Here is a 57,671-nt window from a genome sequence, read left to right on the forward strand (position 1 = left end):
TGAAGATAGGTCCCGCAAGAGTGAGGTTGAGCCCCCCGTTGGCGAAGTCATTGTCCTCCATGCCCATGTCTTCCTCGAAGCCAGCGTTGGCCGCGTAGTCCCCGAGCACGGCGGATGCGAGCAGGAGCGAGGGAGTGTCATCGTTGTCAAAGTCACGATCAGCCGCCGCAGGCCGACGGGTTGGGCAAGCGTAAACGGGAATAGGCGTTCGCATGGCTGCGGCGTTCGCAGCGGAGTCAACTCGCTCGCTCGGCACATAAGCGTCGTGTATTGCTTGTTGCTCAAGGTAAGGGAGAAGCGAATGTGCCCAAGAGACTCCAAATTGATCCGTGCGATTTCTTCCGCTGGGAAATCTCCCCTTGGCACTTTCATAATTCTGGATCGCTAGACCGATCTCGCGAAGCTGCGACATGCATTGTGAACGGCGGGAAGCTTCGCGGGCAGCTTGAACGGCAGGGAGCAACAAACCGACGAGTGCACCAATGATTGCGATGACAACGAGTAGTTCGACTAATGTGAAACCGAGGCGGGAGGAAGATCGCTCGCTACGTTGTACGAGAGGGGCACTCATGGATGGCAACCAAAACGGAGGGAGGGAATGGAGAGGCTTTTAGGCGGGTTTATCATTATACCCGAATCCGCCGCCGGATAGTAACGATGGCCATGACTAGGCTTATGAGAACCATTTCACGAAGCAGAAAAGCACGAATGTAAACAAAGAAAACAGGATGAGATGCGTGAGGCATCCCAGTGATTCCCATTTTCCGCCAGGGTCGCCTAAGCCGAATCCGCCAATTTCAGGGTCTCCCAACATGGTCGTCTCTTCACCCTTGAGATTCCTCAAGTGGCTCCCCTGCACAATCAGGGCTCGGGTCCGTGCACGCATCACAGATGGTACGCCCTTGGGAATCCTTCATGTTGGCCAACCCACCGCAGCTCCCCGTGATGCGACGGTTGCTGACGATCACACCAATGGCCATTGCCGCCACGGCTACAAGAAACACGATCACAGCGATGACGAGTGTCCAAAACATTCGTGAATTCAATTCTGTACTGATGAGGTTGTAGAAGCTTGACGTGGCCGACGAGGGTTCAGTTTCTCGAATAACGGCGTTGCTCGCTCGCTGATCGCACCCTTCGAATCAGTTGTCTGGAACAACGCGGCAGTGTCGTGCTCTTCACACCAGAGGTAGCCCTCGTTTTCACCCATCACGACCAGCGCAGTGGCCAACGCGTCCGCTTCTAGACAAGTCTCGGCAACGACCGTGACGGCGACGCCCCGATAAGGGAGCGGTCGTCCGGTCCGCGGATCGAGGATGTGAGTATAAGCGTTCTCGCCGGTGCCACGAAAGTTGCGATAGTCCCCCGAGGAAGCCAGGGCGAGATCCTTCAACGGAACGATCCAGGAGAGTTCACGCCTGGCTTGCTGCGGGCTTTCGACCCCAATTCGCCAATCCGCCTCTGCGGATTTCGTTCCCAAGGTTCGCACTTCGCCGCCGATCTCAACCATGAAGTTCTCTAGGCTAAGTTGAGTGAGAACTTCGCAGACCCGATCCACGCCGTACCCTTTGGCAATTGCCGAGAGGTCGATCTCAAGTTCTGGGATCTTCTTGCTTAACGTAGTAGGGGATGTCGTCACAGTGACTTTCTCAATGCCCGTCATCGCTCGCGTCTTCGCAATCTCTTGATCAGAAAGTTCTAAAGCGGAAGACCGAGGATCATTCAGCTTCCATAGTCGGACTAGCGGACCGACGGTCACATCCAGGGCTCCCCTAGTTTTCTCGTGAATAGCTACCGCCTGCTGAACAACATACGCGGTGGCTGGTGAAACTTCCTGCGGCTCCAGCGAATGACTGTTGTTGAACTGAGAAAGCTCCGAGTCCGGCAAGTAAGTCGACATCTGGTTGTTCACTTCAGCCAGCGCTTCCTCGACTTGCTGTCGCACCTCCCTTTCCGAGATTTCAATCGGCCCTCGGTATTTCACGCTGTATGTGGTCCCCATCGTCTGACCACGGAGCGTCACTGTTTGAGATTCCGCCGACTTAATAGCCGAAGCAGAAGTCACCTCGGTACGGGAGCAGCCCAGAGCTAGAACTAGAGCGGCGTACAGAACCAAATATCGTGAACGGTTCACAGCATCCCCGGCGACCGGTTCGGTCGCGGCTATCAAGAAGGGAATCACACACCGCTTGCGCCCGACGCAGTAAGCGTTAGCCGCCGAAGTCGTCGTACGCGATGTTCTCTTTTTCAACGCCAAGATCATCCAGCATCTTGAACACGGCAGCGTTCATCATCGGCGGGCCGCAGATGTAGTACTCGATATCTTCAGGAGCCGGGTGCTTGCTGAGGTACTCGTCGTGCAGCACTTGGTGGATAAAGCCGGTGTAGCCATCCCAGTTGTCTTCGGGCTGCGGTTCGGAGAGCGCGATGTTGAACTTGAAGTTCGGGAAGTCCTTCTCAATCGCACGGAAATCCTCGATGTAAAACAATTCACGCAAACTACGACCGCCGTACCAGTAAGTCACCTTGCGATCCGTCTTTAGGTTGCGGAACAACTCGAAGATGTGACTCCGCAGCGGAGCCATGCCGGCACCGCCACCGATGTAGACCATTTCAGAGTCTGTGTCCTTTATGAAGAACTCGCCGTAAGGCCCTGAGATCGTGACTTCATCGCCCGGTTTCAGGCTAAAAATGTAGGAAGACATCTTGCCCGGAGGTGTGCCTTCAGGCGCGCGAGGCGGCGGGCTGGCCACCCGAACGTTGAGCATGATGATGCCCTTCTCGCCAGGGTAGTTTGCCATCGAATAAGCCCGTACCACTTCAGCGTCAACCTTCGAGACGTACTGCCAGATGTTGTACTTATCCCAGTCGGGATGGTACTCCTCTTCAATATCGAAGTCCTTGTAGTGGACCTCGTGCGGCGGGCACTCGATTTGGATGTAGCCGCCCGCCTTGAAGTTGACGTCCTCGCCCTCGGGCAATTCAAGAACGAACTCTTTGATAAAGGTCGCCACGTTTTCGTTTGACTTGACCTTGCACTTCCACTTCTTGGTTTCAAATGCTTCGGGCGGAACCTCGACCTTCATGTCCTGCTTGACGGCAACCTGGCAGGAGAGCCGACAGCCTTCGCGTGCTTCTTTGTTGCTGATGTGTGCCTTCTCAGTGGGAAGGATATCACCACCCCCTTCGTGAATCTTGACTTCACACTGGGCACAAGTGCCACCGCCGCCGCACGCCGAAGAGACGAAGATCCCTGCGTCCGACAGAGCCCCCAGAAGCTTACCGCCGGCAGGCACCTGAATGGTCTTCTGCTCGTTGATCTCAATCGAGACATCACCGCTCGCCACAAGCTGCGACTTCGCGGCCAGAATCACGCCGACCAACGCAAGCACCACGAGGGTGAACATTCCAACGCCTAACAGTACTTCCAGCATGGTTACCTAACCCATCTCGCAATTAAGTCTCACACAGAGGCGCGGAGTTTGCAGAGAGCTTTGTTTCTGTGAACTCTGCGATCTCCGCGTCTCTGCGTGAAAACAAGTTTCTACATTCCGCCGAATGACATAAACGCAAGCGACATCAAACCAACCGTCATGAAGGTAATCCCTAAACCCTTCAGCCCATCGGGGACATCGCTGTATTTCATTTTCTCGCGAATGCCGGCTAGTGCGGCGATCGCGAGTGCCCAACCGAAGCCGCTGCCAAATCCAAAGACGCAGCTCTCAACGAAATCGTAATCACGTTCTTTCATGAAGAGCGATCCGCCAAGGATGGCGCAATTTACGGTAATCAATGGGAGAAAGATGCCCAGCTGGTTGTAGAGTGAAGGGAAATAGCGATCGAGGGCCATCTCGAGGATTTGCACCATCGCGGCAATCGTCCCAATGAAGCTAATCAGCGACAGGAACTCCAGATCGACTTCGGCGAACTGTGAACCCATCCAAGCGAGCGATCCCTTCTTCAAGAGATGCTGGTAGATGAGGTTGTTGGCCGGAATCGTGACGAACATCACAAGAATTACGGCAAGACCCAAGCCGAGGGCCGTCTTCACTGATTTTGAAACCGCTAGGAACGTACACATTCCCAAGAAGTAGGCTAGCGCCATATTCTCAACGAAAACGGACTTCAAAAAGATACTGAGGTAGTGATCCATGAGATTGAGTTTTCAGTTGCCAGTGTTCAGTTTTCAGCACTCGCGACTTGTCGCTTAGCCGTCTAGTGTCCTTCTTCCACTTGATCCGTCTTAAACGTCCTCAGCACCCAAATAAACCCACCGATGATGAAAAAGGCACTCGGTGGCAGAAGCATTAATCCGTTGGGGACGTACCAGCCACCCTCGGCTAGTGGTTTCAAAACGGTGATCCCCCAGAGCGTCCCTGAGCCGAACAGTTCGCGAAAGAATCCAACGACAATCAAGATGAAGCTGTACCCCAATGCATTGCCGATGCCATCTAGGGCGGAGATGTACGGCTCGTTCTTCATCGCAAAGGCCTCTGCGCGACCCATCACGATACAGTTCGTGATAATCAGTCCAACAAAGAGCGAGATCTCCTTAGCGATATCAAACGCGAACGCCTTCAGAAATATGTCGACGACAATCACTAGCGAGGCAATGATCGTCATCTGGACAATGATGCGGATGCTGCTCGGAATGTATTCACGAATGAGACTGACCGCGGCATTCGACAACCCGAGCACAACGGTTACCGAGAGTGCCATCGCCACGGAGGTCGAGAGCTTATTCGTCACCGCCAGAGCGGAACAAATGCCCAATACCTGTAACGCGATCGGGTTGTTGTTAAAGATCGGATCGAACAGGGCGTCTCTCGCCCCTGGAGTTTTATCAGCCATTGGTTTTCCCCGCCGTCGTGTTCGCAGGGGCTTCAGTTGTTGACTCTTCCCCGGATCGTAACGAGTCTAGGTATGGTCCGAACGCCTCTGGGCCGAGCCAGTAATGAATCATGTTCGTGACGCCGTTGGAGGTGATGGTTGCTCCAGAGAGCCCATCAACTTGGTAGGCAGCAGTTTCGCTAGTTTCGTCGACGGCACCTTTAATTACTGCAAGCTCTACCTCGCCGTCATCGTAGACGGACTTATCAACCCACTTCGCCTGCCAGTCGGGGTTCTGAATCTCAGCGCCGAGCCCAGGAGTTTCTCCATGCTCGTAGTAGGTGATACCATCGACCGTGTTGATGTTTTTTTCCAAAGCGATAAAGCCGTAAAGCGTCGACCAGAGACCCTTGCCGTAGATGGGGATAACGATTTGCTCGAGCTCGCCAGAGTCACCGACCACCTTGTAGACATAAGCGAACTTCTCGCGACGTTTCAGTCCGGCATCGTCGACATCTGCGGGAATTTTCACGCTTAGCTTGGGGTTTTTGGCAGCTTCGCGGGGGTCGTAGCCGGAGAGTTCTTCAAGTTGATCCTCAGAAACAGGCTTGCCGGTTTCCAAATCGACCAGTTCTTTTCGAATTCGACCACCTTCGGCGAACAGCTTATTAACGCTTTCGGGGTTAAGCTCTTCCTTCTCAAGAAGACCTGCTGCCAAGACGACATTCTTCTGCCGATCGAGCGTCTTATTCTCCTCAATCGTGTTTCGCAGACCCACCGCGGCACCGGCAACGACGACGGAGCAAACGACGCAAAGCACGGTAGCAACCATGATCGTGCCGGAGGTGCTATTCCACTTCTCCTTGTTGGAAGTTTTCTCTTCAGGTGGCATAGCGTGCCATCCTCCGCTTAATGTTCGCTTGAATGACGAAATAGTCGATCAACGGAGCCATGACATTCCCGAACAGGATGGCCAGAAATACACCTTCGGCATACGCTGGGTTGATTGAACGTATAAGAATCGTAACTACTCCGATGAGTCCTCCGTACCACCAACGACCGACTTCCGTCATCGAGGAAGATACCGGATCAGTTGCCATGAAAACGGTACCGAAGGCAAAACTCCCAATGACGAGGTGCCACCAGGGAGAAAGCGAAGTGACTGCGTACTCTGGGTTGCTGGAGAACGCCCAGAGAGTTCCTGACATCGCAGCAGCACCAACGACGCAGCCAGCCATAATTTTCCACGATCCGATACCGGTCAGAATTAGAATTGCCGCTCCAATGAGACACGCAAACGTCGAGGTTTCTCCCATGGAGCCTGGTATATAGCCCCAGAAGCAATCCCACCAGCTTAAGTCGGTCAGTGTCTCGACTGTAGGAATGACTCCACCAGCCGCGTCTTCTACCTTGTAAGTTCCCATTGCGCCCAGTGGAGTCGCACCCGTTACTCCGTCGGCTGCAGTCCAAACGCCGATTCCCAGTTCGTCAGTTCCGGGAGTTGGCACCCGCTTCACTCCAGACATATACGTAGGAAATGCGAAGTAAAGAAACGCGCGTGCGGTAAGAGCCGGATTCAAAAAGTTCTTTCCCGTCCCCCCAAAAATTTCCTTGCCAATCACCACACCAAACGCGATACCGAGCCCCGCCTGCCATAGTGGTGTCGTCGCCGGAAGTGTCAGCGGAAACAAAGCGCTGGTGACAAGAAATCCCTCGTTAATCTCGTGACCGCGTACAATACTGAAAATGCCTTCTAGGGTGCCTCCAACAGCAAGCGTTACAAGGTAGATGGGGGCAAAGAATAAAGCGCCATAGACGAAGTTGCTTAGAAAGCTTTCAGGGTCATGTTCGAGACCCAAAGTACTCATCACAGGCTCGCGCCAAGAATCGATTGGCTGAGCCTCACCTGCAATCGCGAGATTCGCCTGATAGCCAGTGTTGTGGCAAGCCATGAAAAAGCATGGCAAAAGGGCAACCACCACGATCGACATCATCCGCTTCAAATCCATTCCGTCACGGACGTGAGACGGCGATTTGGTCACATCCGCCGGCGTGTAGAGGAACGTATCAATCGCCTCGTAAGCCGGGTAGAAGCGTTCAAGCTTCCCCCCTTCGGCGAATGTCGGATGCAGTTTGTCGAGTAAGTTGCGAAGCACTTTGAGCTGTTGGCTATTAGCTATTGGCTACTAGCTTTCCTGATTAAAAGTTAAGTTGCCGACCGATTCCTAACGAGCACGCTACCCTTCATTCTCGATGACTGTCAGGTTTTCGCGAAGAATCGGCCCGTAATCGTACTTGCCCGGGCAGACAAAAGTACACAAGCTCAAGTCCTCTTCGGCCAATTCCAGTGCACCAAGTTGCTGAGCCGACTCGATATCCTGAACGATCAGCGACTTGAGCAATGGGGTTGCAATCAAATCCAAGGGCATCACTTGCTCGTACATGCCGATGGGAACAATCGCACGACGGCTTCCGCCCGTGTTGGTAGTAAAGTTGAATCGCTTCCCCTCACCGCCGGTCCAAGCAGACTTGAAGATCTTGCGGATAGAGAACTTCTCATCGCCGGGGAGCATCCACCCGATGAGCTCTCGATGGTTGCCTTCGGCGAGAAGCGAGACCTGGTTCGCAAAGCGTCCGAGAAAATCAACCAGCGGCGTTGCTGCTCGGCCCGAAAGCACGGAGCCGGAGATGACGCGAGCCTCCTTATCGCCATCAAGAGCGACTTCGCCTGAGGTCAATTCACTTAGCGAAGCTCCCAAGCGAGTAGTCACGAGCCGAGGGTTCTTCGCCGCAGGCCCAGAGATCGCAACGGTCCGCTCGGTAAAGATCTTACCGTGTAAAAACAGGTGCCCGGCCGCGACGACGTCTTGGTAGCCGATGTGCCAGACTTCTTTATTCCGATCCACTGGGTCGAGCAGATGGATATGGGTCCCTACGAGACCCGCCGGGTGAGGGCCGTCAAAGGCCTGGAACTCAGCCGCGACCTTGCTTTCGCCGGGGATTTCCGAGCCTGCTCGACGGCAGACATAAGTTTTTCCATCGGTCAGGGCGCTTAGCGCTTCAATACCTGCAATGAACTCTGCTGGATACTTCGCCAGCATGATCGCCGGATCGGCTGCCAAGGGATTCGTATCGATCGCTGTGATGAACAGCGAATGCGGAATGCCGTCTAAAGAGGGCGTCTTGTTGTAAGGCCTGGTCCGCAGGGCCGGCCAAAGTCCGGCATTCACAAGCTGATCGCGGACTTTATCACGCTCTAGGCGTGCTAAATTATGGTCGGGAAAAGTTGGAAAGGTCTCTTCGTTGGTTTCAGAAGCACTGTCGCCTTCGAGCGCGATCACAAGCGATTCGAACTTCCGCTTCGCCCCACGGTTGACAGCAACGACCTTGCCAGCACCCGGCGAAGTGTAGAGGACACCGGGGTTCTTCTTGTCCTCAAAAACCACTTGCCCAAGCTTGACGGAATCTCCCTCCGCGACAGCCATCGTCGGCTTCATCCCGACGTAATCGTCGCCCAAGAGGGCCACTTTGGTGATGGCCGGCCCGTCTGAGATCGTCTGCACAGGTTCCCCGGCGATTGGCAGATCGAGCCCTTTTTCGATTCGCGTGACAGTCGTCATGACAACTCAGTGGGGCAGTTTTATAAGCGAAAACAAGCTGTTTCTAGTGATACAAGCCGAGAAATGGACGGTACTTAGGTACGCTACTCTCGACCTTGTGAATTTTTTCACAATCTGCATGGCAAGTCAAGAACCATTCTGTTGGGTGTGGGAGTCGGTTACCTAGCTGGCTCTTAGGGTAGGGAGAGCCAGCAACTGTGTGTGTGGGTTTCGCTAGATCTCAACGGTTTGACTTCCTGAGTGGTGGACAAGCTCGACTCTTCAAGCTTGCGGAGCCGATTTAAGCAGCTCACCACCCTGCCTCTCCGCGTGCTTTGCGACTCTGCGTGCACAAGTATTGTAGCGATACTAGGTCGCGGTGGGTCCTCTAGTGGTTTCGTAACTTCGCACTCTTGCCGTCCTTGGCGGTTCTAAACCGAGGCGCTATACTCCCCGTTCAACTTCACTAAGCGTGAATCACGGAAGCCAAATCGATGAAGATCCACGAATTTCAAGCCAAAGAGCTTTTCCGCAACGCAGGCATTGCCGTGCCCGCAGGCCATGTCGCGACTTCCCCTGATCAAGCAGCAGACGCTTTCACCAAGCTCAGCGGCGAGATTGCTGTCGTCAAAGCCCAGATCCATGCTGGCGGTCGCGGCAAGGGCACGATTAAGAGCAACCCCGACCAACGCGGTGTGCAACTCGTGAAAAGCGCTGAAGAGGCGGCTCGAGTTGCCGATGCGCTCCTCGGGAACGAGCTCGTCACCGTCCAGACGGGCCCTGCTGGAAAGACGGTAAAGCAAGTGTTCGTCGAGGCAGGCTGCGACATCGACCGCGAGTTGTACCTGGGCATCGTCGTCGACCGCGCCTCGGGCTTGCCTGTATTGATGTGCTCGCAAGAGGGTGGCGTGAATATTGAAGAGGTCGCTGAGAAGACCCCCGAGCTAATCTTCAAGGAGCCGTTCCATCCCGACGAAGGCTTGCAGGCCGAGCAGGTCGAGCGGCTTTGCGAGCAGCTCAACATCACCGGCGAGAGCGTCGCCAGCGCGAAAGACTTGATGACCAAGCTTTGCAAGCTGTTTGTCGATCTCGACTGCAGCATCGCGGAAATTAACCCTTTGGTTGTCACCAAAAGCGGCGAAGTGATGGCACTCGACGCCAAAATCAACTTCGACGACAACGCACTGTTCCGCCACAAAGAACTTCTTGAGCTTCGCGACCTCGACGAAGAAGACCCCGCCGAGGTACGGGCCGGCAAGGCAGGCCTCAGCTACGTGCAGCTTGAAGGCAACATCGGCTGCCTCGTCAACGGTGCTGGCTTGGCCATGAGTACGATGGACCTCATCAAACTCCACGGCGGAGAGCCTGCCAACTTCCTCGATGTCGGCGGCGGTGCCAAGACGGAACAGGTGACCGAGGCGTTTCGCATCTTGCTTGGCGATAAAAATGTGAAAGCTGTTCTGGTGAACATCTTCGGCGGCATCATGCAGTGCACGACGATCGCCAATGCGGTACTGGAAGCCTACAAGCAAGTCGGCTTTAACGTGCCGTTGGTTGTCCGCCTTGAAGGTACCGAAGTTGAAGAAGGTCGAAAAATTCTGGCGGAAAGTGACGTCGATATTATCACAGCAGAAGGTCTAACCGACGCAGCGGAGAAAGTTGTAGCCGCGGCAAATGCAGCGTGAGTTCGTAGTTCCGCCTTTAGGCGGCTGCAATGAATGAGCGTCTACACCCTCATTAAAGTTTACACCACACAGTAACTTTCCCCTGATGCTGCCGCATAAATGCGGAACTACGAACAGCCAACGAACAACGGATAACCATGAGCATCCTAATCAACAAAGACACCAAGCTTATCTGCCAAGGCATCACAGGTCGTGCTGGTGAGTTCCACTCAAAGAATTGCCTCGACTACGGCACGAAGCTCGTCGGCGGGGTCACGCCTGGCAAAGGTGGCCAAGAAGTCCTCGGTCTGCCAGTGTTCGACAGCGTAAAGGAAGCCGTTGAGAAAGAAGGCGCCGACGCGAGCATGATCTTCGTGCCGCCCGCTTTCACGGCTAGCGCGATTCTCGAAGCGGTCGATGCGGGGATTAAGGTCATCGCCGCGATCACCGAAGGCGTCCCCGTGCTCGACATGGTGCGCGTCTACGACAAGATCAAGGACCGCGACGATGTCCACCTGATCGGCCCCAACTGCCCAGGCATCATTACAGCCGACGAATGCAAGATGGGGATCATGCCCGGCTACATTCACAAGAAAGGCAAAGTCGGTGTAATGAGCCGCAGCGGCACGCTCACCTACGAAGCCGTTTGGCAGCTCACCAATTTGGGGCTTGGCCAAACTACCTGTGTCGGGCTTGGTGGCGATCCGATTGTTGGTACCTCGTTTATCGACTTGCTGAAGATGTTCCAAGAAGATGACGAAACCGAAGCGATCATGATGATGGGCGAAATCGGCGGCACAGCCGAAGAGGAAGCCGCCGCGTTCGTTAAAGAACACATCACCAAACCGGTCGCCGCCTTCATCGCCGGTCGCACCGCCCCTCCAGGCAAACGAATGGGCCACGCCGGGGCGATCATCTCCGGCGGCAAAGGCACCGCGGAAGAAAAGATTGCCGCGTTAGAAGATGCCGGCATTGAAGTCGCGCAGAGCCCAGCAGATATGGGTACGGCGACCGAGCGGGCGATCAAGCGGCATGCAAGCTAAGGTGCGATCAGATCGTACTAGCCAGAATCGTGACTTCGCTAGGCCTATCCCTTTCGCTTCTGCTTAAGTAGCAAGGCGATCCCCCCGCTAATCGCCCCTTTCGCGATTGATGCCGCCACGATCAATAGCAAGCAGAGGCTAAAGTAAGCTGGGATCAGCATCAGCTTGTTCGGCAGTTCGACCTGTTTGCCATCTAGTACGGCTTTCAAGGGTTCGCCATCATCGGTAGCGATCGCGGTAATGATGCCGGGTGGGTCGGCGGCGTTGATCGCAGTGCCGATCATGACGAGCACCCAGATCCCCACGCATACTCCAAAGATTAGTAGCGTGCTGCCGATCACGCCACGAATCATCGACCCGGTGTCGAAATCAGCAATCGGCTCATTGCGGTTCGGCTCGCGCATGGAATACCCTTTGGTCGGTTCGGCTAGTTGTGCGAATGCTTCTCAACTATAGCACGTAGAAAATCGTTTACCTCCTCGGGATGACTTAGCGTGATAACGTGTCGTGCGCTGGGGATGATTTCGTCGGGCTGCGTCAAGCCGACTGGAAAAACCCAATCACGCTTTCCGTGAATCTGATAGACAGGGCAGGGCACTTTTAGGGAGTTCTTCCACTGAAGAACTTTTCGCAGAGACCAACGCACGACTTGCGCATCGACCTTGATGAATTGCTTGGCAATAGCGCTCACCAACGGAGCCCAACTTCCCAGCATCGCCGCACCGCGGGACAGCAAGCGAAATGGAGCAAGCGGAACAAAGCGAATCGAACCAACCAACGGTCGAAACACTCGAACCCTTCTCGGGAGTTCTCCTGGGTCGCGAACGGTTGCTATCAGAACAACGCCGCGAGCATCAAGATGTTTCGCGCAGTGCTGAGCAACTATCCCACCAAACGAAATCCCCGCGAGTAGGCACGGCTCGCCGGTATCGATCTTCTGAGCGAATCGTTCACAGTAAGCCTCAAGCGTTTCATCATTCTCAGGAACTAGCCATTCAGGACAGCTCGCCTGTGGAAACGCCTCGAGCTGCGGCCGCACTATCTCCGCGTCGGCGGCAAGGCCAGAGAAAATGATCAAAGGTATCGGTTGAGAGTCATCTTTACTCAAGCGTCAATTTACCTCCCAAAATGCTGCTGGCTGAAAGCTAATAACCAAGGTGGCCAAGAATACTTGCTGTACCAGCTTACCAAGTCTCTAAAATGATACACGTTCGTCGGCAGCGTTGGTTAACGACAGCGGCGGGCGAAGAAAGTAGCCGGTGGCACATCTGAACAAAGCAGAAGACCTTCTTTAGCGGGATCGGCACTTCTACTTCCCGGGGATGTACCACCCAAGCGTGTAAGCGTGATCGCGAACGCGGTTAACCATTCTGACGAACGGTTGATGGCAGGAAGTAATCAGCTCTTCGAATGATGGACGTCCATCTTTGTTTTTTTTTGAATTTGATTGAACAACTAGCCGCCGAGCTTCGCCTCGGCTGGAGACGCAGGAGCGAAAGATTGAGATCCTAAAAAGACTAGCCCAGTGGTGGAACGACTATCTCGGCAATCATGAGCTCGAGCAAGCGATCCGAGACGAACTGCGTCGTGAAGGTTTTCGCCCGCATGCGATGAAGCTGTGCGATGTCAAACTGGTGGCAATCGAACGACCCGGCTGGGTACAGGTTTGGCGGTTTCGGGTTGAAACGAAGACTGTGGATGGACAACCCGTTACTTTGCATGGTTCCGCTCGTGACGATGGTCGCCGTGCAAGGAGCGAAGTTCTGCTTGCCACTTCAGTCGAACGTGTCGTACAGCAAATCGATGCTTGGAGCGAAGGACTTATTCAACGATGATCGCGGCGGATTGCGAAAGGAGAGCAATCCGCACAGAATGAAAGGCAACATTACGAATCGATCACCCTCAAAAAATCGACTCTCGACATGGCATATTCTCAAGATAGTGATCCCGAACCTCTTTTATGGGAGGTTTCGGAAACATCAGCCAATAGTCGAAAGCCAGCCGCGAAACAACGAGATTTCCTCTCAACTCCGCTTGGAATTGCCACGTTTATCACAACCAACGTGGTGATAGTGGCCGCCGTGGCATTCGTGATTTCGACACTTAGGGGCGGTGCGGTTGAGATTGCAGCAAGGGACTATCGCGAAATACAGCGTGAATCTGTTGAGGCATTCACGACTTTCGATCAAGCAGTGCCCGTCGAGGAACGCCTTTCTCCTGAACTCGCTGAAGAGTACTTCGCTATTGTTCAGTTTCTTCGTGAAGTCGAGAAAACCGCGCAGGACGAAGATGATGAGGCCTTTCAGGAGCTAGTCGATATCGACGGGCTCTTTCAAAGAATCTTGCTCACCGGCGCACTCGACAATTGGTCGAGGGAATCAGTTAGGCAGGGCAAACAGGCCGTGCAAGAGGGGGTAACAGTCGAACGGTGGTGGCAGCAAATCGTCGTTGCTGATGTGATTGAAGACCCGAGTGCTGACAATGCGCTGATTGTTTACGCCTATGGAATGGAAGAAGGCGAGACCTTGCTGGATGGGATTCATCAGAGATTTACATTGACTCGGGACGGCGACAGTTTCAAGCTGGCTGATTGGTTGCGCCTCGAGTTCGGGCTGAGCCAATCGCAAGAGTGGGCAGCGAAGGCTGGACTTGACGACGATCGAGGCGTGGATGGCTACGAGCGTTGGAGCAAACTGATCGTCCAGGCTGACGCAGAAATCGAGGGGGGAGATGAAGCCGCCGCCAAACGACTGATCCGCCTAGCTGAGAAGCAACCGATCACAACCGGATATCACGACTATCATTGGGTCCTCACGGCCTATCGTTGGCGAGCTTTGGGAGACGAGCAGGAAGCGAAGCGTTGCTATCTGAAAGTGCGCAACCCCGATCGCGTTCCGGCAGCCTATCAGGGGCTGGCTGATTGCGAACCACGTTACGCTTCGCAGCAGGCGGTCGATAATCTGCAGAAGATTGAAGACCTCATTGGGCCTTCTTACTTTTTGTCTCAGCAACTTGCCTACATGCACAGGGCCTTGGGAGATAAGGAGTACGCGGCCAAGCAGTGGAAGCAGATTCTGCGCTTCGATCCTGAAAACTTAAGTGCGTTGACTGGTCTCATGCAGCAGTTCCCGGCAGAGAGCAAGTCCGAGATAGCCACCTATCTTGAGCGAGCTGAGGATCCAGAGGGCTTGGGCACTCAGTTGGCGAGTAGTATGCGTTACCTCGACCAAGATAGCTTCGATTACTTGCTTGAATACTTGCAAGAGAATGCTCCGAATTCAGCAAGTACGCTAAGTGTACTGGCAATGTCTGCGGAAATGGAGGGCGATTTCAAAGAAGCTCGGCAGCAATACCTTTTGGCAATGCAAATGGAAAAAGACGAGGAGAAGCAACAGGACTTCGTGAATCGATTCTTGAGTGCCGCCACTGAGGCAGGTACGTTGGTGGAGGATTGGAACGAAGTCCCTAAACCCGAAGCGGCCTTCGAGTCTCTGACTTACGAATACGACGAAGGCATGGATACGTTCTCCAGGAATGAATTCGAGGCTATCGTTGAGAAGTTTCTTGAGCAGCGGCCGCAGGACTTGCGGGGCCTCTACTATGCTGCACAAAGCGCACTAAGAAAGGAGCAGTTTCGAGAAGCCATTGAGCTCCTTGAAAGCCCTCTCGATGGCTTTTCGATTGAAGAAGGTGTCGAGCAATCGGACGAATACGACGAAGAGTATGAGAGCAAAAAGTCACTCTTGGAATTGTTTGCTCAGGCAATTCACGAAACTATGACTCTTGAGGTGGCCTACCAGCAGCTTCGCTCGAGATCGGCTCCGCTGTCGATGATTGCTTCCCCGCTGATTGAAAGTCGAGAGTGGGAAAAGGTTGATCAACTTGTCTCACTTCACCGCAAGCGCGATCCCTCTGACAAGGAGATTGAAAAGGTATTGGCCACAAAGGCCTACGCGCTTGAAGAATGGGACGCAGCTTGCAAGCATTTAAAGAATGTTCTAGCAAAGGAGGACGAAGACTCTTGGTGGTTGATGTTTCAGTATCGCGACAGTTGCATCAACTCAGGGCGTTGGCGAGAGTATTACGATGCGGAGGCGACTGACAAGCAATCAAGAGCCGACGTTTTTCGTGAACTGGCTTCCCAGTTGAGGCGCGAAAAGCGATGGGACGATTACGATGAGCTCATCCGTCTATTTCAAAGAGAGAGCTCGCCCTTTAGCCCTTCTAACCTTTACGAAGAGGCCGTCTACCATTGGGAGCGGAAAAACTACCAACGCTGCGCAGCAACGTGCAATCAACTGCTTAGCAAGGTCGATCACGGTGGCATCTTTGCTGAGGATACGCTCGATGAGTATGCTTTGCGCGAGATTCGTGACTACCGTTTGAGATCGCTGTTGAAAACGAAAAGGTACGAGAAAGCGCAGGAGCTAGCCGAACAGCTCAAGCGTGAACACGATGATGAAGTCTCAGTGGCTATCGTCGCGGCGGCGCAAGGCAATCATACCAATGCGGTACAGTTGGCGCTCGACGCATTGGAAGAGGACGATGGCTCGAACGCATACGAGTATTATCAAGATGAGTGCTTGGGCGATGTCTTTCTCTCGAAGGAATATAAGTTGCTGCACGAGAAGTCTCCTGCAGGCATACCTTACGTAGCAACGGAGAATGCCGCCGTCTTTTTCTTCCCTCAAAGGCCAGAGATTGACGGGAATAAGCTGGAGAGCTTGATTGAAGCGGTTGGTGATCCGCTCAAACTTCAGCTTCAGCTCTTGGGTCGCGAGCAACTGCTCAATCGCTTGCGGACCAACCCAGGCATGCGTTCGGGCTTAGCAACTCTAGCACGAAGAGAGAGGAAAGAGTACCGCTTGCCAGTGTTCGCCGAACTAGGAGATTGTGAGTCTGTTGATGGTCTCTTGACGCTTCCCTCTGGCGAAGAAGTGAAGGTTCATTACTTCCTTTTCGACGACTGCACTCTCTGGTTCGCAACGGGCGAGGGGCCGTTCTCGAAGCGTTGGTCCTGGCCTGAGGAAGAGAAATCCTCGACAAAAAACCTTAGCTGGATGGTGTTTGGCAGCACCAGTTGGACTGAATCCCAAAGCGACCGTGCCAGGCCAACCTTACGGTATCTCGCTTCGGAGCTGGCGGGAGAGTCGGCTAGGTATTTTGGCAAACTTAGCTACTGGTCGAACTCCCCGAACGCCATTTATCGCGCATCTCCCGAGTTGCTCGAAGCTTGGCAGCGTGACGAATCGCTGGCCCCTTTCGCGTCTCAGCGTATCCTCGTGAATCATGAGGAATCAGCAGGTCTGGTCCTCGCCCAACGTAATTTCCGCCATGCGCTACAAACGGTAGCGCGAGATTGGAGGAAATCTTCTGAAGCAGATTTGCGAGTACTCGTAAGGATCGGCGGTTCACGCTTTGCGGAGATTGGTTGGGCAAAAGTGGAAAAGGCTGAACTTAAGTACGGTGAGTGGCAGTTCACCGTAAAGTTTCTTGAAGCGTCGCAAACGATCAGCGCGATCAATACCGAACTCCCACTATTGATCCCGCAAGACGAGGTGAGAGCATTCCGCTGGGGTGACAACCAGCCCGTCCTCGCGCCTAGTACGTACTAGCATCAAAACAGCGAATCGTAATCTGAAGCGTAAGCCAGGAAGAAACTCAGTAAGTGTGACTCCCTGCACTCGAGTCGGGCTACGATCATGATGAACGGTTGCTAGTAACTCAAGCCGGCCCGCACAAACACGGTATCGTCGAGTTGCAACTCGGTAGCCGGTCGCTCGAATTCCAGCTCGCGATAGAACACGTAGCCGAACTCCAACCGATGGGAGATCCCGCCCAGCCGTTTGCGTTCCAAGCCAACTAGCAACCGGAGATCGTTATAGTTCACGGTATCGAGCATCCCTGTCGAGGGTCGAGTGATCGACCAGACGCCGCCACCGAATTCGCCGCCGATGTAGAGCCAACGCGCATCATTGGGAGTACTTCCTGCCAATTGCCAAGCAGCGCGAGGGCGTGGGAAAATGAGCTCGTACTTCGTTGCATCATCCGGCGTATAGATAACGCCGGCAGCCGGAAAGAGACTGTTGCCCGCACGGTTCAGATAAACCGCTCCGAAGATCCACTTCGCCGCAGGTGATGATTCGTAAACGGCAAGCAGCCGACCGTTAACGCGAGTGGCATCGCCAGAGTCTTGGTCGAAATCGCTGTAGTAACCAACGGACACCGCCGCATCCATCGCCCAAGGGCCGTCACCAAACTTGCGCAAGTGTCGAAACTCAGTAGCCACGTCGTAAACGCGGTTAGGCAAATCGTTGCTTGCGGCATTTTCGAAAAAGTGAATTCCGAACCGTGGAGTGATGAGTAGAGGACTTTGAATCGTCATGAACGGTATCCCCAAGACGACACTGGCATCAAAATCCGTAACACCAAGCGTGTCTGGCTCATCAGACAGCGTCGGTGCCCAGGTGCCAGTCATCCGGAACTTTTGAAACAGACCCTTGCGAACCCCTGGAGGTAATTGAGTTGCCTGGGGATCAACCAGCTCTTCGCCGTTGGGAATGGTCTGCGTATTCAAGGAAGCCGTGCGAATTGGACTGGTGTCGAGAGGCACCAATTCGTCGAGCATCACCACATCTTCCGTGGAGGAAACCGCCGTAGGAATCGTGACTGCAGAAGCAGGCGCGCCTTGTACCAAGTCGCCCCCATAAGAGTTGGCACTTGTGACCGGCTTCACCGGACTGCCAACCACCGGGGTTGCTTGGCGAAGCGTCCCGAACGTGGCCCCAGGAACCACCTTGGGGAGATAGCTGCCATCCCAACGAATGTTACGGTCATCTTCCTGAGCAAAAGAAGTTACCGCGAGGCAAAAAAATAAGCCGCAGATGAACGCCGATAAACGCAGATGATTCAAAACTAGAAACTCAACAGGTCAAGGAAAGTTCTAGCAGTGACGATACCGCTTTTGACGATTCGCAAACTAACATCTGTGGTATCTGTGTTCATCCGTGGCCAAAAAAGAAGCGTCAAAAGTCAACACCAGCCCGAACCATCACGGTATCGTCTAATTCGTACCGTGGCGGTGCGTTGGTGCCAGCGAAGAGAATCTCGCGCTCAAAAACGTAACCAACCTCAACGTGACCGCGCGCCTGGGTTTGTGTTTCCCATTCAAAGCCGAAGATGACGCGGATGTCGTTGATGTCGATGTCGTCCGCCATGCCGTTGGCTCGCTGCACAGTCCAGCGTCCACCGCCGTACTCACCAGCGAAGTAGTACCACCATTGGCTCGAACCGATATTCACGAATCGTTTTCGCACTTTAGGATTTGGAAAGACAAGGTACGCATCCCACTCGGAGTTCGGTCGCCAATGGATACCACCGGCGGGAAGGAGCTTGATATCGTTGCGGTCGAGATACCAAACGCCCGCAAGAAGATCCAAGTTGGGCGAAAAGGAAAGCACGCCCAAGCCGCGACCGAGATAGCGGACGGAGTCGCTGTTCACCTCGTCGAAGTCGGTCCACACGCCAGTTCGGAACCCAAGGTCGGCCGAAAGCCAATCAGTAAATCGCGGATGCCAGGCCGTATCGAGATAAGCATCGTAGATTCGCGGGGGCAGGTCGGCGGTTGGGGTGTTGGCGTCGACCGGGCCCTCCAGCCAGTTGAATGCGAAACCGGGGGTCACCAACAGCGGCGTATCTGGGTTGTAGAAAATGGGGATACCAAACGTGGCAGCAAGTTCCGTGCGGTTGATCTCCAGTTCCTCATCAACGTGCTCGCCAGCGAGCCAGGTATGCTCGAAGCTAATTTGTTGCAGGAAGCGTTGCAGTCGGGAAACGGTGCCATCGGAGTTTTGATAGTCGTAAGTGCCTGACTGCCAGGCCACTGGTGGATTGTTCCCGAGCAGCGTTCCCGATGCCTGTGGCTGAGCGGAATAGTCCACCGCCGGCCCAAAGGGATTGGCGTTCCCGCCGTAAGTTGTTGGCGGGCCGTAGTTGTAAGGAACGTCCGCAGGTGGTGCGCCTAACGACGAGTTGTTGTACGGATCGTAGGAAGGTAGCGAGGGTGCAGGAGTTGGCGGATTGTAGCCCCCAACCGAAGAGGGGAACTGGACGCGTTGGCCGAAGGCTGTCTCATCAATGATGAGAGAGATCGCGATCACGACCAACCACGGAAAGGCGGTCGCCGGCGAATAAGTTTTCGATATCCTGAGCACAACAGACCTCTTCCAACAAATTCGCAAACCAACTGCCCAAGGCGGGCTTGTATGACTGCTTGCAGCGGGAGCAGACAGATACCAAAACACGGTTTCCGGGGTCAAGATCGATCACTTTGGTCAATGCCTGGAAAACGCTGGGGGTAGTGGCCAAAACCCGTGCTAGCTACCACATCTGCCTTCGTGGTAGAATGCTGTCTAGTTGTGAGAGAATTCATTCAAGGCCAGCTAGTGAGGCAGTCTCATGAATCGTCCCATCGTCTTCGCCGCGTTGTTAATCGGAATCCTCTTGGGCACGGCGACCGTTGCGACGGCCAGTGACTTAGTAACGGTTGCCCTAAGTGACACTCCCGCCCCGGGGGACAACATTGGTGGCGACTTTTCCCTTTTCCAAACACCGTCGATCAATGCTCAGGGAAAGGTTGCTTTCTTCGCCGACACGCAGGCCGATACCCCTGAAATGACTGTGCGAAGTAACGGCCTCTGGTGGGGAGATGCCAATCAGCTCCAGCCGCTAGCCCAACGCGGCGATCAGCTGCCAGGGGCACCCGCGGGGACGACGACGACTTTCATCAACGATCCGTCAGTACCTCCGCCGTTGAACGATTCCAACCAAGTGGTGGTCTCAGGCGGTCTAACTAATGGACCTAACGGTCTATGGGTAGCCGGACCGCTTGGAACGACCCCGATTGCCATCTCAGGCGACGCTGCTCCCAGCGGGATGCCCGGTAACGTCTTTGAGAGAGTACCTCAGTTTTCGCGAGCGATGCCGCTCAACGAAAATGGCGATGCGGTTTTCTCTGCGAGTACTCGGCAGGACCGGCTTGCTCCATTGAAGTTAGGCTATTGGCTTTACGACGCGCCGCAGGGAGAACTCAATCTCCTAGCCGAAGACGACCAAGTCCTCGACTCGGGCGACATTCTAACGCTCAATCCGCGAGGCGTGACACCCGGTCTGCTAAACAATGCTGGTACAACGGTTTTCAATTCACGCCTGAACGACAACTTCAGCACCTCCGCGATCTTTGCGGCGAGCAAAGATTCATTGGAGGTCTTGGTAGGCCCCAACACGCCTGTTCCTCAGGTTGGCGTCGACGCCACCATTACCCCGTTCTCTCAGCCTGACGGCATCAATGGGCGTGGTGAGGTTATCTTTCGTGCGGGGATCGATGATCCGGACGATCGCAGATTTGGTGTCTGGATCGTAAGTGATGCGGGTGTTCATTCGGTTCTTCTCTCTGGAGATACCTTGCCAGGAGATACCAGCGGGCAAGTATTTAGTGGCTTTAGTTACGAAGCGGTGATTAACGACCAAGGGAAGGTGGCGTTCTATGGTTCACTGGCTGATCTCGACGGGCAGAACAGGCGTTCGGTGTTGATTGCTGGCCAGCCTGGGGACCTCGAGCTTGTTGCTTTCCAGGGGAGTGAGGCACCTGGAACCGGTAGTGTGTTCACGGGATTCTTCCGCAACACGCCGGCCATGAACGCCAAGGGGCAGTTGGCATTTACTACCGGCGTTCAAGATCAAACGAGTACTTTCGGATCGCTCTGGGCAACCGATCCCGAGGGGAACTTACAACTCATCGTCCAAGAGGGTGACCAGCTAGAGGTCGCACCGAGTGACTTTCGTGACGTGCAGCGAGTCATTTTCCACCGCGGAGCTAACAGCGGCGGTGCCGATGGTCGTGGCTCAGGGATTAACGATCTCGGACAGATCACTTTCGCGGCCACCTTCACCGATGGAACTCACGGTGTGTTCATCTCGAACGTCGTCGCCGTACCGGAACCGGGCGGGGCGAGTTTGCTGATCCTCATCGCTGGGTTGGGTCTTTTGAGAAGCCAGCGGTCCCGAAAGCCTTGTTAGGAGGTCGAGGACTTCGGCCCGCGGACGGTTGAATGCGGCCCATCCACGCGATGACGCTTCCCTGTGGTTCGGCGTCTTCGCAAGCGCCTTTGCCCGCGGCTACGCAGTGCGACGAGGCAGACTTCTTTGCCGTTGAACGCCAACTGCCGCAGTCGCACATCGCGGTAACCCCATGACTTCACTCGTTTGACGACTTCGGAGAGTTCTTCCGCGAGTTCCCAATTCGTTAGCTTCAGCGTGAGGATCATGCCGCGCACGGAACTGCTGGCGTGGGTGACGATCGCCTCGACGGCGTCCAATGTGTAGGCTGGGGTTGCGTTGATGTCGGAAAACAACCATTTCGAATTGCTGAATTCCTTGCGCTGGACATCGATCGCGCGTCTTTGCAGGTGGCGAAACGCAGGGTGTTTCAACACACTCTCTGCCACTTCTGCCGGATCAACGCCAACGACTTGCAAACCACTTTCCAGCAAACGCTGCGCGGCACCGCCGGGGGCACAGCCGATTTCGACGCACTTGTCGCCTCGTGAGATTGGCAGGGCGGACCATTCAAGTGACTCTGCCATTTTCAAATAGGCACGGCTCGCAGCATCGTCGGGGAGTTCAATGTCGGGGACTCCGCCGGGCCAGCAATCGGCGCGTTTGTCCGTCCGGTGACATCCGATCCACCACTCATTCGGCTCAACTAGGACAATGTCTAGTACCCAGCGGTTCCGCGGGCTCACAGTAGCTTGGGAATTAGCCTTTTCTCGAAGCGGTTCAACGGGCGTAGTTTCCCCGAGCAAGCATCGCACTTCCTCAGAGAGTGCGGTCACTCCGGGTTCGAATCCGCGCTTCCCCGGCGTCGCTGCATCTCTTTGCCAAACATGGATGTCGACTGGAGTTTGCGTGCGTAGGAACTCCTGCAGATCAGGCAACTCCCAAACCGCCTCCGCCGCAGCGCTTGCGGTTTCGCCGCTGACCTTGCCCAATGAAAACCCGCTTCCTCGCACGAAGGGAGAGCTTGGCAGGGCAGACTGCCAGTCGATGAGACCTTCGGGAAGCTTGAACGTAATGAAGCCAGGACGCGAAAAGGCAAGACGCAACTCAGGCTGTCTCTTAGTGACGTCGTTCTTGATGACGACCTCGGCACCGTACTGGCATGATGCGAAGACAAATTTTGGGAACCAACCGTTGCTCATGGCCTCATTGTAGCAGAAGTGATTTTCGATTCAGTCGCAAAGTTTGGCCACCCGTAAAACCACGCTCCGCGTGGTAGGCACTACGAACAGCGCACCACACGGAGTGTGGTGTTGCAGTATTTAGGCAGGATGTAGCGGACTATGAGCCAGCACAAACCGCTTCTCTCCCGCGGTCGCGAAACGAACCGTCGCGCGGCGGTTGTCTCCTGATCCACTCAGGGCAACGATTTTCCCAGGACCATACTCGGGGTGTTTGACCGTCATGCCTTGTTTGAACAAGTTCGGATCAGCCTTAGCGACTTGCTGTTTTTCTTTGCCAGCAAGTTGTGCCGCGGTGGTGACTTGGCTGGCGGCGACCTTCCAACGCGGCCGAGTCGAAGTTTCTTCTTCCGGCGGTTCAGCACTGCTCTGGTCAAATTCATCGAAGGAAGCGGAGCCCACATCCTCTTCGTCGAAGTCGTCCCAATCAGTTGGATATCCGAAGGAATCAGTTTGCGGTTCGACGAGCTCCATCTCTTCACGGGGCAGCTCCAGCAAGAACGGGCTGGGCACGGTACGGCGGCGTTGGCCGCGGAAGTCGCGATGGACGGCGTAGCTGAGTTGAAGCTGCTCTTCCGCACGCGTGATGCCGACGAACGCTAGGCGGCGTTCTTCCTCCATCTGATTCTCATCGTTGATGCTGCGCTCATGCGGCAGGAGCCCCTGTTCGACGGCCACTAGATAAACCACCGGGAACTCCAAACCCTTCGCGGCGTGTAGCGTCATCATCGTGACCTTATCCGTGTCGTCTTGCCAATCGTCGGTGTCGTTCACCAGCCAGGCGTTTTCCAGATACGTTTCCAACTGCCCGCCGCCGGGGTTCTTTTCATCGAACTGCCGCGCGTCGGTCAATAGTTCTTCGATGTTCGCCAGGCGGTTCATGTCCTCTTCGGATTCGCTTTCCTGCAGCGGTTCTCTATACTTTGTTTCTTCGAGGATCGTACCCAGGATTGCCTCCATTTCATCACCTGCGAGCTTGTTGAGGCGGTCGACAAGTTCGACGTAGGCGAGAGTCTTCTTGGCGGAGCGCGCTGCTAGCCCTTCGATCTGCATGGCTTCACGAGCGGCGTCAAGCAAAGGAAGCCCGTGGATGTAGGCGTACTCGGAGACAAGGTCCACAGTCTTACGGCCAATGCCACGGGTTGGCGTGTTGATGGTTCGTAAGACCGCCTGGTCGTCGCGTGGGTTGTTGATTAACTGGCAGTAGCCGAGAACGTCCTTGATTTCCTTGCGTTGATAGAACTCCAAGCCGCGAATCATTTGATAAGGAACCCCCGCATCGCGGAGGCCACGTTCCAACGAACGTGACAGCGCGTTCACGCGATAAAAAATAGCAAAGTCGCTGGCAGTTCGACTGCCCTCGGCAATCTGCTGCGCGATCGACTCAGCGATTTGCTGGGCTTCATCATCTTGGTTGGAGTATTGCACAAGCCGTACTGCCGAGCCTTCGTCCCGTTCAGTGAACAACGACTTCTGCTTCCGCTTGAGGTTGCAGCGAATCAGTTGGTCCGCCACGCGCAACACGTTCGGCGTGCTGCGGTAATTCTGTTCGAGCCGCACTACTTTGACGGTGGGAAAGTCGTTCTCGAACTGAAGGATGTTATTGATGTCGGCACCACGCCATCCGTAGATACTTTGGTCGGGGTCGCCTGTGGCAGCGAGGTTCGGGTGATCAACCGACAGCGCTCGGAGCATGACATACTGGGCGTGGTTGGTGTCCTGGTACTCGTCGACAAGCACGTAACGGAACCGCGCGTCGAGCGTCGCCCGCACTTCGCTGTTGGTGTAAAGCAAGTTTGCCAGATGCAAGAGCAAATCGTCGAAGTCGACCGCGCTGCTGGCGAGCAAGCGTTGCTGATACGCCGGGTACACTTCCGCAACGATGTGACTCAGCGGACTGCCGGTGCGTGGCTCATAGCGATCGGCGGTTACGAGTTTGTTCTTCGCATTGGAAATCGCCGCAGCAATGCGATCAGGCGAGTAGTGCATCGTACGGAACTTGCCGGCTTCGATCACACGTTTGAGCGTCTGTTTGGAATCGCTCGTGTCGTAGATCGTGAAGTTGGGGGTGAGACCGACCAGCTCCGCATACTCGCGCAGTAACCGCGCTCCGAAGCGATGAAACGTGCTGACCCACGTCCGCCCGCCCGGCACGAGTTCTTGCACGCGGTTCTTCATTTCCTCCGCTGCTTTGTTGGTGAACGTCAGCGCGAGAATCTGCGAAGCGGGAACCCCTTCGCGAATCAGGTGTGCGATGCGGTGCGTCACGACACGGGTCTTGCCACTGCCAGGGCCGGCGAGGACAAGCATGGGCCCATCGATATGCTGGACGGCTTCGCGCTGCGCGGGATTGAGGGGGTCGAGGAGTCGGTCCACGTCTGTCCTTACTAAATGAAACTATGTTCGACATTACCCTCCCTTTGGGAGGGTCGACGTCTCAGCGTCGGGGAGGGTGTGTAGCTGAGCCAATATTGTTGAGCAAATCTAGGCATCTCCCTCCCCGGCCGCTACCGCGTCCAACCCTCCTAAAGGGAGGGTGAAGCAGCCGACTAATTTTGCTTTTGCCCAACCTCAATCCTAAGCGTTACTGGCCACAGGCGGCAATGCTAGCACTTGTTGCCTCGGCACTCAAAAACTGTCTAGCCGTGGCATTTTTCTTGGTAATGCAAGCACAACTTTTGCTATATTGCTGGCTGTGGTGAGGAGGTCTCGCCCTTCGCTTTTCGTATCCAATGATGGGGAAGGAGTCCCGAATGACACGCATTCCGTTGAATCAAGCTGAGCTGGCTAATCAGGGCATGAAGGATCGCCTAGAGATGAGCACCGCCGAGATTGGCTTGGCCGTTCGCACGACCAACTGCCTTGAGGAAAAAGGCATCTTTACCGTCAGCGACTTGCTGCAAACCAAGCGGGAAGAGTTGCTAAGTATCTCGAACTTTGGTGAGAAGACGCTCGAAGAGGTCTACAAGGCGCTCGAACGGATTGGGTTTCATCGTCCTCAACCGGCGAAGCGCTATCCTCGGTAAGACAGCTCGGTAAGAGGTTGTCCCGGCTAAGCCGCAAGCGGCGTGTCTGACTTAAGTGTCTCGGCTGTCGCCCGCTTTCTTTCTTCGTTCGCGAACGAACTGCGCTCTCGGTTCGTAATGATTTTGCCTGCGATTGGTGCTTCCGGTGCTGTCATCGGGAAACATCCCGTCGAGCAATGTTGCGTTTTGGCAACATCTCGATTCAGGGCAAAGCCTTGTCCGGCTTATTGCGAGAAATTGCCTGCCGCGCACTTGCCGCAAGCTACATTACTTAGAAGCCTAGCCTTGGAGAGTGAATGGCCGCCGGGCGTAGTTCGCGACAGCCAGCACTGGGCATGATAGCTTCGCTTGTCGCTGAACTTTTCCCAGTTGTTAGAGTCTCTCTAAGCTGTATTTGCGGATAATCGAGTGCCTGACGCAAGAAAATGATTGCCAACAGGGGGCTCGGGAGAGTAAACCTAAATGATGGCGACCTTTCATTCCAAGGTCGTAGTAGGGCCAACCCTAAGTAATGTGCGACAAGCGCACACCCATTTGAATGCGAGATAAAAATGAATCGTAACTTCACCCTTGCTTTGGCTGCTGTAGCACTCTGCGTTGCTTCCATGATGAGCCCAAGCGTTGCGACAGCTCAGTGCGACACGTGTGTCCAACCAACGGTTGCCTACCAACCAGTACAGCCAGTAGCGACTGTGGTTGCCCAAGAAAGAACCGGTTGGTACCCGGGGCGTTTATTGGATCGGTTGCGCATGCGTTCCTGGCGAGCACAGACACCTGCGACCGCAACCTACACGACCGCTGCGTATGCTCCCTACAATTATACGGCCGCCTACACGCCGTACACTGCGAGCTATGCACCTTACACAGCTAGTTACACTCCTTACACCGCGAGCTACACGCCTTACGTGACGGCTTATGCTCCGCTCCAGCGGCGCGTCTATCGCCCGGTCGTATTGCGTCCGGTAATCGCTGACACCGGTTGGTCAACTTGCAACTACACGCCAGCGGCAACTTGCAGCGACTGTGGCGTCGCACAAGCAGCTTACAGTGAGCCCGTTGGTGGTTGCTCCAACTGCGAAGCCGGCTCCAGCGTGCCCGACTACGCCTACGAAGATGCAGGGAGTTGGCGAGAGAGTGGATCTCAGGCATCAAGCGATCCACCAACTCCACAGCCTTCTTTGAAGCCAGAAGCCGACCCGCAGCTTTCCTACTACCGTGGCGAAGCACTCGCCAACGCCCGTGAGTTGGAAACGCTCCGTGACCGGATCGAACAACTCGAACGTGAACGCGATGCCTACCGTGGCTACGGTAGCGAACGCAAAAGCGGCTATCGCGGAGCGGACGAACCTGAGCAGTCGATCCTCAAGAAAGAACTTTCTGAGGAACCGGAAACGGATGATGGATGGCCCGGTCTGTATTCTCCGGATAACGCCACCGAAGAGGAAGACGATCCAGCCGCCAACAGTCCGTACCCACGGTGGAACGTCCCCGTGAGCGAGCGGACGGCACGTGGCCCAAGCGTGAATGTTTGGAACGCCGTTTACTCGAAGAACAGCGCTCGTGGAAGCCAAGTTAGCAACCGTCAGGTGGCGAAGCAGGCTCCCACGCAGGCTGAGATTGACGCCGTTGGCTGGCGTGCGGTTAAGCGTGATCGCTAATCCATTTCAAAAAAATTAGAGACCCAGACGCCTCGGCGGCTTCCAAGCTGCCGGGGCGTTTTTCGTTTTGGCTGTCTGCTATCGGCTATTGGCTGTCGGCTAAGCAGTCTAAACTAAACGCAACATACTTGCCGATAACCGATAGCCCGAAACCGATAGCCAAGAAAATGACTAACCGTGATATTGCCGCTGTCTTTGATCAAATCGCTGATCTCCTGGAATTTCAAAGCGCAAATCCTTTTCGGGTGCGCGCCTACCGGAACGGAGCCCGCAAGATTGGCGACTTGAGCCAGCCGCTTGCAGCGTTGGCCGAGTCGGATGAGGGTCTGACTTCAATTGACGGCATTGGCAAGGACTTGGCCGAGAAGATCACGACTCTGCTAAAGACCGGCAGCCTGCCGATGCTCGATGAGCTGCTGGCGGAGATTCCACCAACCGTGTTGGCCATATTGCGTGTGCCAGGGTTGGGTCCAAAGCGAGCGGCGGTGATTCATAAAGAACTCGGTGTGAACACGTTGGACGAGTTACGAGCCGCTTGTAAGTCGGACCAAGTGAAGGATCTGAAGGGTTTCGGTAAGAAGACGCAAGAGACGATTCTCAAGGGAATCGATATCGCGGCGCAAGCCGATGTTCGCACCAAATGGGCGGAGGCGGATGGCGTGGTGCAAGAGCTACTCGCCCACATGGAAGGAATCGAAGGGGTACGGCGGATGCAGATGGCCGGCAGTTATCGGCGAGGACGTGAGACCGTTGGTGACCTTGATCTCTTGGTGGACGCCGATGACGGTGCCGCAGCGATGACCCGTTTTGGAGAGTTTCCGGCAGTGGATGAAGTGATCGTCCGAGGCGGCACCAAGATGTCCGTTCGATTGAAAAGCGGCTTGCAAGTCGACCTGCGTGTTGTGCCCGAGCGTTCATTTGGGGCTGCGTTGCAGTACTTCACAGGCTCGAAAGACCATAACGTGGAGGTGCGTGGCCAAGCGAAAGCGCGCGGCTTGAAGGTGAACGAATGGGGCGTCTTTGAAGTCGACGGCGACGAGGAGAAGTACTTGGCAGGAGCGACTGAGGAAGAAGTTTATGCAGCGCTCGACTTGCCTTGGTTTCCGCCAGAATTGCGCGAGGCTCGCGAGGAGTTTCAATTAGCGGCAGACGAAGGTTTGCCAAGGCTGATCGAGCTGGATGACATACGTGGTGACCTGCATATGCACACCAACGCTTCCGACGGGAAGGCGACTCTTGAAGAAATGGCTGAAGCGGCTATCGCCAAGGGACTAGAATACATCGCGATTACCGACCACTCGAAACGCGTTTCGATGGCCAACGGATTAGACGGTAAGCGTTTGCTCAAGCAGTGGAAAGAAGTCGATCAGCTCAATGAGGAGCTGACCGAATTGGAGATTCTCAAAGGCATTGAGTGCGACATTCTCGAAGCTGGTGGCATGGACCTGCCGGATGAAGTGCTCGAGCAGGCCGACTGGGTTATCGCCAGCGTCCATTACGGGCAGAACCAATCTCGCGAACAAATCACCGAGCGGATTCTGGGGGCCTTGGAAAACCCGCATGTCGATATCGTTGCCCATCCCACGGGACGCCTAATCAATCGTCGCGAACGATACGAAGTCGACATTGATGCGGTGTTCGCTGCCGCGGCAGAGCAGGGGAAGTTGTTAGAGCTCAACGCCAACCCGGCTCGTCTCGATCTTGACGATGTCCACTGCGCCGCGGCCAAACGACATGGCGTGCCAATCGTCATCAGCACCGACGCGCACCACACAGGCGGCCTCGACGTGATGCGATACGGTATTCTCCAAGCACGCCGAGCAGGGCTAACGGCTGAGGACGTGGCGAATACTCGATCAGTGGCGGAGTTTAAGAAGCTGTTGACGTGACACGATGTTTCGAGCCTCCCGGCAGAATGACACGATTGTTACTTCGCTTTCGCCGCAGAAGTCACTTGCCGACGTCGTAGTAGAGCTGCTGCCGTGTCTTTCACCCCCCGCAATTCGTCAAAGAATGTGTACGAAACGCTGTAGCAAACGGGGATGATCAACAGCGTGAGCACGGACGCAAAGGCCAAGCCGAAGACGACAGCCCCGGTGAGCGGTTGCCAAAATTCTGCTCCGCCGGAGATGTTGAGCAGCAATGGAAGCAATCCACCAATAGTCGTGATCGTCGTGAGCATCACCGGGCGAAGGCGGTTGATGCCGGCTTCGATGAGCGAGTCGTAGACGTTCAAGCCTCGGGCGCGAGCTTGGTTGGTGAAGTCGACCATCACGATCGCATCATTGACGACGATGCCTGTCAGACTGACCAGCCCAATGAACGAAGCCAGGCTAAAGGGGAATCCGCAGGCCCACATCCCCAGCACGACGCCGATGAAACTTAACGGCACGGTCATCATCACGATCACGCCTTGACGGAAACTGTTGAATTGCCAGACAAGAATGCCATAAATCAGCACAACGCCGATGATCATGCTGTACAGCAAGTATCGGAAGTTCTTATCACGCTCTTCGTTCTCGCCGGTGAATTGCGCTTTGATGCCTTCCGACTCAGTAAGTGGCTGGCCGAGGAAAACCATTGAGTTCTCCTCGCTTCGTTTGAATCCTAACTCGGGAAGAATCTCGTCGGCAAGAATTTTGAAAATGTCGTCCGGTGTTTTCGACTTCTTATCGACATCGCACTTCGCGACGACTGCGCGATCACGTTCATAGCGGTTGATGCTGAACAGGCTCGTCCCGCGTTTGAGTTCGGCCAAACTGGCTAGCGAAGTCATCTGGCCGGCAGGCGTGGCGATCATCACGCGTTCGAGGGTGTTTGGGTACTTTTGAAACTCGGGGGCGAGCTGCACACGGAGGGTGATATCCTCGTCGTCGAGCGTCAGTTGGATTTGCTGATCTCCCGCGATCGCGATTTGCACCGCGCGGGCAATCATCGCCTCGTTGAGTCCCTCATACAAACCGACCACATCGGGCTTCGGTTCGATCATCAATTCGGGATTGTCAGGACGGTAGTCCGTCGAAGCATCAAGCGTGCCACGCAGGGTGCCGAGCTTCTTCGCGATAATCTGCCCCAAGTCACCCAGTTGCTCAAGGTTTTCTCCCGTCAATCGCACCGCCACATCCGCACCGCCAGGCGGGCCGTCTTCGACAGGCTCGATGGACATTTTCATGCCGGGCAGCAGTTTGATGTTTCGGCGAAGATCGTCAATCACTTCTTGTTCGTGGACGTCACGGTCAAGCGGTGAAAGCATTTCGACCATGATCTCCGCGAACTCCGGTCCCGAGGCAGAGTCTTCATCAACGCGTATCGCCATGCCGCCGGCTGAGCCGATCGCGGAGACGTAGTGCTTGATGACTCCCATCTCTTCCCATTTGCGAAGTGGTTCGATCACGACTTCAGAGGCGGCGAGAGTTTCCTCGATGCTGTAACCGAGCGGTAGTTCGTACTTAATGGTGAACTGCCCCCGATCGCTTGTCGGGAAGAAGACGAAGCCGAGTTCTTTGTAGAGCCTGCCAGCGCCGACGACGGCCAAAAAACAAAGAATCAAAACCGAAGCACGGTTGGCGAGTGACGTGCGAAGGATCGCTGCGTAGATCCGCGTTCCCCAGCCTAAATTAGGCCGAACGCGAAGCTCACCACTCGCTTTTTGTTCTTCAGCGATCGCGCTATCTTTGGGTTCTTGCTTCCGATACCAACGCGCCGCTAGTGTTGGGATGATGAAGTGATCGACCAGTACCGAACCTAACAGGGCCACGCTTACGACTTTAGGCATCACGCCCATGAAGTCGCCCATGATGCCGGGAACGAGCAACATCGGGCCGAACGCGGCGACGGTTGTTAGGTCGGCAGCGATGACCGGTAAGCCGACTTCTTCAATGCCGACTTTCGCGGCATCGATCGGGTCTTCGCCGCGCTCGATGTGGCGGTGGATATTCTCCGCCACAATGATGGCACCGTCGACAACCATCCCCAGCACGAGAATAAACGCGAACACCACCATGTTGGAAACGGGGATGCCGCTGGCGTAGAGGAAAACCAAGGCGACGGCGGAACTGAACGGAATCGCCAGGAGAACGAGGATGGAAATCCGCAGGCCCATCGACCATGCAAGTATCACCAGGACGAGCATCGCGCCGAAAATAGCGCTTGAGCCCAGCACACGAAACATGACCCAGATCTCTTCGGACGTGTCGCGGGTCGTCGCAAAGTCGATGTCGGGGTACTGCTGGCGGAGGTCTTCGACCAGGGAGTTGATTGCTTGGGCGGCACCCAGCGTGTTGATATTCGATTCTTTGTAGATGATGATCGTCGCGCATTCGCGACCGTCAATCTGCGAGAAACTCTTCACGCGACGATGGGTATCAATCACGTCCGCGACATCGTCAACGGTAATGGCCCGTCCCCCGACGTTGCTGACGATGGCTTCGCGGATGTCTTCGACGCCCCGGAACTTGGCCTCGACACGCAGGATGCGATCGTAGTTTTCCGTGTCGAGCGAACCAGCCGGTATTTTCGCGTTGAAGGCACGCAGGGATTCGAGAAGTTGATTGAGGGTGATTCCGTACTCGGCCAATAGATCAGGGTTCGCGTTGACGTGGATCTCTCGTTCTTTGCCACCGTAGAGCTGCGTGCTTGCCACGCCATCGATATCGGCCTTGATCCGTTCTTCAACTTCCTCGGCGACTTCCTTTAACGAGCGGTCGTCATAGCCTTCGGGTCCCGTCAGCGTGACCATCATCAGCGGCATGTTCTCAAAGTCGATCTTCGTGACGACGGGCTGAATTTCGCGACCTAGAGGAAGTTCGTTACGGATGCGGTCGACGAGGTCTTTGACTTCGCGTTTCGCCTCGTCGGGATCGACGCCGTCAAGGAAAATGACTTGCGTAATGCTCGCCCCGCGCATGTTCGTCGAGGCGATAAAGTCGACGCTCTGCAGCTCGCCAAGGACGTCTTCGACCTTGCGGGCGATTTCGTTTTCGGCTTCGCTTGGCTGGGCGTCAGGGTAGGGGATCGCTACCAGGACGACAGCCTTGGTGATTGCCGGCGTGCGTTGGACCGGCGTGAATGTTGCCGCGTAGAACGCCATCATCAGTGTTAGGATCGTGAGGATCAACACTGAGCGAGGATGATCGATGGCTTGTGAGCTAAGCTTCACGGCAATTAGTGTTTCCGCTGCATGAGTTACCGGGAGCTAACGCCCGGCGGCTGATGATGTTTCGTTATGGCTTTGCTGCCGTTTGAACCGAGGGCTGTGCGTCGGGCGACTCCAGGCCCTCAGTGATCCGAACAAGTTGCCCCGAGGCGAGTCGGTGTTGTCCACGGACGATGACTTTCGTGAGATTAAGCTCCTCGCCATCGCAGATTGCAGGGACAACGACATGCTCTCCTTGATCGACCCAGTCGGTTAGTTCCACCTTACGAGCCCGATAGATGTCCGCTTTGCCGACCGACCAGTAGAGCATCTCAAGATCAACGGCTTCCTTGTCGACGGTGTAGAGGTAAGCTCTGTCCTGACGGTAAATCACCGCGAAAGTTGGGACTTCGTAACCCTCGACCCGATCGACCACAAGTTGAGCCGTGGCGACCATGCCGGGGCGGAGGAGTCTCTCGTCGTTGGGGATTCGCACCTCGACTTCGAAGAGACTCGTTCGTGGATCGGCAACCTCCGCGATGTGATAGACCTCTCCTTCGAGCGTCGGCCAAGGGTTGCCGAAAGTGTCTTTGCCTTCGAGCTGAATATGCACGCGGAAGACGCGATCCTCTTGGGAGGTCGATTCACTGGCTTGTCGACTTTCGATCGCTCGCTGTCGCGCTTCGAGTTCACGAATACGTGACTCAGGGACGTTCAATACCAGAAGGACATCTTCGTTCTGAACCAGTTCGAACGCCATCTGTTGCATGGTGACGGTTTCGCCCGAATTGACCATGCGGCGGGAAATCGTAGCATCGACGGGCGCGCGTAGGGTAGCATCCTCGAGGTTTTTCGTAACGACTTCCAACTGCGAACGGGCCATCGCTTCGTCGGTTACCAGGCGTTGCAGTTGCGAATCGGTCACAGCGGCTGGGTTGCGTTCGCGGATCCTTTGTGAGCGCTTCAAATCAGAAGAGGCCTGCTCAAGTCGTGCGACTGCCTCGCCCCGTTGTGCGCGAAATACGCGGTCATCAAGCGTGGCTAGAACTTGACCCGCCTTGACACGATCACCTTCGTCGAGTGTTCTCCCCGATTCGCTATTGCCCAATGACGTCACGCGACCTGGGGATTCAAACCCAATGGAAAAGGTTTCCCACGGCCGGATCTTCCCTGCGTAAGTCATGGTGACTTCGCAGACTTTGCGTTCCACCGAAGATATTGAGACCGGCGCTTTCGGTGCGGTGGAGACTGGGAGTTCTCGGACAACGGCAACTTGACTCTTGCCATTTGCCTTCCCACCACGACTCATTTGCCACATCACCCAGCCCGAGAAAATCGTCAGTGCGATGAGCACCGCGTAGTGGAGAAACTTCTCGGTCAAACGCTTCATGGTTGCGAGGGTGGCTGGCTGAGGCGGGGGGTGACTGGCGGGCACGTTCTTCCATCATAAATCGGACGCCAGGTGGCGGCAATGCGAGCCAAAAGAAACGATGCGAAACAACCTGATGTCATTCCGACGGGAGGCTCGCCGACCGAAGAATCTAGTGTGAACTCTTGTTCGGACGAGATTCCTTCCCGATGTCTCGGGACTGGGGCTCGCTCGGAATGACACGATGGTGACCAACTAGCAAGAGCCTATCAAAGTCCCTCAAAAAGCGCCGAACCGATACGAACCAGAGTTGCCCCCTCGGCAATCGCAGTCTCGAAGTCGCCGGTCATACCCATTGAGAGTTCTGGAAGCTTCACGCGCCGGAATTCGGCAAAAAGCTTACCGCGTAGTTCCCGCAATGCGGCGAAGTTTTTCCGAGCGACATCGACACCCCCTTCGCGTGCGGCCATGGTCATGAGGCCTTGGACTTCCACATGCGGGTAATTCACGAGTGAACCAACAAGCTCGCGCGTTTGCTCTGCGGTGAGACCATGTTTTTCAGCGTCACCCGAAGTGTTGACTTCAAGGAGGACTCGGCTGGTGTTGCCGCTCTGCGAGGCAGCTTTGTTGATCACCTTCAACAAGCGGGCACTATCGACGCTGTGGATAAGATCCGCACAAGCAGCGGTGCGTGCGGCTTTGTTGCGTTGCAAGTGGCCGATGAGATGCCACTCGGCGTTTTGCAGCTCGTGTGCGTCGTGCTTTTCCCAGAGTTGCTGGGGCCGACTTTCGCCGAGAAGTTTTGCACCCGCGTTGAAGAGCGCAGCCGTTTCTTCGATACCGACGTATTTGCTGACGGCGACGATCTTTACTTCGTCAGCGTCGCGACCCGCCGCCTGGGCAGCTTCGGCAACGCGATCCTGCACGCGACGATAGTTGTCGGCGATGATTTGAGGGCTAGCTGCGTCCATATTCGAGGAGGAGTCCGCTACCGACCATCGATTTCGATGAGCTCTTCCGCCTCGCCCTCGGGTGCTAAGAATCGCGCGACGAAAAACTCCGAAGAGATGTTTTGACCGATGAAGGTGCGATTCGCTGTGTCGGCTAAAGAGCGATACATGACCCACTGATCCTTCCCACACTGTGCACGAAATGCGACGGCCACATCGCGGCTGACTGTCTCTAACGATTCGGCAACCGTGAGTTGCCGCCAGGTACATTCCTTTTGGGCGCGGCGTGGATTCAAATCGATGAACAGTGGTGCGCAAATCGCTTCGAGTGGTTGTTGTTGACGGAGAGTCAATTGAGTTGGCTTGTCTTCTTCGACCTCGGCAACCAGCGTTCCGCCGCGCGGATCGACACGCCATTCTGGAAGTGCCAGTGGAAGAACTTTGCCAATGGCTTTCTCGCTAACAAGCAGTCCCTCGCGCGTTTCGCTGTTCGGTTCGAAGGCGACTCCCTCGGCCAACGGCAGGCTCCATGTGTGAGTGATGAGGTCAGCCTGCGGACGCATCACGTTGTCTGCGAGCAGTAAGAAGTCGTCATCGCGAGCCAACAGGATTTGTCGCTCAAGCGTTCCGCCTCCGACGAGATCAATGGAGAGCTCTAGGTAGTCCACCTCCTCGTCGCTGAACCAGCAAACCTCTTCCCAAGTTCCCGTGGGGCGGAGGAGTGTACCGTCCGCTTCGCTGCCAAAGTCCCAGGGGCCCGCGAACAAGGTGCGTCCGCCGGCTGAAACCTCAAGCTGGATTGCGGAACCCGAAAAGTCGACAGCCACACGAGCCGCTTTCCGCGACCAATTGGTGCGTAAGATCGCAAGCCCGGCCCACTCGCAGCGATCAGCCGTTTCCGGTAGGGCCGCGTTCTTCTTGATCTTTGGATCGGAGTAGATCTTTTTTCCCAAAGACTCGGTCGCCGCTGACCGATCAGCCGCGTCGCCGGCGAGGTCGAGCATCGTGGCGACGAAATCTTTTTCCCAGGCGACCTCCTTCGCGGCAAGTAACTGCGAGCCGTCAGCTCGTGTCCAGCGTAGCGCTTGGGTAACGCTCCAGGCGTACTGCGCGGCGGCACTGGCCGACCAAGCATTCTTCTTGAACGTTTCGCCGATGATTGCCGAACGGGTCCAACTCGCCAACAGAGGTCGCCAAACGGTGAGCAGTGTTCCGTGGCAAAGTCCCTCGCCGTTGAGCACTTCTTCAAGGTTCGTTGTGAGACGTTCTCGCGCTTCGCTGCGCAAATCGTGCAACGGTTTCATTTCAGGAAACAGATAGGCGAGTGTTAGCGGAAGTTCACCGGCAACTAATTGTTGTGCAAGTGTCTTCTCCGGCGGGAGGTCGAGATCCGTCTGCCAAGAGCTGGCGGCAACGGCGGTTTCGTACAAGGCGTCGAGCGCCTGCCACCAAATTTCTCCGTCTAAGTCGGAGGCGACCTCGGGCAGAATCCTTGCAACCGCCAGCGAAGCCAAAGCGGCGTCAAAACTCTGCGGCAGTTCTCGATAGTCTTTCAACCACGACTGGACTGCTGTTTCAGCTCGCCGGAGCGACTTGCCTTTCAACCCGGACTTCCCTGCCTTGAGCGACTCGTCATTCGCCTTCAATAGCGCTAGAGTCGTAGGAGCAAGTGACTCTCGATTCAATCCCCAGCCTAGCGGCGATTGCGAAAGCGTCCTTCGATAGAGTTCAGTTGACTTCAGTGTTTTGCGGACCTGCAGGTGTTTCTTCCAGGGGCTATCTTTGCTCTCGGGTGCTTCTTTCGCCTTCTTCGGAGCGGCCCGTCGCCAAAACTTTGCCTGGCTTGCTGAAGCAAGTAGGTTCGGGGTGCCGTTGGAATGTTTCACGGCCCCGTTGGTCGAGTTGGTTGGAACTAAGGTTTGTGACATTGTCTCAAGCGTCGAGTTCTGGCTAGTATCAGGGGCAAACGTTACTGAGAGTCGCTGAAGTGCCTACTATGTTGTTTCACTTATCCGATGGCAAGGATTTTACCGCGCAGATGGGTAATTCTCCCAGGGGCTAGGGGTATGAAATCTTCGGGTGCCTTTAACTCAGGGCGAGCGTGATTTGATAGAATGTGAGAGCCGTTTCGTCGTGTGGTGGCGATCTCTCCCAGCTCAGATTCATTAGGAAGTATGGCTCATGGAACGAATCAACGAACTGCGATTAGCCTGGCTGGTCGTTCTCTGCTGCTTGCTCAGTCTTGCACCAGTAAACGCTGACGAAGCCGAGCAAGCGCATGTTGCGCTCGTTGCCGAAGGCGAAGCTGAGCCGCTGGAAGATGCCATCGATTTTTCACCTGCGGAGAGACCCAGATTGCCAGACCCGGTTGGTGCCGTTCTACTAGTTCCGCCTACGGAGCCAGACCGCGTGTGGGTCGATAAAAAGAAGCGGTCGGTGATCGTCGATGGCTATGTGACACTTCAAGAGGGCTATCTGGAAATGTTCGCCTGCATCGCGGGCACCAAAGAGCATGAAGCAGTGGTCTCGCTCGAATCGCGAGCTTTTCTCATGCACACGGGGCTGCTTGCCGTGGGAGCGAAGCCGGGCAAGACAGCGATCTACCTGCCCGAGTTACGTCCCGTTTTGGCGTTCGACTTTTTTTTCTCCGACATTGCCACCGCGTATTCGACGCCCCAGTTTTTCCCTCCCACAGGAACGGAGATTGAGGTCACCGTTCACTGGCTCGACCGAGAGGGCGTGTGGCAACAGGCCCGCGCGCAGGATTGGGTGATCGACGGCAATACGGACAAACCGATGACCCAACCCTGGGTGTTCGCCGGCAGCGGTTTCTGGAAAGACGAACAAACCGGCAAGGAACACTACCTGGCCGAATCAGGTGATGTGATTTGCGTCAGCAACTTCAGCACGGCAATGCTCGACGTGCCAATTGAGAGCAGCCAGCAGAACGATGGGCTCATCTTTACTGCGAATCCGAAGAAGGTGCCGCCGTTGGGGACGCCGATTCGGTTGGTGTTGACGCCGAAGTTTGTTCAGGAGCAGGGAAGTGACAGTGAAGCCAATAACTAAACGTCAGTTTGATAGAATCGCGTGTGAGCTATTTGGGACAATACTGAGTCCACATGGGTTCTCCTGCGAGGATTCCATGCATTGCACTTTCGTACGTAAGATCAGTGAGGATGTCTTGCACATAGTTCTACCGGATCCAGGAACTCGATGTGCATGGTACGATGTGAATGTGTTTCCTACTTCACCGAGATTCTACGACGACTTCGCTCAAACATATCCCGATAATCTTGGGTTTACGCTCGACTCCTGGTCTAAGCTGAGTGAAACAGCAGGCGTCGGAATGGATCAGCAACGATTCAACTGTAAATACGAATCTAATATGCGTAATCGGTTTGCACAGACTGTCGCTGGACTCCTAGAGAATGTCGCAGTTCCGTTCTTAGACAGAATACGAACTTACAATGATATTCTTCCACTTTTACGGGGGCCATTCGCTCGCTTTCGAGATGGCGAATAAGAAAACGACGGGTTTGGAGTTTCTTACCGTTGTAAAGGCGCGACGACAATAAGGATTTGCGGCGTCAGTGTTATCTAGGTCTCAATTAGTTTGGCTTGAACGTGCCACGTATCGGCCTCGTTAATGTCCCGTCGGTTGGTTGCCTCTTTGCTCGGCCGATGGTCAAGCTTGCGAACCTACCCAGGGCTGCGACCACACTCGCTTATGCTCGTGATGGTCTTGCCCTGGGCTATGGTAGTTGCGCCCCTTCGGGGCTGAATCGATTAGTAACCGAAGCGTGATGCCTTTGCTACTGCACCGCCAACCCCGTCTTCCCATCACTCACATCAAACGAATAGAGCAAATCCTGATCTCGCAGATACAGCCTGCCGTTGCTCACAACGGGCTGCGTCCAAATGCGGCCTTTGTCTTTGCGGATTTCGCTGAGCGGGCTTAGGGTGAAACGGCCGTGTTCTTTCCAGCCTTCGGGTGAGGCATCGGCAAGGACGGCGATCCCCTCGTCTTTGCTGAAGCAGTAGAGACGGTTGTCGGCGTAGGCGATTGAGCCTTTGCCGAGGGCTTCTCGTTCGCGCCAGACGGACTTGCCGCTGAGGAAATCTTGGCAGACCCAGCCGACTTTGTCGGAGTGACCAAAAAGATGGTCGCCGATCAGGACAACGCCACCGTGGTGGTTTTTCATCACCTTGTTGTCGTAGGCAACGTCAACGTTGTACTGAGCGTCAATAGAAACGAGCATGCTGCCGACGCCGTAGCCGCTGGTGAAGTAGACGTGATTGTCACGCAGGATGGGCGTCGGAACAACGGCCACGCGCCCTGGCCAGGGAGTCTGCCAAAGCATGTCACCGGTCGCCGCATCAACGCCGACGCCTTTGTCGACCAGCAGTTGAACGATTTCCGCCTTGCCGTTTCGCTGGGTGAGCATGGTGGATGAATAGTGGGCGCCTGAGGTGAGCTCAGCGGACTGCCAGACGAGCTCGCCGGTTGACTTGTCGAGCGCGACGATCGCTCCTTCCTTGCCACCAGGAGTGACGATGACATGCCCTTGGTGAATCAACGGCGACTCACTGTAACCCCAGAAAGGCGGTCCTTTCGAACCCAAGTCAACCATCGACTTCTGCCAGACCAGCTCGCCCGAAGGTGCTTCCACACAAATGAGATTGCCTTGCGCACCAAGTGCGTAGATACGATCTCCATCAACGGTCGGCGTACTGCGAGGTCCATTCCCCCAGCCGTTTTCAAATTCAGTCCCGATGTCGGTGAACCAAAGCTCCTCGCCGGAGTTCGTGTTTAACGCAATCAGTTTCTCGACACCATCGCGTGAGCCGAGGATGTAAATCCGGTCTCCAACAACCGCCGGGCCCGAATAGCCAATGCCGCAATCCTTAAAAACCCATTTCTGCGGCGGCCCCGCTGCGGGCCACTCTTGGAGCAGGCCGGTTTCCTTCGAGACTCCATCGCGTCGCGGCCCGCGCCATTGGGGCCAATCTTCGGCTTGAAGGTTTGTTGTGAGTGCTAGGAAGAGCAGGGAGATAGAAAAAAAGTACTGCTTCGAGTAGGCGGGCGGCATGCGGGGTCTCTCCTCCGTGGGAATTGGCAGGTCCCTAGCTGGCAAGCTACCTTGCAGCTAAGGCGTCTACAAATTACCACGGAGCGGTCGCGCGGTGCAACGCGTCGATTAGCAGAATCCTATCCTTGTCATCCGTGCAATCCGTGGCCAATTCTTACTCGATTCCCCGGTCGGTTTGCTTAGATGCTTCATTGATGAGCTCGAAATACTGCTCAATTGCCGAACGGTAGTCGGCGGGAGGCAATTTGCCATCGCCTTGGAGGATGCCATCTTCAAGTTCCGAGGCTAACTTATTCCAAGCGGTCGAACGCCGCTTCTCGCTTTTGGGCTTCTTCAGTCGGGCCGTCTCTTGAGCACGACGAGCACGGGCCATTGCCCGTTGTTGGGCCCGACGAGCGGCGCGGCGCATGCGTTGTTGTTCTTGACGCAACTGTGCCATGAGCATCCCACCGCCTCCGCCTCCGCCGTTGCTGGGGTTCGTCCAGTCGGACATTGTTTGCAAATTTGAACGTCGAGGGGGGATGCCCAACACGTCTTCGAAGTTCCGTTCTTGCTCGAGTGCTGCTAGAAGTTCATCAAGAGTTGGGTCACGTAAGAGCGAGGCGATGGGGTCTTCAACAGGCAGCTCGTCGAGGTACTTCACGGCAGCAGCGACCATTTTGTCGAACTCTTTTTCTGATAAGCGAAGAGTTGCGGCGGCTGCTTCGGTATGCTTCTCCGCCAAAGGAAGGGTGTTCTTACGGAGTGCGAATCCGCTGCGGTATTGGTTCGGGAGAATCTGCTTGTCGAATGCATTCATCAAGGCACGCGAGTGCTGGGCGACGTCGGCGGGAAGCGTGTTGTCTTGACGCTGCATCGTGATGGCGAGCGTTTGCTCGACATTGCCAAGCTCGGCAGCAAGAGCGTCTGTGTTTTCCGCGAGTTGCAGTTGGGCGATCTCACCGACGCGGTGGAACTCTCCGTCCTCGTATGCCGCGAGTTGTTTCATCCAGTATCCGACTCGCTTATTCAGGCGCGCCGCTTCCGCAAGACGATTCAGAACGAAATTGCCCAGCTGCCCCGAGTCGTCCGTCGGCTGGGCCTGTAGCAAGGCGGCTTGCATCTCGCGTAAGTGACCTTGCAGGCTCTCACCGTGTTCTCGTAATTCTTCGATGGCGTCGGCGGCTTGGTCGGGATCGCTCGTGACGAACCGATCGGCAGCGTTCTGCAATTGACGAGCGGTGCCCGCAGCACGCTCAACAGCTGTTTCTGCCTCGACGAGCTCGCTTGAGCCGAGGCGTTTGTTCAGGGGCATCCAGATTTCGTAGTGGTCGTTCAGGTCTGCCGCATCCGCAGCGATGACTCCTGCGTGGTCGGCGAATCTTCCTGTGAGCAGTTCCGCGGGATTGTCTCCGTTGCCGCTAAGGGCGGCAATTTCCTCAGCGAGCAATTCTTGATCTTGGCGAATCTCCGAGAGTTGCTTACGGAAGGTGCTTGCTCGGTTCCTCAATGAGTCCATAAAACGTCGTAAGAGGCGTGGATCTTCGGCGAGAATCCTCGCCAGCTCGGCGCGAAGATCACGACGCATTTCGAGCACTTCGCGGAGACGTTTTAGGTATTCTTCGTCAAGTTCGAACTCTGCGATTTTCCGCGGCACTTTGCTGTTGCCGTCTTCGCTGGGGCTGAGCATGGCGAAGGTGTCTTCGATGAACACCCGATACATCTGCTTCACGCGTTCGGTCCGTTCGGCGAATTCAAGTTCGGTCTTTACTCCCTCGTAGCGTTTCTGGAGGCCCGCCAGCAACTCGCGGGCACGGACGGTGTGCTGCCAAGCGGCTTGGACGGCAGCTTGGCGACGATCTTCGCCCGTTTGCAATGCTTTCCAGAGCTGGTCGTTGGCTGGCTCAATGTGTGCAAGTCCGATGTCGGAGAGTTGTAAGCCAATAAAGGCATAGGGCGTGCCGCGGCTAATACCGCCAAGGTCGGCAATCAGCTTTAGGGACTCGTCGAGTGGTTTTGCCGCGTCGTCGACTTCTCGGTCGTGTCGAACTTGCCAGTTGGGATCTTCTTCGAGCGCATCGAGCAGATTGCGCGAGATTTTTTCGCTGCTGGCGAGCAGTTTGTCGAGTCTGGCCAGTCGCGGCGCAATTGCCATTTCTAGCTTGGCACGGCGTTGTCCCTCAAAACTACCCGCCCACTTGTCGACTTTGATTCCCATGCGTTGGCTCGATCCTGATTGGGGAACATCAAGGCTGCGACGCTGCATGTCGTCCGCGGGGGGAGGGTCGGACGCGGCTTGGTTTTGAGACTGCTCAGCGTTAGGACTGCTTGACGACTGTGAACGATTTGATTGAGTACGATTCGCGTTCTGGCTGGAACTGCTTGGATTCTTTTCGGACAGTTGACCGGTGGAATCGTTCTCGACGTTGGCAGAATCACTCGGTTGCGAGACTTCGTTTTGATCGCTTTCTTTTCCAGGGCTGGCCTTCTCGGGGGACTTTCTCATTGTTCCGTCAGGATTGATGGACGGATTTTCCGACGGGTTTGCCTGTTGGCTGTCAGATGTTTCTGTCGGGTTCTGTGAACCTTCCATTTCGGCGTCCTCGTCGGTGGTTAGGACGTTTCGCCGATCGGTAGTTGCTGATCGCGGCTCCTTTGGGGTCTCGGCATCTTCGGTTCCCGACGGATTGGCTGCGTTGTCAAAGGAATCGGACGACTTGCCTTGTGCGGAGGTTGACTCCTTGGTCATTTTCTCGGACGTAGGAGCAGAGTCGCTTGTTGCGTTGTCTGCCGACTTCTCGAACTTCGTTTCTTGAGCTTCGTTAGTTTCATCACTATTTGGTCTTGCGTCCCGCATAGCCGTTTCCGCGGCTTCTGTCGGCTCGCTCTTCGCGTTGAGTGGTGCGGTCGCACTCTGTTCTTCGGATGGCTTTCCGTTTTTGTTTGAACGGCTAGGATTGGTCGTGCTCTGTGATTGACCTTCAGGTGTTGCAGCGTTGGCCGTCGCTTGGTTGCTCGGAGACGGTTGCGCTTGGAAAGCTTCTCCGATTGATGCTATCTCTTGATTCAGTTCCCCAGCGGCTTGTGGAGAGTCGGTAACGGGTTCGCTACTTTGAGTCTGTGACGCAAGGTCCGAATCCGACGGCTGGGTTTCTGCTTGCGGGGAGTTTGAAGGAACTCCATTTGAAGTCGAAGGAAGAGCTTGTTCTGTATCGACACTGGCGAGTTGCTCCTCTGCGGTTGTTCTTTTGCGCTCTGCGTCATTCGAGTCAGCAGGAGTTTTTTCATTGGCGACGCTTTCGTTTTTCGCGCTAGTTGCCTGGGCGACAGACTTGGTTTGCTGACCGCGCTGCTCGTCAACGCGGACGGCGTAGCTGAGAGATTCTCCGTCTTGCACAGGGAATTGAGAGAGATCAAGCTCGGTCGTCGCTCTCACGCGGCGACGCCCCGACTGCTCGCCAAGGTCGATCGGCAAAGTTGCCAGGATCTCCGCTTGGTCGCCCGCCTTCATTGGCTCTTTGAAGACGACAAGCTCCGCGGCACCAACGCCGATGTCGTCTTCCGCGGTGAATTCAATCTCGATCGTATCGTCAGGTCGCACGGCGATCGTGTCGTCTGGGCTCAGCACGCGGACTACGGGGGGACGGTCAGGGTAGACGCTGATTTGGCAGACAGGAGGTCGACGATTCTTGAGGCCGTGTGACTCAGTCATACGCAATTCGAATTCGAAACCTTCTTCGAGCTCGACAGACCAGCGGTGCCAGCCGTCGGAATCGAGAGGTAAGACTTCCGGCGATCCGTTCTTGCGGCTGAGTTCGAAACGGGTGACTTCGCGCTTGGTTTGCACCCGCAGATCGAGCCGCGTTCCTTTCAACGCGGAAAGTCGCCGTGGAAGTTTCTTTAGTTCTTTGCTTTTGTGTCCCGTATAAGCTGGGGGAGTTAGCAGCAGCCGGACCTTTCCGATCTCAGGTCGATCGGCAACGGTCACCTGGAACCATTCTGTTCGGTCGTCGCCTGCTGCTAGCCGGTACTTCATGGACTGCTTGACGGAGCGAATGCGGTGTTTCAGTTCTGCGGGTGAGTCGCCTCGGGGGGTGAGCTTCAGCAGTTTCTCTTTTTCGTTCTGCTGGATGGCGAGTGAAGCCTCTTCGACCGGCTTTCCTTCAAGATACGCGTTGATGAACAGCGGCTCGCCTCGCCCAACCAAGATGTTTCCGGTTGGTTCTTCGATACGCGTGGCCGTGATTGACGCACTAGGAGACCAAAAACGCTTCAACAAAACAGCCGTTTGTTGCCAATCGAAGATCGTCGCAAGCAGTAAAGTGAGGGTGACTGCATTGAGGATGAGAAAGGCACGCGTAAGGCCTTCCAAGTGAACGACCCGTTTCGGATCGACGTGTGGTTCCCAACGAGTCGCTTCGCCAGCGACTTGTTGGAAGATCGCAGGGTGAGCAACTCCGTCCTCCTGGTCCGCTTCAGCAAGTGCTGCGACCGTCGACCAGCGTTCCTCAAGTTCGGGGACACCCAGATCGACAGCCGAAGCGACGCGGCGGTCGGAACGAGAGCGACGCCAAATCCGCACCGCCCAACCAATCGCGGTCAGCCCCGCTGCAATCAGCGTCGCGATCGTGAGAAAGCGTCGCAAAGGGGAGTCGTAAAGTGTCGCCAGATAATCAATGAGCATTGCCAGGCCCATTCCCGCCAGCAGCACTGAGAGCCCCACGACGACCGCGGTCGCGACACCCACGCTACGTTGGCGAGCGCGGACCTTGCGGATTTTTCCAGCGACGGGTTGGGGAACGGAGTAGGAGGTGGACATGGTATGAATCCTCAGTTATCGCAAATTAACTGCCGGCGATGTCTTGCGTCATTCGTTGTTCTCGTGTGGCTGGGGCGGCCTCAAGCCGTCCCCAGTCACCCAGGCGTATTGGGAAAATCGATCACACTAATCCCTTCTGTTTCCTCAGCACCCACTCACCGCACGAGCAACCAAACAGCACGAGCAACAACGGCCACGTGTTCCATAAGGGACGTCTTGTGACTTTCTCGGTGACTTTCGGTTCGAGCGAGGCTAAGCGGAACATTTCGCTGACAGCCGTGGGGGGAATGACTTGCCCTCCCGTACGGGCGGCGAGCTGTTCTAGCAGGGGCAAGTTGCAACTTGTGTCGGCAAGTTCGATGTCGTTGGCAGGATGGATACTGATTCGTTTGGAAATTGAAGAAACAGCACCAGGGTTGTCGCCGTTTTGCATGGCGGGGGTCAACTGGTCGACGACCGTGCCAGTTGGTGTGACTTGGTAGGCACCGGTTGGGAGCTTACTGAAACGTCCCAAGTAACGTCCTGGGACAATGGGGTCAGCGGTCAAAGGGATCTCCGTGCGGGAGCCGTCTTGGGCTTCAGCGACTGCCAGAACTTCGGCGTCGGTGATTGGCTGACCGGCGGCGGATTTTAGTTGGAGCGTCACCTCGACATCCTGTCCGGTTTCATAGCGAACCCGATCGGTGTTGAGCCGGACGAGGTCACTGCCAGAACCGAGCTCGCCGGCGGTGATCCATCGTAGCAACTGCCCCCAAAACAGATGATGGAGCCGATCGCCCGTGCGAAAACGGAGCAACCATGTTTGGGGTGCCGCAATGTAGGCGACTCGTCCGGGCCCAAGTTGGTGCCAACAGAGAAAGGCTTTTCCTTCGCCTGGCTCGGTTCGCTCATCAATTTCGAAAAAATTCCCCTGCGGAGCAACGCGGATCACCGTCCGGGCCGTTTCACGCGGGCGACTGTATTCGCTCAGGCCATAGACGGGCATGCGGCGACAAAGTTTCTGCCATTTGCGATTGCTTTTCTCCAGCGTGTCTTCAATGAGGACTGCCGGATTGAAGCGTGCCTCTTCGGTGAGCACGAGCGTGTAGCCTTGCTTGGAATCGATCGTGCCGGAGTATTCAACCGGAAGAAGGTCGACAAGCGGCATCGGTTGACCGTTTGGCTGCTGGTATTGAGCAGGCATGTGCCCGCTACCCGCGATGACAATCAGTTTGCCGCCTTGTTTGCGAACGTAACGATCGAGGCTTGCTTGCACCGGTGGCGGAAGCCGCTCGACAGCGACATCCCCTAGAATGACCACATCGTAACGATTCCAAGCTTCGTCCTCAGCAGGCAACTGCGGTGAGTCTTCAAAGGGGCCCGTCCCTTTAGGTTCGGGAGCGAAAACCAGCTCATCGAAGTCAACCCGTTTGTCTCGTCGGAAGAGTTGCTGAAGATAGCGGAACTCCCAACGTGGTTGTCCATCGACAAGCAGAACACGCAGCTTATCGGGCACAACGTCAAACGCGACCGCAGCCAAGTTGTTATTTTCGTTGTTCTCATCACGCAGTGATTCCACCTCAACGGAATACTCTTGCCAGCCGAGTTCACTAGCCTCGGGGATCTTGAAACGGACCCGATGGTCAACGCGGTCGCGCTCAAAAGAGATGAGCCTCGCGTCGACCATCTCTCCGTCTTTCCGCAACACGACGCGCGTTTGTTCCCCCGCGCAACCGTAGCCCGTGACGACGATGTCGATGGGGACCGCGCTCCGATGGATTACCGCGCTTGGAGCGTTAATGCGATGAACCACAAGGTCGCGCAGCGGCTTGCTGTTGCCAATCGGAACGAAAATCAACGGAGTTCCAGAAAGTGTCTCTGCTGCTTCCTGCGGAGCAGGTCCTTCGAGGCGGTTGTGATGACCGTCTGAAAAAACGAAGGCGAGCGAAGTGGGAGTTTCTGCCTGCAAACGTCCGATGTAATTGAGTACCTGAGTGAGGTCCGTGCTGGGAGTGAGGTCTGCGGTGCTTTCGCCATCGAGAATCTCTGAGTTCTCATCGCTTGCAGATGAAGCTTCATTTGCAACGCTGACGGCACTGAGACGGTTGCTAAAGCGGAAACGCTGGATACGAGCTTCGCCTTCAATTTCATCGAAAAGATCTCGCTCTAGGTTAGACAGGAGATTGGTTGTTTGCTGTGACCGCGTTTCACCGCGAACCGACTCGATCGGACGTGCGGCGGTTGTAACTTCTGCCAGATCCGCTGCTAGTCGGATTGAACGCCGCTCGGCATCTCTTAAAGCAGCACTAAGCGTTTCAAGCGCCGAAGCAATCTCTTCGTTTCGTGCTTCTGCACCCGCGTCAAGCTCAATGGCGAGTTGTTCAGTCACCTCGTCGCTTTCATTGTCGAGAAGGTCCTGCAAACGCTCGGCGCGCTCGACGAGTAGCGATTGGTCGTCCCCCAATTGTTCTTCCAATGTTTTCAAGAGCTTCTCGCTATTGCTCCGTGACCTGCGCAGTGTTTTTTGGAAGGGATCGAAGAGGTCCTTGAGGCTCTTGAGTGAGTGGTGTTTGATGGCCGCTGACTTGAGAGCTTCGAGGTGTGTCATCGCAGCCCGCACTGAGACGGCAGTTCCGTCGCTGAGCACGAGCGGCTGATCTGCGATTTCGTCGACGGGGTTTTCGGAAGCTTCTGTCGTGCTGTAAAGCGACCAGCGCACGGCATCCTGCGGGTCGAGGGTCTCAGCGACGTTCATGCTTTCGCTGTCGTCAATAAACAGGGCGATGGAAGTCGGCTCGGTCAGGCGATCAATCGTCAGGTGCGTTGGGCCAACAAGCATCCAGAGCACGGCGATGAAGGCGCCCGTTCGCAACAACATCGTTAGCAGGCTGCCACCTGTCCCCAAGGCGGCACGCTCCCGCCAGACAAGCCAACACGCACCCAAGATCAACAGCACACCGACAACCAGTGCCGTGTTGGGCGCGAACGGGCCGTCGAACGACCAGTCTTCGATGATTTCGCGTTGAGCTGAAGGCATGGACTTGCGAATGAGTGTCGTATTGTTGGGGTGTCTAAATAAATAGTTGGGTGGCTGGGAACGAGTGGAGCGAGCCCCCAGAACGATACAAACTGGGGGCGGCCTCAAGCCGTCCCCAGCCACCCGAACGTTGTGAGCTATGTCATAATCTGCTCATGTTACTAGCCTGATGAAAGTGAGTTAGGTAGGAGTCAGTTCTGCAAACCGCTGTCGTGCCGTCAGGTGAGCGAGCAATAGCTCCACCAGCAACAAGACAAGTAGCACAATAAGCAGTGATGGCCAAAATGGTTGCGTGCCGCTGGAACCCGTGCTGCTTTCCGGCTCAGGTGGCGTTGAGTCGTGAAACGAAACGTGTGCGGTGTCGGTGAGCCAAGTTTGCTCTTCGGACGAGAGCTTGATCGTTCGAGATTCTTCACCAGGTGGGCGGACGTGGTAGGGGACGTCGGTCGATCCCTCTTCGGTTTCAAGAGAAAGCCAGTAAACGCCAGGCATTTGAGTTTGCGAGTAACTGATCGTTTGAATCTCTGATTCGGAGGAATGAGGGATTTCGATCTTCTTGCGATTTGGAGCGAAGACCGTGACCGACTCAGCGAGTTGTTCTTCGGGAATGAGAGATGCGATCGCGCTTCCTGGATTCAGATTGTGCCTTGCGGAACCGGGCGCTGAAAGATAGTCCAGCCAGTCGTGAACCATCACCACGTAGCTTTTCAACAGCGGCAGGTTGGTCCAATCCAAGCCAAGCGGCAATGCTTGGACGATCACTCGCCCTTCACCGAAGTAGCCTTCAACCGCCAAAGGATGGCCGCTGCTTGTTTCAAGAAGCACAGAGAGTTGTTCTTCTCGACGCTTCGGTCGGTCGAATTCCCAAAACTCGCTGAGCCTTGCCTGTTGGATGTCGAGCTGGGTCGTATCAGCCAATTGGCGTGTTGCCGGATGCGTTGCCTCAGGCGCATGCAAGATGCTGGCCGCTTCCCCGAGGTCTTCTGTGCTGGAAAGTTGCGTGAGGCGAACAGGCGACAAACCGGCACCATCATCGTGCCAGTCGGCGTTGAAGACTTGTCGATCCAAGGTGCTGCCGCAGGCGAGCCAGAGGCCCCCGCCGGTTCGGACGTAGCTGGCAATCTCTTCGATCTTTGACCGACTTATGTCGCTTAGGGATGGGAAGAGGACAACGCGATACTCAGCCAGTGAGACTTCGTCGAACTCGTCAAGCGAAACGATGCGAGGTCGGTAACGCGAGTGCCAATCGCTTGGCTTTCCTTTTGAGTAACCAAGCGCTGCCGAAAGTAGTGCACTAGCAGAAACGCGAGCCTCCGTTTCATCCGCGACGATTAGGATGGGGATCTCTTTGGCGGCTTGGATAACGACGTGGTTGGTATTATCCAAAAGGATTGGGTCCTCAATGGCTAAGCGACAAGTCGCTAGGTGGATGCCTGCTTTTTTGACCGTGACGGAGTGTGTGACTTGGGTGCGTTCTCCCGGTTCGAGCGGTTTGACCTGGGAGCGACCAATCACTTGGCCGGTGTCTTCGAATTCGTCCGCTGAGTCCGCGTCTTCACCAGAGTTGGAATCAGGTTTGCCACCCCAGATCCATTCAACTTCCGCGGCTTCGCTGGCGGTGGCTCCGAAATTGGAAACTTCCGCGCGAAGTTCGATCTTCTCGCCGACCGCGACGACGGTGCGGTTCGCGGCGACTTCACTCGCGGCGAGGTTCGTAGACTGAGCGGCTCCCTGGGGCGAGTCGGCGAGAACGACTTGGACCGAGGTCGGGGGAGTTGCATCGGTGATGACGATACCAGTTTGCTGCCAGTTGGCTTTGCTCTCCAGAGACCAACTGTGAGCTTGCTCATCGGTGAAGATGATGATTCTTCTTTGGACAATGCCCTCAGTGCTTTCCAGGGCAACGCACTGATTGACGCAGTTGAGTAGGTCGGCTGCCGCTTGAGTCGGCTTGAGTTCTTCGAACTGCTCGGCAAGACGGGCGCGGTTGGCGCTGTCGCATGGCAACGCTTCGGGGGTGAGCCACCTTCCTCCCGCGGAGGCGAGAAGCACTTGGACGCGGTCGCTGGTTCCTAGCTGATTGAGTTGTTCGACCGCCTGGGCCTTGATTGCGTCGAACAGGATGCCCTCATCCTCGCTCGCGCCGATTTGCTGCGAAGTGCTGAGCGAATCGTCAACCACAAGAATCACCTCGCTCTGTTGGCCTCCGCCCAGCCAGCTCGAACTAATCTTGGGGCGAGCAAAGGCGAACACCAGTGCAGCGATGGCGAGTATTCTCAGAGCCATCAGGATGAGTTCCTCCAGTCGCTCGAATCGACGTCCTTCCGTCACGGCAGCGTTGAGGAAGTGCATCGCGCCCCAATCAATTTCCTCCGTCTGCCGTCCCCGATAAAGGTGCACCACGACCGGGGCCGCGATCAGCGGTAAGGCCCATAGGAAAATGGTGCTGAGGAAACTCATGTCGTACTACTTAATTCCTTGCTCTAAGCTCGTGCTCGTTGCGTGGGCTTCTTGGCCCCTCGGCGGCGGAGGTACTCGGCGAGCGTATCGCCGAGACTTTGGTTGGTTTGCAGTTGTTGGTAATCAATGGCGAGATCGCTGACGATCTGACGCAATTGATCCTGGAACGAGTTGAATTGCTTCAAATACTGTCGACGCACCGCTGTCGGTTGAACTTGGAGGCGACGCGGGAGTTCGAGGTCGCGAAAGAATGATGCTCGCCGGAAAGGAAAGGTGATTTCTTCGGGTGCCAGCACTTGGAACAGGAGCAAGTCGTGGCCGCGCAAGCGGATTTGCTCGAAAGCGTTTCGCAGAACTTCAGGGTCGCCGAAGCAATCGGAGAGAACAATGACCATGCCGCGACGGGTAAGTCGTTGCGGAATCTCAAGGAGAGTTTCCGCTAGCGATGTCTTCCCCTCCGCTTTGCTTTGGGCCATCACCTCAAGCATCTGAGCCAAGTGATTGGCTCGTGGGAGCGGCCGCAGGTAGTTGCGCAGCCCTTGCCCAGAAATTGCAAGACCAGCGGAGTCACGCTGGCGAAGTAAAAGGCGTGCCAAGCAGGAGGCAGCCATGCGGGCGTAGTCCCACTTGCTGACAGTCGACCGCCCGAAGGCCATCGAGCCACTACCGTCCAGCACGAGTAGTGCTTGAAGATTGGTTTCGTCATCGTATTGCCGAACGTAGTAGCGGTCGCTCTTGGCGTAGAGCTTCCAGTCCAGCATTCTCAGGTCATCGCCTGCGGCGTAGGGACGGTACTCAGAGAATTCCGTGTAGCCCCCTTTGTGGGTCGAACGATGTTTGCCGGAAAGGAAACCATCGACCACGTTTTGGGAGATCAGCTCGAGGTTGCCCAGCTTGGCGAGGGTGTCGGGGTCGAAGAGATCTGAAGAGTTCCCGATTGTCGATTCAGATTGTGTCTTGCGAGTTCCTTGCGTAGTGTTCTCGGGAACGTTGCGACGCGATTGCCGGAGGTTCGAGACGAATTTTTCGACGCGGGGGGAACTCATGGAGAATGAGAGCAATTTGTTGTTGAGGCTTGGGGTGCGATCCGTGGCTAAAGCAATTCAGCTCTGCGCGGCTTTCACATTCGCCGCTTGTTGTTTAACCAAAGCTGTGACGATGTCGTCAGTGTCTAGGCCCGCGGCTTCGGCGTTGAAGGTGGGGATGATTCGGTGTCGTAATACGGGAGCGGCGACGGCAAAGATGTCGGTCGTTGTGACGTGGCAACGCTTGTTCAAGAGTGCTCGGGCTTTGCCAGCCATGAGCAGCGCCATGCTCGCCCTCGGGCCCGCGCCGTATTGGACCTTGTCTCGCAGCTCTGCGGGCAGCATGCCTTCACTTGGGCGCGTTAGGCGTGCCAGGTCGATAGCTGCATCGTAAACGTGATCGGCAACCAACACCTTGGGAGTCAGCGCCTGCATTTGAAGGAGCTTGCTCGCATTGATGACTTGCTTTGCTTTGAACGCGTAGCTCGTCGTCTGGCGACGGCAGATCTCACGCTCTGCCTCGCGGTCTGGGTAGCCAACTTTGATCTTTAGCAAGAAGCGATCGAGCTGTGCCTCGGGGAGTGGATAGGTTCCCTCGACTTCAATCGGGTTTTGCGTGGCGAGAACAAAGAAAGGCTCAGGAAGATCATAGGTTTTGCCAGCGACTGAGAGCTGCCGTTCCTCCATTGCTTCCAGCAGTGCACTTTGTGTTTTGGGCGGCGTGCGGTTGATTTCGTCGGCGAGAACCAAGTTTGCGAACAGCGGACCTTGGACGAATCGGAAAGCCCTGCCTCCGGTTGTGCGATCCTCTTCAAGAACTTCACCACCGGTGATGTCCGCGGGCATTAGGTCGGGGGTGAATTGGACTCGGTTGAACGACAACTCCATGATCTGGGCCATCTGCGAGATCAGCAACGTCTTCGCCAGCCCAGGCATGCCCTGCAGGATACAGTGCCCACGGCAAAGGATGCCAATCATGAGTTGTTCGATCACATCCTCCATCCCCACGATCACGCCGGCCAACTCAGCTCGCATTTCCTGGTAGGTGGAGTGCAGTTCATCAACAAGCTGCGCGACATCCTCATTGGTGGCATCCTCGGCAAGCACAGGCTGGTGATTATCGCTGGCTGTGGCTGATCTCATATTCGATTCTTTCTTTCGTTGGTATCTGGTTTAGCCGCAGATGAACGCTGATCAACGCAGATTTTTCCTGTTAGTGATTCGAGCGTTAGTTGTTCGTTTTTCTTTCTGTAGTATTGGATCACTGCTGCTACTGCGTGCTCATTTTTCTGCTGAAGCGTTCGCTTCTTGAATGCTGATTAGTTTATCACCATCGGTGTCGAGACGCTCAAACTGTTGGCGGCTTAGGCCTTTGAACTCGTCGAGTGAAAGGTCACCATCCTGATTGGTGTCCATTGCCGTAAACCAGCTAGGGGCGGCTGGTGCTTTGTCAGGTCGCATGTGCTGGGCAGCCGGGACGGGGCGTGAAAGTAACGTGTGGGCATGCAGGCCGTAGGTGACGAGCAGCCGTAGGGGAACACCCGCCTCGGAGAACTCCAGCGTGCCGTCGCCATTGCGATCAAGCTGGTCGAGTAGTGCGGGAATCGCACGCCGTTCACGAGTCGTGAGGCGACGGTTTCCGTCTCGATCAGCGAGACGAAATAACGGGTACCCTTCGGCGACGATCCCGATGGTGAGGGAGGCAGGCTCTCCGGTCGAAGCTTGCGCTTCGGATTCGGCGGCAGCAAACTCGACATAGCTGTTGCCCGTCTCTACGGTGAGGGCTTTTTCGCCAGGGATGACGGGTTGATGGCTATTCTGAGTACCCCGCAGTCGGACGGAATTAGATTTGTTCTTGCTCTGGCTCTGAAAATCGACTTCGAGAATCAAGTCAGCCGGACGGGTGATCCAGTTTGGTTTTGAAGCAACTTCGTTTTCATGAGGATAGAGAGAATCAACCGTCTTCCGGATTTGCTCATGGTCTGACGGTTCATCCAGCATCAAGAGCAAAGGGCGGTTTTGAAAACTTTCGACGTCGGAATGACCCTGCAAGGAGGTAGAGAGCTCAGCCAGTTCAACAATGCCGTCCTCGTCGGTATCGGATCGTGAGAGCGATTCGTCAAAGTTCGTGCGTTCCTCGGCGGAGACTCGGCCGTCTCCGTCGACATCCAGGCGATGGAATAGTGGCGCGTCGCCGACTCGGCTCCAGTGAAAGCGAGGCTTCAAAACGAGTGGCGAAGGAAGATTCGACCAGTTGCCCAGCAGCCAACGTAGTTCATCGCGATCCACCTCGTCGGCAGTATCCAGATAGTTTCGCAAACGTCGATCCAACGTGACATTGCCGCGTGAACGTGTGGAGACTCCGGGGACAGGTGCAGGAACATCCGATTTTGATTCAGAGTTTTTCACTTCGGAAGCAGGTGTTTGCGTTGGTTCTTGATTCGTGGTGTCGTCATTTGACGAAGCAGCTTCCTCGGAAGTTCCTTCAGTCGAATTCGGGGTTTTCAAAGAGACCTGTCTTGTAACAGACGCTTTCGAGAGCGATTCACCCGAGGAGAGTTGGTCGATCCACGCTTCCTCAACTTCGCGGAACGACTTGCCACCTACATAGAGTCGGATTTCCAGCTTGAGAGGACGTTCCGGCGTGAGAAGTAGGGCAGTGACGCTTGCATCGTTGCGATCTATCTTCTCGCCCGAAAGCCAATCATTCCGTGGGCCGGGTGAGTAGTTGGCAATCGGTTCAACTTCAGCCGATGAGGTGCTCAGTGTCACCGCTGCGTTCATTGGTTGAGCGACACGCTGCGGCGAGACGGGTTGAATCGCACAACTGGCTAGAATTTCCACCGCGAAGGCGGTGCTGCGTATCTGACAAAGTAGGCAAAAGAAAAGAATGGTTCTCAATCTGGCCGCAGATAAACACGGATGAACGCAGATATTCTTTTCTTCAACCATTGAGAAAGGACTCTTGCGAGCAACAGCTATGATATACGAGCATCTGCGTCTATCAGCATTCATCTGCGGCTATTCTAGTTGGGCAATTCGGCTAGCTGAGCAACTCGCTGATTGGGGAACCATCGACGATCGGGATAGGGCGTCCCGTGTTTGCGAGGTTCTCCGTGTCGGGTTCGACCCCAACGGCAGAACAGATGGTTGCCAGTACGTCGCTGACGTCAACTTTGTTCTCTTCGACGTGCAGGCCATCGGCAGACGTTTTTCCATAGGCTTGACCACCAGCAATTCCTCCGCCGGCGAGGACGCAAGACCAAGCTTGCGGGAAGTGATCTCGGCCTCCCGAGCCGTTGATCTTTGGTGTGCGACCGAACTCTCCCATCCAAACGATGGTGGTGGTTTCTAGGAGGCCCCGATCCTTCAGGTCCGTCATTAGGCTCGACCAACCCGCGTCGAGTTCCGCTGAGAGGTTCTTGACGGATTCAAAGATGTTCGAGTGGTTATCCCAGCCGACACCGCCAGAAGTTGCGGAGTTCAGCGAGACTTCAACAAAGGGCACCTGTCGTTCAACGAGCCGACGTGCGAGCAGACAGCCCTGGCCAAACACGCCTTTCCCGTAAGCGGTGCGCAGAGCTTCGGGTTCTTGTGATAAGTCGAAGGCACTGGAAGCATCGCTGCTGATCATTTTCAGCGTGTTGTCGTACACCGTCCGATGAGCATGCGACGCCGCGGCGGGGTGATTCTTTAGAAAGTTTCCTTCAAGTTCTCGCCAGACTTCCAGCCGCTCGCGCATCTGTTCTTTCGAGACTCCAGCAGGCGGTGCGATCGAATTGACTTGCAGTTTTGCGAAGCCGCTGTTGTTGTTTTCCAGGCCAACAATTGAGGCCAGACTTGCTCCCGAAGTCCCAGCACTTCCGACCACCAACGGCGCGTACTTGGGTCCGAGAAAACCGGGGCCGAAGGCTTCGGAGCCGAACATCGTGTTCTGGCCGATGCTAACGTACGGGGGAAGGGAATCGATCGTTTCTGCCAACTCTTTCCCGAGGGCCGAGCCGACGAACGGGTAATTGATTGCCCCCATCGGAGGCTTGCCCGTCCGCATTAGGTGCGTCCCCCGACCGTGATCTCCCTCTTTTGTGCTGAGGCTGCGAATTACGGCGAGCTGATCGGCGTGTTTCGCCAGGCCTGGAAGATGCTCGCTAAACCTGAGGCCAGGAACCGAAGTCGCGTTTTCCTTGAACTCGCCCCCGTTCTCATGTTGGGGCTTCATGTCAAACGTGTCTGTCTGCGAAGGACCGCCACCCATCCAGAGTAATATACAGCTTCTTCTGCGTTTCGGATCGGTTGCTGCCGCGCTGGCCAATTGGGGGAACCAGCTACAGGAGCTTGCCCCCGCGGCCGTCACGCCGAGGGTTTCGATGAAGCGGCGGCGATTGAGAGAAAATGCCATGCTTGCGCGATCAATGGTTAAAGGTAAATTCGGCGCTGTTCAGCAGTGCCCAGAGAATATCACCGAGCTTGCGCTGGCGGTCCGCCGTGGCTTCGACTCCCTCAAGAAGCTTTGTCATCGTTTCCTGTTCCTGGGGGGTTGGCTTTCTCGAGAGCGTCGCCAGGAATAGCGCCTCGATTCGCTGTTGATCATCAAAGAACGGGGCGCTCAATGAACGGAGCAGGCCGCTGGTTTCCGGAGCCGTGGCTTGATTCGTAAGTCCGCCGTGCATCAGCGTAAGGGCTTGTGGAATTCCCGCTTGGTAATCGGTGGTCTTTCCCGCTGGGGCGCTGAACTGAGCTAGAAACTGATCGCGGCTTGTGTTGCCAATACGCAGCAATGAACCATCCTGAGTCTGTGTGTTGGCCGTTGACTCGTAGCCCGTAGCGATGGCGATGCAATCGTACAATTGCTCTGCTGTGAAGCTTTTTAGATTCATCTGCGCGAACGTCAAAGCACGTGCCGGATCGTCGGCTACGGTTTCGTCTCCAGCTGCATTGGCTGCAACTGCGGGGCTACGGCTGGAAAGCTGATAAGCACGACTGGCGACAATCACACGAAGTAACCGGCGAAGGTCGTATCCGCTGCGACGGAAGTCCTCGGAAAGAAGCCGGAGAACTTCTTCACTAACGGCCGGGTTGTCGGCTCGCAGGTCGTCAACAGGATCCACAAGTCCCCGCCCGAACAAGTGAGCCCAAAGCCGATTGACGGTCGCACGTGCGAAGCGCGGATTCTGTTGGTCCGTGAGCCAGGCAACGAGATGCTCGCGCCTTGAGGGGGCATCTTTGCCCTTGCGAACCACGAGCGTGCCGTCTGGCAGGTACGGTGGCACCACGGTTTCCGTATCGGGAAGGGTGACTTCGCCGCGATTTGAATCCTTCACTTGCATCACGGGAGAAACCATTTCGATCTTGCCCTTCGGACGAGAAATCTGCGCGAAGAGTGCGGCGAAACCCCAGAACTGTGCTTGGCTGATCTCGTCGAACGGATGATCGTGGCACTGAGCGCACTCCATACGGGTTCCTAAGAACACACGTGAGGTTTTTGCCGCGAGTTCTTCGGGGTTGAGCTTGTGTGCTGCGTAGAAGAGCAGTGGCCCGGAATCATCAATTCGCCCTTCGGCAAGTAGCAGCTTGCGTGCTAACTCGTCGTAGGCAAGATTCTGGGCGAAATGGTCGGACAGCCAACCTTCTAGCTCCGCAGGTCCGCCGTAGCGAGAAAGGTCGACCCCGTCCGGTAGGAGCAGTTTTCGCCAGACCGCGGCTAAGTGGGTCGCGTGATCTCGACGTGCAAGAAGTGATTCGACGAGCTGTTCGCGATAGCCGCTGTTATCTCCAGATTTTTGCCACTCTTCAAACTCTCGCACTTCGGCGATCGTGGGAATCCTGCCCGTGAGGTCGAGATACACTCGGCGAAGAAACTCCTCGTCGGACGTTGGCTCAGCCGGGGTGATGCCCTGGTCGAGCCAGAGTTGTTCGAGTGCGGCATCCAATTGCTCGGTGACTTCGATCTCTGCAAGAGGTTCTCCGAGGGCAAGCGTGTCGAAAGCGAACTGTGGATTCTTAGGTACCACAAACCGTAGTGCTGATGGTTCTATTGGTGATGCTTTTGGGCGACGTGCAAGCGTGGTTTCCTGCTCAACGATAAGGGTGTCTTCTTGTTCTTTCCGTGGAGCGGGCTTATCGAGACGGGCAATTCTCGGCTCAGACTTCCCGGAGACCCCCGCAGCGTTCTTGCTTTGATCGGAAAGATCCTCAGCAAGTATCTGGGCATCCTCTGGGACGCCCAAGGCGTAGATAGTTTGTGGCCCCGAGTTGGGATAGGAAAAGTTAACCTGATGCCGTTGCGGTCGGCGAAATTCCGCCAAGTCGCGTGAGTCTGAGCTTTCCGCTTTCGATCGCGTCACCACTTCGCAACTCATAGGAAGGTGTGTTTCGGGATCGCAACGGAAATTCAGGCGGAGCGTTTCGTGAGGAGGTTCTCGCTGTTGTAGCTTCACGTTCAAAGCGATTTGTTGCTTGCCACCTTCGTTATCGACGGGTTTCCAGTCTTCGGAAATCACCTGGAAATTGTTTGCTCGACTCGTGTTCGCACTGTCGGTTTGACTAGCCTGTTGCTGCCCAGGGAGGACGGCCAAGAGTAGCTGTGACTGGACATCCCAATCCGCTGAGCGTGACAGTGAGTTGACCGTGACCACGCGGCGTTCTGCGGAGTAATTGCTGGCCGAGCGTTCAACGAAATCGTGAAACATCGTGCCGCGAATACTTTTCT

37 protein-coding genes (2 of these 37 only partly in view) are annotated in these 57,671 nt (G+C 55.6%); 8 read left to right on the forward strand and 29 right to left on the reverse strand.

The features are described from left to right. From RIB44_05895 to RIB44_05935, 9 genes are all read right to left on the reverse strand, one after another. A protein-coding gene (locus RIB44_05895) for a DUF1559 domain-containing protein (GenBank protein MEQ8616107.1) crosses the window boundary here: on the reverse strand, positions 1 to 571 show its 5' portion. 413 nt of this gene lie to the left of the window's left edge; only the first 571 of its 984 coding nucleotides appear in the window; it begins with the start codon at positions 569 to 571; the stop codon falls past the left edge of the window. A 253-nt stretch (positions 572 to 824) separates the two neighbouring features. Then, the gene (nqrM, locus tag RIB44_05900; protein ID MEQ8616108.1) at positions 825 to 1,034 is read right to left on the reverse strand and encodes a (Na+)-NQR maturation NqrM; all 210 of its coding nucleotides are present in this window, start codon (positions 1,032 to 1,034) and stop codon (positions 825 to 827) included. 8 nt (positions 1,035 to 1,042) lie between these two features. Continuing rightward, positions 1,043 to 2,002, reverse strand: a complete 960-nt coding sequence (locus RIB44_05905; GenBank protein ID MEQ8616109.1) for an FAD:protein FMN transferase — start codon at positions 2,000 to 2,002, stop codon at positions 1,043 to 1,045. 208 nt (positions 2,003 to 2,210) lie between these two features. Continuing rightward, positions 2,211 to 3,434, reverse strand: a complete 1,224-nt coding sequence (nqrF, locus tag RIB44_05910) for an NADH:ubiquinone reductase (Na(+)-transporting) subunit F (GenBank protein ID MEQ8616110.1) — start codon at positions 3,432 to 3,434, stop codon at positions 2,211 to 2,213. A gap of 110 nt (positions 3,435 to 3,544) precedes the next feature. Next, on the reverse strand, positions 3,545 to 4,153 hold the full coding sequence (gene nqrE / locus RIB44_05915; protein ID MEQ8616111.1) for an NADH:ubiquinone reductase (Na(+)-transporting) subunit E: 609 nt from the start codon (positions 4,151 to 4,153) through the stop codon (positions 3,545 to 3,547). 62 nt (positions 4,154 to 4,215) lie between these two features. Continuing rightward, complete coding sequence (locus RIB44_05920; protein MEQ8616112.1) at positions 4,216 to 4,851, reverse strand: NADH:ubiquinone reductase (Na(+)-transporting) subunit D; 636 nt, start codon at positions 4,849 to 4,851, stop codon at positions 4,216 to 4,218. After that, complete coding sequence (locus RIB44_05925; GenBank protein MEQ8616113.1) at positions 4,844 to 5,722, reverse strand: Na(+)-translocating NADH-quinone reductase subunit C; 879 nt, start codon at positions 5,720 to 5,722, stop codon at positions 4,844 to 4,846. Before RIB44_05925 ends, RIB44_05920 begins: the two co-directional genes overlap by 8 nt. Further along, positions 5,712 to 6,986 (reverse strand): NADH:ubiquinone reductase (Na(+)-transporting) subunit B, encoded by a 1,275-nt coding sequence (locus RIB44_05930; protein ID MEQ8616114.1) that lies wholly within the window; start codon positions 6,984 to 6,986, stop codon positions 5,712 to 5,714. Before RIB44_05930 ends, RIB44_05925 begins: the two co-directional genes overlap by 11 nt. Positions 6,987 to 7,067: 81 nt before the next feature. Continuing rightward, positions 7,068 to 8,450: a Na(+)-translocating NADH-quinone reductase subunit A gene (locus RIB44_05935; GenBank protein ID MEQ8616115.1), complete on the reverse strand. Its 1,383-nt coding sequence runs from the start codon at positions 8,448 to 8,450 to the stop codon at positions 7,068 to 7,070. A gap of 473 nt (positions 8,451 to 8,923) precedes the next feature. On the opposite strand from RIB44_05935, the gene sucC reads away from it, so the two are divergent. Together sucC and sucD are read left to right on the forward strand one after the other, a co-directional pair. Beyond that, positions 8,924 to 10,114 (forward strand): ADP-forming succinate--CoA ligase subunit beta, encoded by a 1,191-nt coding sequence (gene sucC / locus RIB44_05940; GenBank protein ID MEQ8616116.1) that lies wholly within the window; start codon positions 8,924 to 8,926, stop codon positions 10,112 to 10,114. 137 nt (positions 10,115 to 10,251) lie between these two features. After that, positions 10,252 to 11,136 (forward strand): succinate--CoA ligase subunit alpha, encoded by an 885-nt coding sequence (gene sucD, locus RIB44_05945; protein ID MEQ8616117.1) that lies wholly within the window; start codon positions 10,252 to 10,254, stop codon positions 11,134 to 11,136. Positions 11,137 to 11,180: 44 nt separating this feature from the next. Here sucD and RIB44_05950 read toward each other — a convergent pair whose 3' ends face one another. The 3 genes from RIB44_05950 to RIB44_05960 form a co-directional block, all read right to left on the reverse strand. Beyond that, positions 11,181 to 11,540 (reverse strand): hypothetical protein, encoded by a 360-nt coding sequence (locus tag RIB44_05950; protein MEQ8616118.1) that lies wholly within the window; start codon positions 11,538 to 11,540, stop codon positions 11,181 to 11,183. A 23-nt stretch (positions 11,541 to 11,563) separates the two neighbouring features. Then, a complete protein-coding gene (locus RIB44_05955) occupies positions 11,564 to 12,244 on the reverse strand; it encodes an alpha/beta hydrolase (GenBank protein ID MEQ8616119.1) in 681 nt (226 codons plus the stop codon). 409 nt (positions 12,245 to 12,653) lie between these two features. Further along, on the reverse strand, positions 12,654 to 12,857 hold the full coding sequence (locus RIB44_05960) for a hypothetical protein (protein ID MEQ8616120.1): 204 nt from the start codon (positions 12,855 to 12,857) through the stop codon (positions 12,654 to 12,656). A 201-nt stretch (positions 12,858 to 13,058) separates the two neighbouring features. On the opposite strand from RIB44_05960, the gene RIB44_05965 reads away from it, so the two are divergent. Further along, positions 13,059 to 16,751 (forward strand): hypothetical protein, encoded by a 3,693-nt coding sequence (locus RIB44_05965; protein ID MEQ8616121.1) that lies wholly within the window; start codon positions 13,059 to 13,061, stop codon positions 16,749 to 16,751. A 101-nt stretch (positions 16,752 to 16,852) separates the two neighbouring features. Here RIB44_05965 and RIB44_05970 read toward each other — a convergent pair whose 3' ends face one another. Together RIB44_05970 and RIB44_05975 are read right to left on the reverse strand one after the other, a co-directional pair. Beyond that, the gene (locus RIB44_05970) at positions 16,853 to 18,049 is read right to left on the reverse strand and encodes a DUF6268 family outer membrane beta-barrel protein (protein ID MEQ8616122.1); all 1,197 of its coding nucleotides are present in this window, start codon (positions 18,047 to 18,049) and stop codon (positions 16,853 to 16,855) included. Positions 18,050 to 18,161: 112 nt separating this feature from the next. Further along, positions 18,162 to 19,349 (reverse strand): hypothetical protein, encoded by a 1,188-nt coding sequence (locus RIB44_05975; GenBank protein MEQ8616123.1) that lies wholly within the window; start codon positions 19,347 to 19,349, stop codon positions 18,162 to 18,164. A 244-nt stretch (positions 19,350 to 19,593) separates the two neighbouring features. Here RIB44_05975 and RIB44_05980 point away from each other — a divergent pair, with 244 nt between their 5' ends. Then, positions 19,594 to 21,213: a hypothetical protein gene (locus RIB44_05980; protein MEQ8616124.1), complete on the forward strand. Its 1,620-nt coding sequence runs from the start codon at positions 19,594 to 19,596 to the stop codon at positions 21,211 to 21,213. Here the strand turns inward: RIB44_05980 and RIB44_05985 are convergent. Beyond that, on the reverse strand, positions 21,210 to 22,394 hold the full coding sequence (locus RIB44_05985) for a hypothetical protein (protein MEQ8616125.1): 1,185 nt from the start codon (positions 22,392 to 22,394) through the stop codon (positions 21,210 to 21,212). The genes RIB44_05980 and RIB44_05985 overlap by 4 nt on opposite strands. Before the next feature lie 120 nt (positions 22,395 to 22,514). Then, a complete protein-coding gene (locus RIB44_05990) occupies positions 22,515 to 24,809 on the reverse strand; it encodes a UvrD-helicase domain-containing protein (GenBank protein ID MEQ8616126.1) in 2,295 nt (764 codons plus the stop codon). Between the two features lie 377 nt (positions 24,810 to 25,186). Here RIB44_05990 and RIB44_05995 point away from each other — a divergent pair, with 377 nt between their 5' ends. From RIB44_05995 to polX, 3 genes are all read left to right on the forward strand, one after another. Then, positions 25,187 to 25,459, forward strand: a complete 273-nt coding sequence (locus tag RIB44_05995) for a DNA-directed RNA polymerase subunit alpha C-terminal domain-containing protein (protein MEQ8616127.1) — start codon at positions 25,187 to 25,189, stop codon at positions 25,457 to 25,459. Between the two features lie 551 nt (positions 25,460 to 26,010). Continuing rightward, positions 26,011 to 27,117, forward strand: coding sequence for a hypothetical protein (locus RIB44_06000; protein MEQ8616128.1), 1,107 nt, complete (start codon positions 26,011 to 26,013; stop codon positions 27,115 to 27,117). A gap of 167 nt (positions 27,118 to 27,284) precedes the next feature. Continuing rightward, the gene (gene polX, locus RIB44_06005) at positions 27,285 to 29,006 is read left to right on the forward strand and encodes a DNA polymerase/3'-5' exonuclease PolX (GenBank protein ID MEQ8616129.1); all 1,722 of its coding nucleotides are present in this window, start codon (positions 27,285 to 27,287) and stop codon (positions 29,004 to 29,006) included. Positions 29,007 to 29,044: 38 nt separating this feature from the next. Here polX and RIB44_06010 read toward each other — a convergent pair whose 3' ends face one another. From RIB44_06010 to RIB44_06025, 4 genes are all read right to left on the reverse strand, one after another. Next, positions 29,045 to 32,275 carry an efflux RND transporter permease subunit gene (locus RIB44_06010; GenBank protein ID MEQ8616130.1) on the reverse strand — a complete coding sequence of 1,077 codons (3,231 nt, stop codon included), beginning with the start codon at positions 32,273 to 32,275 and terminating at the stop codon, positions 29,045 to 29,047. 64 nt (positions 32,276 to 32,339) lie between these two features. Further along, on the reverse strand, positions 32,340 to 33,641 hold the full coding sequence (locus tag RIB44_06015) for an efflux RND transporter periplasmic adaptor subunit (GenBank protein ID MEQ8616131.1): 1,302 nt from the start codon (positions 33,639 to 33,641) through the stop codon (positions 32,340 to 32,342). Between the two features lie 248 nt (positions 33,642 to 33,889). Continuing rightward, positions 33,890 to 34,591, reverse strand: a complete 702-nt coding sequence (locus tag RIB44_06020) for a YggS family pyridoxal phosphate-dependent enzyme (GenBank protein MEQ8616132.1) — start codon at positions 34,589 to 34,591, stop codon at positions 33,890 to 33,892. Positions 34,592 to 34,608: 17 nt separating this feature from the next. Beyond that, positions 34,609 to 36,498, reverse strand: a complete 1,890-nt coding sequence (locus RIB44_06025) for a hypothetical protein (protein ID MEQ8616133.1) — start codon at positions 36,496 to 36,498, stop codon at positions 34,609 to 34,611. 253 nt (positions 36,499 to 36,751) lie between these two features. Here RIB44_06025 and RIB44_06030 point away from each other — a divergent pair, with 253 nt between their 5' ends. Then, on the forward strand, positions 36,752 to 37,639 hold the full coding sequence (locus tag RIB44_06030; GenBank protein ID MEQ8616134.1) for a YdjY domain-containing protein: 888 nt from the start codon (positions 36,752 to 36,754) through the stop codon (positions 37,637 to 37,639). A gap of 746 nt (positions 37,640 to 38,385) precedes the next feature. Here RIB44_06030 and RIB44_06035 read toward each other — a convergent pair. The 9 genes from RIB44_06035 to RIB44_06075 form a co-directional block, all read right to left on the reverse strand. Next, positions 38,386 to 39,663 (reverse strand): PQQ-like beta-propeller repeat protein, encoded by a 1,278-nt coding sequence (locus tag RIB44_06035; protein MEQ8616135.1) that lies wholly within the window; start codon positions 39,661 to 39,663, stop codon positions 38,386 to 38,388. A gap of 154 nt (positions 39,664 to 39,817) precedes the next feature. Beyond that, positions 39,818 to 44,461, reverse strand: coding sequence for a hypothetical protein (locus RIB44_06040; GenBank protein MEQ8616136.1), 4,644 nt, complete (start codon positions 44,459 to 44,461; stop codon positions 39,818 to 39,820). A 121-nt stretch (positions 44,462 to 44,582) separates the two neighbouring features. Beyond that, entirely contained in the window at positions 44,583 to 47,477 is a 2,895-nt protein-coding gene (locus RIB44_06045; GenBank protein ID MEQ8616137.1) for a hypothetical protein, read from the reverse strand. A 180-nt stretch (positions 47,478 to 47,657) separates the two neighbouring features. After that, positions 47,658 to 49,937: a BatA domain-containing protein gene (locus tag RIB44_06050; GenBank protein MEQ8616138.1), complete on the reverse strand. Its 2,280-nt coding sequence runs from the start codon at positions 49,935 to 49,937 to the stop codon at positions 47,658 to 47,660. A 23-nt stretch (positions 49,938 to 49,960) separates the two neighbouring features. Further along, positions 49,961 to 50,983 carry a DUF58 domain-containing protein gene (locus RIB44_06055; protein ID MEQ8616139.1) on the reverse strand — a complete coding sequence of 341 codons (1,023 nt, stop codon included), beginning with the start codon at positions 50,981 to 50,983 and terminating at the stop codon, positions 49,961 to 49,963. A gap of 57 nt (positions 50,984 to 51,040) precedes the next feature. Continuing rightward, positions 51,041 to 52,105, reverse strand: coding sequence for a MoxR family ATPase (locus RIB44_06060; protein MEQ8616140.1), 1,065 nt, complete (start codon positions 52,103 to 52,105; stop codon positions 51,041 to 51,043). Between the two features lie 138 nt (positions 52,106 to 52,243). Further along, positions 52,244 to 53,806 (reverse strand): hypothetical protein, encoded by a 1,563-nt coding sequence (locus tag RIB44_06065; GenBank protein ID MEQ8616141.1) that lies wholly within the window; start codon positions 53,804 to 53,806, stop codon positions 52,244 to 52,246. 199 nt (positions 53,807 to 54,005) lie between these two features. Further along, positions 54,006 to 55,361, reverse strand: coding sequence for a DUF1501 domain-containing protein (locus RIB44_06070; protein MEQ8616142.1), 1,356 nt, complete (start codon positions 55,359 to 55,361; stop codon positions 54,006 to 54,008). A 10-nt stretch (positions 55,362 to 55,371) separates the two neighbouring features. Next, positions 55,372 to 57,671, reverse strand: the 3' portion of a protein-coding gene (locus RIB44_06075; GenBank protein MEQ8616143.1) for a DUF1549 and DUF1553 domain-containing protein. 502 nt of this gene lie beyond the right edge of the window; only the last 2,300 of its 2,802 coding nucleotides appear in the window; its start codon lies off the right edge, out of view — the gene reads right to left on this strand; the stop codon is at positions 55,372 to 55,374.

Source organism: Lacipirellulaceae bacterium, from assembly GCA_040218535.1.
Taxonomy (GTDB): Bacteria; Planctomycetota; Planctomycetia; order Pirellulales; family Lacipirellulaceae; genus Adhaeretor.

Coding starts and splice junctions, on each gene's coding strand:
- nqrM (MEQ8616108.1), bottom strand. CDS start 1,034: ATGTTTTGGACACTCGTCATCGCTGTGATCGTGTTTCTTGTAGCCGTG.
- RIB44_05905 (MEQ8616109.1), bottom strand. CDS start 2,002: ATGGGGACCACATACAGCGTGAAATACCGAGGGCCGATTGAAATCTCG.
- nqrF (MEQ8616110.1), bottom strand. CDS start 3,434: ATGCTGGAAGTACTGTTAGGCGTTGGAATGTTCACCCTCGTGGTGCTT.
- nqrE (MEQ8616111.1), bottom strand. CDS start 4,153: ATGGATCACTACCTCAGTATCTTTTTGAAGTCCGTTTTCGTTGAGAAT.
- RIB44_05920 (MEQ8616112.1), bottom strand. CDS start 4,851: ATGGCTGATAAAACTCCAGGGGCGAGAGACGCCCTGTTCGATCCGATC.
- RIB44_05925 (MEQ8616113.1), bottom strand. CDS start 5,722: ATGCCACCTGAAGAGAAAACTTCCAACAAGGAGAAGTGGAATAGCACC.
- RIB44_05935 (MEQ8616115.1), bottom strand. CDS start 8,450: ATGACGACTGTCACGCGAATCGAAAAAGGGCTCGATCTGCCAATCGCC.
- sucC (MEQ8616116.1), top strand. CDS start 8,924: ATGAAGATCCACGAATTTCAAGCCAAAGAGCTTTTCCGCAACGCAGGC.
- sucD (MEQ8616117.1), top strand. CDS start 10,252: ATGAGCATCCTAATCAACAAAGACACCAAGCTTATCTGCCAAGGCATC.
- RIB44_05950 (MEQ8616118.1), bottom strand. CDS start 11,540: ATGCGCGAGCCGAACCGCAATGAGCCGATTGCTGATTTCGACACCGGG.
- RIB44_05960 (MEQ8616120.1), bottom strand. CDS start 12,857: ATGCAAAGTAACGGGTTGTCCATCCACAGTCTTCGTTTCAACCCGAAA.
- RIB44_05965 (MEQ8616121.1), top strand. CDS start 13,059: ATGGCATATTCTCAAGATAGTGATCCCGAACCTCTTTTATGGGAGGTT.
- RIB44_05980 (MEQ8616124.1), top strand. CDS start 19,594: ATGAATCGTCCCATCGTCTTCGCCGCGTTGTTAATCGGAATCCTCTTG.
- RIB44_05985 (MEQ8616125.1), bottom strand. CDS start 22,394: ATGAGCAACGGTTGGTTCCCAAAATTTGTCTTCGCATCATGCCAGTAC.
- RIB44_05995 (MEQ8616127.1), top strand. CDS start 25,187: ATGACACGCATTCCGTTGAATCAAGCTGAGCTGGCTAATCAGGGCATG.
- RIB44_06000 (MEQ8616128.1), top strand. CDS start 26,011: ATGAATCGTAACTTCACCCTTGCTTTGGCTGCTGTAGCACTCTGCGTT.
- polX (MEQ8616129.1), top strand. CDS start 27,285: ATGACTAACCGTGATATTGCCGCTGTCTTTGATCAAATCGCTGATCTC.
- RIB44_06015 (MEQ8616131.1), bottom strand. CDS start 33,641: ATGAAGCGTTTGACCGAGAAGTTTCTCCACTACGCGGTGCTCATCGCA.
- RIB44_06020 (MEQ8616132.1), bottom strand. CDS start 34,591: ATGGACGCAGCTAGCCCTCAAATCATCGCCGACAACTATCGTCGCGTG.
- RIB44_06025 (MEQ8616133.1), bottom strand. CDS start 36,498: ATGTCACAAACCTTAGTTCCAACCAACTCGACCAACGGGGCCGTGAAA.
- RIB44_06030 (MEQ8616134.1), top strand. CDS start 36,752: ATGGAACGAATCAACGAACTGCGATTAGCCTGGCTGGTCGTTCTCTGC.
- RIB44_06035 (MEQ8616135.1), bottom strand. CDS start 39,663: ATGCCGCCCGCCTACTCGAAGCAGTACTTTTTTTCTATCTCCCTGCTC.
- RIB44_06040 (MEQ8616136.1), bottom strand. CDS start 44,461: ATGTCCACCTCCTACTCCGTTCCCCAACCCGTCGCTGGAAAAATCCGC.
- RIB44_06045 (MEQ8616137.1), bottom strand. CDS start 47,477: ATGCCTTCAGCTCAACGCGAAATCATCGAAGACTGGTCGTTCGACGGC.
- RIB44_06050 (MEQ8616138.1), bottom strand. CDS start 49,937: ATGAGTTTCCTCAGCACCATTTTCCTATGGGCCTTACCGCTGATCGCG.
- RIB44_06055 (MEQ8616139.1), bottom strand. CDS start 50,983: ATGAGTTCCCCCCGCGTCGAAAAATTCGTCTCGAACCTCCGGCAATCG.
- RIB44_06060 (MEQ8616140.1), bottom strand. CDS start 52,105: ATGAGATCAGCCACAGCCAGCGATAATCACCAGCCTGTGCTTGCCGAG.
- RIB44_06070 (MEQ8616142.1), bottom strand. CDS start 55,361: ATGGCATTTTCTCTCAATCGCCGCCGCTTCATCGAAACCCTCGGCGTG.